38 protein-coding genes, 1 tRNA gene, 6 pseudogenes and 1 riboswitch (2 of these 46 running past the window's edge) are annotated in these 57,671 nt (G+C 43.2%); of the genes and pseudogenes, 30 read left to right on the top strand and 15 right to left on the bottom strand.

Annotation, left to right across the window (positions count from 1 at the left end):
• Nucleotides 1–469, bottom strand: the 5' portion of a protein-coding gene (gene hpaB / locus G4P54_RS10725; RefSeq protein WP_167872642.1) for a 4-hydroxyphenylacetate 3-monooxygenase, oxygenase component. Its footprint begins 983 nt before the window's first position; 469 of the gene's 1,452 nt are visible here — the first part of the coding sequence; it begins with the start codon at nt 467–469; its stop codon lies beyond the left edge, outside the window.
• Nucleotides 470–660: 191 nt separating this feature from the next.
• Between hpaB and G4P54_RS10720 the strand changes: the two are divergent.
• Nucleotides 661–1,101: pseudogene (locus G4P54_RS10720) on the top strand (methyl-accepting chemotaxis protein); the annotation flags it as partial.
• Between the two features lie 113 nt (nt 1,102–1,214).
• On the opposite strand, the gene G4P54_RS10715 reads toward G4P54_RS10720, so the two are convergent.
• The gene (locus G4P54_RS10715) at nt 1,215–1,505 is read right to left on the bottom strand and encodes a YozQ family protein (RefSeq protein ID WP_167872641.1); all 291 of its coding nucleotides are present in this window, start codon (nt 1,503–1,505) and stop codon (nt 1,215–1,217) included.
• 45 nt (nt 1,506–1,550) lie between these two features.
• The gene (locus G4P54_RS10710; RefSeq protein WP_167872640.1) at nt 1,551–1,673 is read right to left on the bottom strand and encodes a biofilm-forming protein; all 123 of its coding nucleotides are present in this window, start codon (nt 1,671–1,673) and stop codon (nt 1,551–1,553) included.
• Nucleotides 1,674–1,916: 243 nt separating this feature from the next.
• On the opposite strand from G4P54_RS10710, the gene G4P54_RS10705 reads away from it, so the two are divergent.
• Nucleotides 1,917–2,339, top strand: a complete 423-nt coding sequence (locus tag G4P54_RS10705) for a UPF0715 family protein (protein ID WP_167872639.1) — start codon at nt 1,917–1,919, stop codon at nt 2,337–2,339.
• A gap of 333 nt (nt 2,340–2,672) precedes the next feature.
• Here the strand turns inward: G4P54_RS10705 and G4P54_RS10700 are convergent, their stop codons facing one another.
• Nucleotides 2,673–2,966: a hypothetical protein gene (locus G4P54_RS10700; RefSeq protein WP_024715448.1), complete on the bottom strand. Its 294-nt coding sequence runs from the start codon at nt 2,964–2,966 to the stop codon at nt 2,673–2,675.
• Between the two features lie 104 nt (nt 2,967–3,070).
• On the bottom strand, nt 3,071–5,113 hold the full coding sequence (locus tag G4P54_RS10695; protein ID WP_167873864.1) for a molybdopterin oxidoreductase family protein: 2,043 nt from the start codon (nt 5,111–5,113) through the stop codon (nt 3,071–3,073).
• 147 nt (nt 5,114–5,260) lie between these two features.
• Nucleotides 5,261–5,352, top strand: a riboswitch (SAM riboswitch).
• A 116-nt stretch (nt 5,353–5,468) separates the two neighbouring features.
• Between G4P54_RS10695 and G4P54_RS21295 the strand changes: the two are divergent.
• From G4P54_RS21295 to G4P54_RS21485, 9 genes and pseudogenes are all read left to right on the top strand, one after another.
• Nucleotides 5,469–5,667: pseudogene (locus tag G4P54_RS21295) on the top strand (hydroxyacid dehydrogenase); the annotation flags it as partial.
• Between the two features lie 285 nt (nt 5,668–5,952).
• Entirely contained in the window at nt 5,953–6,504 is a 552-nt protein-coding gene (locus tag G4P54_RS10685) for a MarR family winged helix-turn-helix transcriptional regulator (protein WP_069839350.1), read from the top strand.
• A 13-nt stretch (nt 6,505–6,517) separates the two neighbouring features.
• Nucleotides 6,518–7,456, top strand: a complete 939-nt coding sequence (locus tag G4P54_RS10680; protein ID WP_167872638.1) for an ABC transporter ATP-binding protein — start codon at nt 6,518–6,520, stop codon at nt 7,454–7,456.
• A gap of 9 nt (nt 7,457–7,465) precedes the next feature.
• The gene (locus tag G4P54_RS10675; RefSeq protein ID WP_167872637.1) at nt 7,466–8,212 is read left to right on the top strand and encodes an ABC transporter permease; all 747 of its coding nucleotides are present in this window, start codon (nt 7,466–7,468) and stop codon (nt 8,210–8,212) included.
• On the top strand, nt 8,206–9,198 hold the full coding sequence (locus G4P54_RS10670; protein WP_167872636.1) for an ABC transporter permease: 993 nt from the start codon (nt 8,206–8,208) through the stop codon (nt 9,196–9,198). Before G4P54_RS10675 ends, G4P54_RS10670 begins: the two co-directional genes overlap by 7 nt.
• A gap of 475 nt (nt 9,199–9,673) precedes the next feature.
• Nucleotides 9,674–10,504, top strand: coding sequence for a lipase family protein (locus G4P54_RS10665; protein ID WP_024715453.1), 831 nt, complete (start codon nt 9,674–9,676; stop codon nt 10,502–10,504).
• A 24-nt stretch (nt 10,505–10,528) separates the two neighbouring features.
• A complete protein-coding gene (locus tag G4P54_RS10660) occupies nt 10,529–11,398 on the top strand; it encodes a lipase family protein (RefSeq protein WP_167872635.1) in 870 nt (289 codons plus the stop codon).
• A gap of 443 nt (nt 11,399–11,841) precedes the next feature.
• On the top strand, nt 11,842–12,075 hold the full coding sequence (locus G4P54_RS21490; protein ID WP_277348623.1) for an arylsulfotransferase family protein: 234 nt from the start codon (nt 11,842–11,844) through the stop codon (nt 12,073–12,075).
• A gap of 128 nt (nt 12,076–12,203) precedes the next feature.
• Nucleotides 12,204–12,740, top strand: a pseudogene (locus G4P54_RS21485) (arylsulfotransferase family protein); the annotation flags it as partial.
• A 295-nt stretch (nt 12,741–13,035) separates the two neighbouring features.
• Here the strand turns inward: G4P54_RS21485 and G4P54_RS10645 are convergent.
• From G4P54_RS10645 to G4P54_RS10635, 3 genes and pseudogenes are all read right to left on the bottom strand, one after another.
• Nucleotides 13,036–13,569, bottom strand: coding sequence for a GNAT family N-acetyltransferase (locus G4P54_RS10645; protein WP_167872633.1), 534 nt, complete (start codon nt 13,567–13,569; stop codon nt 13,036–13,038).
• A gap of 68 nt (nt 13,570–13,637) precedes the next feature.
• Nucleotides 13,638–14,388: pseudogene (locus G4P54_RS10640) on the bottom strand (hypothetical protein).
• A gap of 69 nt (nt 14,389–14,457) precedes the next feature.
• Complete coding sequence (locus G4P54_RS10635) at nt 14,458–14,763, bottom strand: DUF948 domain-containing protein (RefSeq protein WP_167872632.1); 306 nt, start codon at nt 14,761–14,763, stop codon at nt 14,458–14,460.
• Between the two features lie 151 nt (nt 14,764–14,914).
• Between G4P54_RS10635 and G4P54_RS10630 the strand changes: the two genes are divergently transcribed.
• From G4P54_RS10630 to proB, 4 genes are all read left to right on the top strand, one after another.
• The gene (locus G4P54_RS10630) at nt 14,915–15,631 is read left to right on the top strand and encodes a 3-ketoacyl-ACP reductase (protein WP_024715458.1); all 717 of its coding nucleotides are present in this window, start codon (nt 14,915–14,917) and stop codon (nt 15,629–15,631) included.
• Between the two features lie 241 nt (nt 15,632–15,872).
• Entirely contained in the window at nt 15,873–16,241 is a 369-nt protein-coding gene (gene rtp / locus G4P54_RS10625; RefSeq protein WP_024715459.1) for a replication termination protein, read from the top strand.
• 145 nt (nt 16,242–16,386) lie between these two features.
• Nucleotides 16,387–17,280, top strand: coding sequence for a pyrroline-5-carboxylate reductase (gene proC / locus G4P54_RS10620; protein WP_167872631.1), 894 nt, complete (start codon nt 16,387–16,389; stop codon nt 17,278–17,280).
• Nucleotides 17,277–18,392 carry a glutamate 5-kinase gene (proB, locus tag G4P54_RS10615; RefSeq protein WP_167872630.1) on the top strand — a complete coding sequence of 372 codons (1,116 nt, stop codon included), beginning with the start codon at nt 17,277–17,279 and terminating at the stop codon, nt 18,390–18,392. The genes proC and proB overlap by 4 nt, the downstream gene beginning before the upstream one ends.
• Before the next feature lie 48 nt (nt 18,393–18,440).
• On the opposite strand, the gene gltC is transcribed toward proB, so the two are convergent.
• Nucleotides 18,441–19,343, bottom strand: coding sequence for a glutamate biosynthesis transcriptional regulator GltC (gene gltC, locus G4P54_RS10610; RefSeq protein ID WP_024715462.1), 903 nt, complete (start codon nt 19,341–19,343; stop codon nt 18,441–18,443).
• 146 nt (nt 19,344–19,489) lie between these two features.
• Between gltC and gltB the strand changes: the two genes are divergently transcribed.
• Entirely contained in the window at nt 19,490–24,052 is a 4,563-nt protein-coding gene (gltB, locus tag G4P54_RS10605) for a glutamate synthase large subunit (RefSeq protein WP_167872629.1), read from the top strand.
• 16 nt (nt 24,053–24,068) lie between these two features.
• On the top strand, nt 24,069–25,550 hold the full coding sequence (gene gltD, locus G4P54_RS10600; RefSeq protein ID WP_024715464.1) for a glutamate synthase small subunit: 1,482 nt from the start codon (nt 24,069–24,071) through the stop codon (nt 25,548–25,550).
• A 56-nt stretch (nt 25,551–25,606) separates the two neighbouring features.
• On the opposite strand, the gene G4P54_RS10595 is transcribed toward gltD, so the two are convergent.
• On the bottom strand, nt 25,607–26,596 hold the full coding sequence (locus G4P54_RS10595; protein WP_167872628.1) for a zinc-binding dehydrogenase: 990 nt from the start codon (nt 26,594–26,596) through the stop codon (nt 25,607–25,609).
• Nucleotides 26,597–26,723: 127 nt separating this feature from the next.
• Between G4P54_RS10595 and yofA the strand changes: the two genes are divergently transcribed.
• Entirely contained in the window at nt 26,724–27,581 is an 858-nt protein-coding gene (gene yofA, locus G4P54_RS10590) for a LysR family transcriptional regulator YofA (RefSeq protein ID WP_024715465.1), read from the top strand.
• Between the two features lie 95 nt (nt 27,582–27,676).
• Here yofA and ggt read toward each other — a convergent pair whose 3' ends face one another.
• Complete coding sequence (ggt, locus tag G4P54_RS10585; RefSeq protein WP_167872627.1) at nt 27,677–29,440, bottom strand: gamma-glutamyltransferase; 1,764 nt, start codon at nt 29,438–29,440, stop codon at nt 27,677–27,679.
• Between the two features lie 184 nt (nt 29,441–29,624).
• Here ggt and G4P54_RS10580 point away from each other — a divergent pair, with 184 nt between their 5' ends.
• The 6 genes and pseudogenes from G4P54_RS10580 (at nt 29,625) to G4P54_RS21640 (ending at nt 32,430) form a co-directional block, all read left to right on the top strand.
• Nucleotides 29,625–29,855: an excisionase family DNA-binding protein gene (locus G4P54_RS10580; RefSeq protein ID WP_024715467.1), complete on the top strand. Its 231-nt coding sequence runs from the start codon at nt 29,625–29,627 to the stop codon at nt 29,853–29,855.
• Between the two features lie 316 nt (nt 29,856–30,171).
• Nucleotides 30,172–30,717, top strand: coding sequence for a site-specific integrase (locus tag G4P54_RS10575; RefSeq protein WP_167872626.1), 546 nt, complete (start codon nt 30,172–30,174; stop codon nt 30,715–30,717).
• Between the two features lie 52 nt (nt 30,718–30,769).
• Nucleotides 30,770–30,842 (top strand) — tRNA-Arg (locus tag G4P54_RS10570).
• 310 nt (nt 30,843–31,152) lie between these two features.
• Nucleotides 31,153–31,284, top strand: a pseudogene (locus G4P54_RS21765) (hypothetical protein); the annotation flags it as partial.
• A 277-nt stretch (nt 31,285–31,561) separates the two neighbouring features.
• Nucleotides 31,562–32,020: pseudogene (locus tag G4P54_RS21645) on the top strand (peptidoglycan recognition protein family protein); the annotation flags it as partial.
• Nucleotides 32,021–32,058: 38 nt separating this feature from the next.
• A complete protein-coding gene (locus tag G4P54_RS21640) occupies nt 32,059–32,430 on the top strand; it encodes a peptidoglycan-binding protein (RefSeq protein WP_420809516.1) in 372 nt (123 codons plus the stop codon).
• A gap of 38 nt (nt 32,431–32,468) precedes the next feature.
• Here G4P54_RS21640 and G4P54_RS10545 read toward each other — a convergent pair whose 3' ends face one another.
• The 4 genes from G4P54_RS10545 to iseA all read right to left on the bottom strand — a co-directional run bounded on the left by G4P54_RS10545 (nt 32,469) and on the right by iseA (nt 36,037).
• Nucleotides 32,469–32,768: a contact-dependent growth inhibition system immunity protein gene (locus G4P54_RS10545; RefSeq protein ID WP_167872625.1), complete on the bottom strand. Its 300-nt coding sequence runs from the start codon at nt 32,766–32,768 to the stop codon at nt 32,469–32,471.
• A gap of 3 nt (nt 32,769–32,771) precedes the next feature.
• Nucleotides 32,772–33,062, bottom strand: coding sequence for a contact-dependent growth inhibition system immunity protein (locus G4P54_RS10540; protein WP_167872624.1), 291 nt, complete (start codon nt 33,060–33,062; stop codon nt 32,772–32,774).
• Nucleotides 33,063–33,080: 18 nt separating this feature from the next.
• Nucleotides 33,081–34,940 (bottom strand): ribonuclease YeeF family protein, encoded by a 1,860-nt coding sequence (locus tag G4P54_RS10535; protein WP_167872623.1) that lies wholly within the window; start codon nt 34,938–34,940, stop codon nt 33,081–33,083.
• 551 nt (nt 34,941–35,491) lie between these two features.
• Nucleotides 35,492–36,037, bottom strand: coding sequence for a DL-endopeptidase inhibitor IseA (iseA, locus tag G4P54_RS10530; RefSeq protein WP_167872622.1), 546 nt, complete (start codon nt 36,035–36,037; stop codon nt 35,492–35,494).
• A gap of 285 nt (nt 36,038–36,322) precedes the next feature.
• Here iseA and G4P54_RS10525 point away from each other — a divergent pair, with 285 nt between their 5' ends.
• From G4P54_RS10525 to G4P54_RS10500, 6 genes are all read left to right on the top strand, one after another.
• The gene (locus tag G4P54_RS10525) at nt 36,323–37,714 is read left to right on the top strand and encodes an MATE family efflux transporter (RefSeq protein WP_167872621.1); all 1,392 of its coding nucleotides are present in this window, start codon (nt 36,323–36,325) and stop codon (nt 37,712–37,714) included.
• A 135-nt stretch (nt 37,715–37,849) separates the two neighbouring features.
• Complete coding sequence (gene galM, locus G4P54_RS10520) at nt 37,850–38,827, top strand: aldose 1-epimerase (RefSeq protein WP_167872620.1); 978 nt, start codon at nt 37,850–37,852, stop codon at nt 38,825–38,827.
• Between the two features lie 34 nt (nt 38,828–38,861).
• On the top strand, nt 38,862–40,337 hold the full coding sequence (dacB, locus tag G4P54_RS10515) for a D-alanyl-D-alanine carboxypeptidase/D-alanyl-D-alanine endopeptidase (RefSeq protein ID WP_167872619.1): 1,476 nt from the start codon (nt 38,862–38,864) through the stop codon (nt 40,335–40,337).
• A gap of 373 nt (nt 40,338–40,710) precedes the next feature.
• Nucleotides 40,711–48,396 carry a non-ribosomal peptide synthetase gene (locus G4P54_RS10510; RefSeq protein WP_167872618.1) on the top strand — a complete coding sequence of 2,562 codons (7,686 nt, stop codon included), beginning with the start codon at nt 40,711–40,713 and terminating at the stop codon, nt 48,394–48,396.
• Nucleotides 48,397–48,420: 24 nt separating this feature from the next.
• Nucleotides 48,421–56,103: a non-ribosomal peptide synthetase gene (locus G4P54_RS10505; protein ID WP_167872617.1), complete on the top strand. Its 7,683-nt coding sequence runs from the start codon at nt 48,421–48,423 to the stop codon at nt 56,101–56,103.
• Nucleotides 56,104–56,121: 18 nt separating this feature from the next.
• Nucleotides 56,122–57,671, top strand: the 5' portion of a protein-coding gene (locus G4P54_RS10500; RefSeq protein ID WP_167872616.1) for a non-ribosomal peptide synthetase. The gene runs 6,118 nt beyond the window's last position; the window shows 1,550 of its 7,668 coding nt (coding positions 1–1,550); it begins with the start codon at nt 56,122–56,124; its stop codon lies beyond the right edge, outside the window.

Genomic DNA, 57,671 nt, shown 5'->3' with positions numbered 1-57,671 from the left:
CTTGGGGGGTAATGAAGGTATGGGTAAAGGAAAGATCGTGTTTAGCCGCTTTCTGATACAAGTTTAGTATGTGTTCAGGAAAGCAATTCTCTTTTTCTCGTAAAAGCTCTGCTGATGATGCAAAGCTCATCATCACCGTATTCATATAATCCGGACTTCTCCCCATCATTCCGTGAGTATGTCTAGCCCACTGTTCAATCATCTTCCTTCTTTTTCTCAAATCGCTCTTAGTTTTAGGCTGGAGATAGGAAAGACCAATTCGCTCATGATCTCCAGAAAGACGATAAGTCATGTCGTTTATGAACTCATCCTTCGTTTGCAAATCATAAAGAGAGCTTTTTGTTTTGATAATTCCTTTAAACGCAGGATGATCAGAAATGTTACCCTCTATTTTTTTGCCATCATACCAAATTTCGTTTTCTAGTTCGTTCAATCGGTCAATGAATTCTTTTCCATTGATGATCCCCATTTGACGTTTCGCTCCTTCAAATATGCTCGCAGGATCATTATATTTTCGAAAGAACAGTCTGTTCAGCCAATTTGAGATCGGAAAAGCCTATTTTAGTATCCGTTATAGAAAAAGCGAAAAAGGACGAATGGCCAATACCATGCAGACAAAGCAGCAATGCTCTCCGCAGACGGTTTTATTAGCATTAAATGCAGCAAGGGAAAGGATTTGCGGTGGTGGCAGAAGAAGTTCGCAAATTGGCTGAGGAAACAAATTAATCTGCAATCACACATTCGATGGTAACATCTATCCAAAATGAATCATTTGAAACGGTGAATACCATCAAGGTTGTACCTGAAAATGTGAGCCCAGACATCGTTCTTTCTCAAGAGACAACAGGGAATTTCAATGAAATACTGTATCTGGTAGAACAGTTCACTTCTCAATTACAAGAAGTCGCAGCAGCAACTCAGCGCTTACATCAGGTGTTGAAGTAATTCAGCATGCAAAAGAAACACCAGTGAATACAGAAGCAGTAGCAACATCGTCACAGGAACAGCTCAATTCAATGGAGGAAATCTGCTGCGCTGCAGAATCGCTACCCCAATTTGGCGGAAGAACTTCAAACCGTCATTAATCGTTTCAAATACTGATTAGATGACATGACGTTTAAACCCCATCTTATTCGGTGGGGTTTTCATCTTTTCAGCCATTTAACTAAAAACGGAACTAACTTCCTTCTTTCAAGTTAGCTCCGCTTGAATGACTAGTCCAAATTTTGATCGATAGTCCCCTCAAAATAATCATCGCTCACTTGTTCATGAGTTTCAGCCAAACCTTGTTCTAATTGCGTGTTTCCTTTATAATCTGAGAGCTCAAAGTATTTCCCGGCTACATCCGTTGTGTCATTCATGTTTTCTTTGTTATGAGCTTGTGATCCGGTGTTTACACTTTCAGTCTCATTGCTGTTTACAGTTTGCTGAAAATCATATTCCTTGTCTAATGAAGAAAATCTTTTATAATCATCAGGTCTGTCGGCTCCATTTTTTTGAGTCACTTTATTTCCTCCAGATAATTGAAATGTTAGTGCGGGCATAAAAACTTATTTCGTTTTTTTAGCATCTGAACCATGTTTTTTAGAGACATCTGCTTTGAAAGCTGTCTCAGTCTCATGGTCATTTCTTGTTTGTTCAATACTTGAATTTTGAATTCCCTTTTTACTCATTGGTTTCACTCCTTTTCGAAAAGTGTTGACATATCAACTCTTCTTATTTTGTCTGTTGATCAGGTATTCATGCGCTTTTTTCATTCGCGATTCCCCAATCAGGAGAGGCGATCTTCATGCCCAGCGTATTTTCTAATAAAAGAACGTATTTTTGGAACCTTTTATTAACGCATGTCGTATAGGATGTTGGGGATGAAATGAGGATTAAACAGTATTGAGAATCATCAAGCAGGAGGTGAAAAAATGAAAAAAATCGTATCATATTATCTAAAGACATTAGGTCTATCCAGCCTTACGTTTGGTTTATTTTTAGGAATTTATTCTTTCGTTATGTATGGCGAGATGGTAATGGCATTGTTTACGGCAGCAATTGCTTTATTATACGGTTTTATGATGTATGGCATTTTCGCTTTTCCACTGCAAATGATGTTGCAGAAAAAAACGAGAACATTCAGTGTCATGTATCTATTGATTTACAGTGGGATAGCTTTTATCGCGGTTTTCCTGTTTTTGGTCATTGGTGACCCTGCGTCAATAGCATGGACATTGCAATCGTACATTTATTATATGTTATGTATTGCAGCTGCAGTGATTTACTGGTTCTGGGACTCTCTGATCCTTTATAAACGGACAGTTTCAGGCGTGTCAAGCAAACCAGAGAACTGAAGTTGAATATGGAAATTGACGGTGATTCGGGATATTGCACTAACATTGCTGCGTCAATTTCATAGTTTAAAAAATAAATCCTCCGCGGATAAAGGTACAGTATGGGAGCAAAATGAGATCATTCAACCCGAATTGGTTTGCTAAGTGTTTTACGATACATACGTTTATCAAGATCATCAATCAAAGGGGATATAAACAAAAACGATCATTGCGGAACGGGGATCTTGAGCCGTTTGAGGAAAGAATATTGATGGGGATTTATCGTTTATCACAGAGTTATACAGCAAAGCTGAGGAGAGCGTGACAACGAATCTCGCTCTCCTCAGTTTTGTTTTATTCACCTTGATGTTTCTCAACTAATGTGAATGTCCATTCTTTTAATAAATGTTTCTGCACATATTTTTTCCCGTTTATTTCGATGTAAGGAATGTCTGTCTTGTCCCCGGCTAACTGCTTTGCCTCTGCTGTCGTTATTCCTAAAAAATGTCCGATGTAAAAGAAAATATCCCGTTCCTTTATAAGCAAGATATCATTCTGTTCATTCCCTTTTTGATGGTTCATTTGCTTTAAGCCTTCACCGATAAAATATCCAGCCAAAGCAATACCGATTCCTAAAAAAACGTCCATGTGTATGCCTCCATTATGTCGATGTTATGTTATACGAGCTTGGCATACTCGGGGTTTCATATTTTGAAACAAAAAAGCGGTCAGAGCGTGCTTTAAGTGTTTTTTCACGCCTTTTCAATCTGCACGCGGCCTGAAAAAAAGGTGGCGCCGCCGCCCATATCGGATAAGCGGTCTGAGGTAAGCGCGTTTACAAGCTGTTTTTTTCCTGGTTCATCCGCCCATAATCCTTGGCTGACTACGACACCGGACAGTACTTGTTCCCCGACTGAAGCGGCAAGCTCGCATTCTCCCCGGCTGTTCCAAATTCGTACAGGATCTCCATCACCGATTCCGTATTTTTTAGCATCTTTTGTATTGATAAAAAGCTTTGGCATCTTTTCAAGCTTGATATGCTTTGCATTGTTGGAAAACGTTGAGTTTAAGAAATTATGGTTTGGCGCCGGAACATACATAAACGGATACTCGTCATCGGATATAAGAGGGGTATATGTCGGTAAAGCCGGGAAGCCGTCTTGTTTCATTTTTTCTGAATATAATTCTATTTTTCCGCTTGGAGTCGGAAGTTTGCCTGGAAACAGGGGCTTTTCGCGTTTCGCTTTCATAAATGAAAACTTAGAAAGGGAATCGTAACCAATCTCAGTCAAATACGGATTATCTGGATGGTCAAGCGCCTGACGGATTAATTCTTCATCTGAATCTTTGAGCTCCTGGTCTGTGAATCCCATTGCTTCAGCCAGTAATCGGAACACCTCAGTATTAGACTTGCTTTCTCCATAGTTCTCAATCACCGGCTGCTGAAGCTGAATGTAATGGTGCCAGTAGGAGGTATAAAAATCAGTGTTCTCAAAAGCGGATGTTGCAGGCAGTACAATGTCCGCATATGCAGCCGTTTCCGTTAAAAACAAATCATGAACCACAGTAAACAAGTCTTCCCGCAGCAAGCCCTGTCTGACTTTGTTTGCTTTCGGCGCGACGACGGCAGGGTTTGTTCCGTAAATAAAAAGAGAGCGGATAGGCGGATCTGTTTCCAAAAGCACCTTGCCAAGCTGATTCATATTAAACGACCTCGGTGTGCGTCCTTTCAATAAGTCGGGCCGCTGCAAGGCATTTGTGTTATATTCTAAAATTCCGCTGTTATGCTTAATTGCGCCGCCCCCTTTATGCAGCCATTGGCCGGTGATCGCCGGAAGACAGGCAATCGTCCTTACAATCATCCCGCCGTTATCGTGATGCTGGATTCCATTTCCGATTCTGATAAAAGAAGGGGAGACTTTCCCATACATTCTTGCCAGCTGATAAATATCTTCAGTGCTGATCCCGGTGATCATTGATACCTTTTCCGGATTATACTGTTTCACGTGTTCACGGAGCTTGTCGTAGCCGACCGTGTATTCAGACAGGAATGCTTCATCGTGAAGGTTTTCTTTAAATAAAATGTGCATGATGCCAAGGGCAAGTGCGCTGTCAGTTCCCGGCTTTATTGGAATAAACCAATCTGCAAGACGCCCTGTCTGATTTTTATGTACATCGATCACGACAATTTTGGCACCTTTTTTTCGCGCTTTTTGGGCGATTGTAATTTGGTGCATGTTTGTGCTGACAGCGTTAATTCCCCAAAAAATAAATAGTTTTGTATGAATGGTTTCCTCAGGATCGATTCCCGCGCTTATGCCCATTGTATATTTATAGCCTTCAGATCCCGCTTTGCTGCAAATCGTCCGTTCAAGCTGGCTTGATCCCATGCGGTAAAAAAAGCGGCGGTCCATTCCTTCAGCTGTCAATTTCCCCATATTTCCGTAAAAGCTGTAAGGAAGTATGCTTTCAGCTCCCATTTCATCAATCAGCTGCTTCCAGCGGGAGGTGATCGTATCAATCGCCTCTTCCCAGGAAATCGGTTCAAATATCGCTTGGCCTTTCGCGCCTGTCCGTTTAAGCGGTGTAGTCAGCCGCTTTTCATCATAGATGCGCTCCGTCATGTTTCGAACTTTGTTGCATATGTTTCCAGCTGTGACAGGATGATCGGGATCTCCCTGCACTTTCACAATTTTTCCGTCTTTTTTATGTATTAACAATCCGCATTGATCCGGGCAGTCAAGCGAGCAAACGGACTTAAAAATGCCATTTTGTTGTGTAGCAAAAGATTTTATGGCCCAGTTCCTCTCTCTAGTTAGATATTTTGTAAGAATTATAACATTTCGGATGATAACGTCAATTCTGAAAAAATAGATTAACATCAATCTTGGAATTCTTTATGATAAACGTATTCTTTATTCTGAAAATGATATATTCAACATTTTCTATCCAGAGAGGTGGAGGGACCGGTCCAATGAAACCTTGGCAACAGTATTGTACCAATTCCAGCAAGCGTCAGCTTGAAAGATAGGAAAGCAAGGTTTATACCGGCGTCTGTCTGTAGACAGGGCACGCTTATATATGATCTCTTTCCATCTTCGGAAAGAGATTTTTTTATGAAAAAATATGATGAAAAGGACGTTTTGCACCATGACGTTTTTGGTTACAGCACCATACAACAAAGAAGGACACAAAGAGCGAGCTTGAAACATTGTTCGGCTCGGTTTGTTATCAATCCTAGGAGGAGCAAGGCCGGGCATACCGGGAAGTTGAAATCATTCAGCTATTAAAAGAAACACATACGATAGGTTTGATTACTCAGCTCGATCAAGTAACAGAGAACGTATTTTGAACTGATGAAAGAGAGTGCGATTTTCGTCAATACTTCAAGAGAGGTTGTGGTAAACCGCATTCATATACCTGTACCTGAGGAAAAAGCAGTACAGGAGGAATCATCTCCTCAATATGCATCTTAATCAGAAAGCGCCCTGTTTCAGGGGCGCTTTTTGTCCTTTTCTTGTGGAGAGAGCTGACAAACTTAACTTTCCTGAAGGAGAATAGACAATATGTTGACATTTAATCGAGAAGTGTTATGATGTTATAGACAATATATTGTCTAACGAGGAGGATGAGTATGGATTATTCAAAAGAACTGAAAGATTTATTTTTAATGCAACAATCTTACGCTACACTTTTTTCTGTTTTAAACAAAATCCAATCACGCGGAGACGATTATTATGAAAGCTTAACGTCAAGACAATTTATGACGATGGTTGCCATACTGCATTTACCGGAAGAGGAAACGACATTTAACAACATCGCAAAAAAATTAGGCACTTCAAAACAAAACATCAATAGGCTTGTCAGTAGTATTGAAAAAAGAGGTTATGTCATTACTGTTCCGAGTAAACGCGACAAGCGAGCGGTTAATGTGAAGATTACTGATTCAGGCAAGCGTGTCATGGAGGAATGCGGTGAAAAAGCGGTGTACTTTATGGCAGATCTATTTAAAGGGTTTTCTACGGAAGAGCTGGAAACATTGTGGGTTTTATTGAAGAAACTGTACAGTTTTGACGGAGAGGAACAGGATGGCTTTGAAGAAAACGCTGCTGATTTTGACATTGAACAAAATCGGGACGATTTGAAAACAAATTTATTGCAGGAATTCTCAAAACGGAGAATGTAAAAAGGAGAAATATATGAACAACATGGCGGCTGTAGAAAATTTGAAAATACAGTACGGAAACAAAACAGCGGTAAATGGGATTTCTTTTGAAGTGAGAGAGGGGGAAGTTCTTGGCTTGTTAGGCCCAAATGGTGCTGGGAAAAGCACCACCATTCACGTGTTATCCGGAGTATTGTCGGCCAGTTCTGGCAACGTGACAATACTGGGCCACAATGTGAAAAAAGGGTCAAAGGAAATGAAGAAAGGCATCGGAATTGTACCTCAAGATATCGCGATTTACAAGGAAATTTCCGCTGAGAAAAATGTTCGTTTTTTTGCGAGTCTTTATTCTCTTAGAGGAGAAGAACTGAAAGCCCGAGTCAGAGAGGCTTTGGAGCTCGTACAGCTATATGACCGGAAAAATGACAAGCCTAAGACGTTTTCAGGCGGGATGAAAAGAAGATTAAATATCGCGTGTGCCATTGCACATCAGCCGAAATTGATTATCATGGACGAGCCCACTGTAGGAATCGATCCGCAATCCCGGCATCACATTTTGGAATCGATAAAAGAGCTGAAATCAAGAGGAGCGAGCATTATTTACTCGACACATTATATGGATGAAGTCGAGGCGATTGCAGATCGCATTATAATCATGAATGAAGGGAGAATCATTGCCAATGGAACAAAAGAAGAGCTGTACAAAGAAGTGAATAAAGAAATGACATATGCTTTTCAGCTGGCACATGTTCAGAAATTAAATAAAAACGCTATTAGAAAAATCAAAGGAGTGACAGAAGTTGATTTCTCTGACCATCAACTACAAGTGACCGTTCAGCAAAACCAGGATCACCTGAGTGAAATCATAGCAGAATTGGGTGCCCAAGGCTGCGGCATCCTAAGCATGAACAAAAAAGAGGCATCGTTAGAAACAGTATTTTTAGAGCTGACGGGAAGAAATTTAAGAGATTAGGAGAGCAAAATGAGTCTGTTAAAATTGATAACGTTTGATTTTATGAATATTATAAGGAATCCGGTTCTTGTGATCGCCAATACGGTCTTTCCTTTCGTTCTTATTCTGATCATGGGCTTTGTGACGAAAAACAGCTTTGGAGCAGGCGAGGTCAGTTCGTATGATTATTATGGAGTGAATATGATGGTTTTTGCTGCAACACTGATCGCTATGACCGCCTCTAATACGTTTATGGAGGAAAAGGTGAAGAAAGCGAACCTCCGTATTGTATATGCGCCCGTTTCGACAACCGATATTTATCTTTCTAAATTACTATCAACCTGGATATTTAGTGTCATCATGTACAGTTTGAATGTGTTGATCGCCCAGACAATGTTTCATTTGAACTTTGGCGGACAACATCTTCCCTATTTCATGCTCTTATTGTATGTATTTTTATTTTTTGGTTGTTGTTTTGGTACAATGTTTTGCAGTTTGTTCAAAAATGAAGAACAGGCGAACGGGTTTATGCAAATTCCGATAGCCTTTTTTATTTTCTTTGGCGGCGTTTTTTTCGGGATTCATAGATTGGGAGAAGTCGTCAATCATATATCACTACTTTCTCCGGTTAAATGGGTAACAGAGTGTTCATTTCATCTTATTTATGATCACGATTCCAGTATGCTGCTGCCTGTTATGTCAGGACTATTTTTTGCTTCAATCATTTGTATTGCCGTTTCACATGTTACATGTAAGTCGGAGGGATATGTATGCTGAGTCTATTTCAAAACAGATGGGAGCGAATCTTGACCAAAAAAGCGATTATCATCATTACAGTGATCATTGTCCCTCTGATGGTTGGTGTTGCGATTATGTTTTCCGGAAAGCCGATTTTCAAAGAAACGATTGCTTTTGTAACAGAGCAGGACGACGTACAGCATATGCCGAGTGATTCTGCTTTTAGAGTGGTGGCGGTACATCAGAAACCGACGTTTTCTGATCTGGTGTTAGGGAAATATGCAGCTATCGTAGAAAAAAATCAAGGTGATTACAAAGTAACCACGTTGAAAAGTAAAGCGGATCAAAAGAGAATTCAGCAATTTTTTAAAACTGGAAAAATGCGAGGCGGCTACTTGGGAGAGGATGAATTAAGGGCTGAAAGGGGAACAGGAACGAATATCTTGGGCTTTATCGTAATGCTTGTTTTGATGCAAGGTGTGGCATTAGCTTCGTTATATCCAGAAGACCGAATGCTCAAAACCTTTAGAAGGATTTTGGTGTCTCCCGTACATGTGGGGAAATATTTGCTTGTTCAATTTATCTTTACGTTTTTATGTCTATACATACCCACTTACTTGGCCATCGTGATTACAAAAGTATTTTTCCATGCTGACATTGGTTTCCGTTTGGACATTCTTGCTGGGCTACTGGGTGTTCTAATCATGCTTGCAACAGGATTTGCTATCTTTATGGCTTCTGTTATGGACCGAAACATCAGTTTGGTGTCAAGCGGTATCAGTGTGGTCACATGTGTATTGTCAGGCTGTTTTCTTTCTTTTGCTCCGCATCATCCATTGTTGAATACGCTTTGTGCGATACTGCCGCAACGAGCGTATATGACTTTTATTCACGGGGTAGAAATGGGACATACAATGTGGGAATACAAAACTCAAGTTGTTTATATTTTGATGTGCTCGGCTGTATTTTGTTTCCTTGGAGGTTTTATCACAAGAAGAAGGACTATTAAAGGGATTTATGAATAGTGCAGATGAACATGAGATGTATAGGTTTCTGTGCATCTTTTTTACTTGTTGTTTATGCTGTATCAATCATTATGTAATAAAAGTTTAGAGGTGAAATCTGATCAAGAATCGGGTGCAGCTTCACCGATATTGTTTGCTGTCGCATGCAGCTGGCCATAGCCGCTATCGTCGCTGGCAAAAATCACTTCATCTTGTTGAGTTGTCAATTGGCATTGTGATCACGATTACAAATTTGTTATGTGTTAGACTTGTTTCTGCTTGTACCGAACGGTATATTGTTGTTTTGCGGTGACTCTTGCTGTAGTGATGAAGGCTCTTGTAGTGTTCCATTTGTTGTTATTCCTCCACTAAGTAACTTTCCCGTTTCATTACCAAAATCCCCGTTAATATCACCATCATTAGCAATTCCGGGTTTTCATTCATATGGTAGCGTAAACCTCATATTTACCTATATTAAGAAAGGAATTGCGTATATATGGATTTTCCGGATGAAAACAGTATTTTTAATAGCAAATCCGCAATATTTCTTGCAGCAATGAGCTATCAGACATATCCATTCTTTTTAGAAGGGAAACTTATCTTACCAGAAGGCTTTAAACTTCGATATACCATTCGTGGTTTTGCTGACGTAGAGAATCCTGCGGAAGAAGTATTCGGTTTTATTGCTGAGTCGCAAGATCAAATCGTTATAGCGTTTAGAGGATACGCAGCATATCCTAAGGATCTTTTAGCATCCTATGACATATTTCAAGTTCCCTATCCCTACGTTAAAAATGGCGGAAAGACCTCTCGCGGATTTACATGTCTTTATCAATCAACAAGAAACAATTTACTCAGACAAATAAACAAACTTTCCACGTCAAAAAAACTGTTTGTTACTGGACACAACTACGGAGGAGCCTTGGCAACATTAGCTGCTTTTGATATTGCAGTGAACACTGGGTTTAATCATCCGTTCTTGTATACGTATGGCAGTCCGCGTATCGGTGACCCTGTCTTTGCTTCTCAATTCAATCAAGTGGTGAAAAACAGTTTGCGAATTGTAAATATTCATGACTCTTTTCCAACTTTCCCCGCAAAAAAGTATCCACCACCTTTTACGGAGGAAGGATTATACTATCACCATGTAAAAACAAAGTATCCAATCTCTTTTCAGTTGAATAATACGCCGCGTAATGATGCGATCGCCTGTTATTTTAAATACCTCAGTAAAATGAATCCAGATTTCTCCGAAATATTATGTGATAAAAATCCAGGGTTTTGTCCTGATACTGAAATGTGTACTCCGTTTCGAGGAACATGCTAGGAATATACGAAAGGAGCTGCGTGGATGAATAGTTCAAACTTATACTATATGTTTAACCGTGAGGATTCGATATTGTTATCGGCCATGATCTACCAGTCATATCAACTCTTTGAAAAGGAACCACTTGTCTTGCCAAAAGGATATAGCCTTCGATATACGATACGAGCTCTTGCGGGTGTTGAGGAGCCGGAATCTGAAGTATTTGGTTTTATTGCCGAGTCACAAGATCACATCATTGTCACTTTTAGAGGAACCCGAACATTTAAGGACAATGAGTCGGACCAGGACTTATATCAAGTGCCATATCCTTTTGTCAGACATGCAGGAAAAACCCATCGTGGATTTACATGTATTTATCAATCGACAAGAAATGAATTGATTGGGGAATTAACCAAGCTTTCTGCAACAAAAAGATTATTAGTCGCAGGCCATAGTTTAGGCGGAGCTTTAGCCGTGTTAGCTGCTTTTGATATTGCGGTGAATACCCGTTTTAAACATCCTTTTGTGTATACGTATGGCAGCCCTCGAGTCGCTGACCCTCTCTTTGCATCCCAGTTCAATCATACGGTAAAGAATAGTATTCGTATTTACAATGTCCATGACATTATTCCTACCTTGCCGGATCAAACATATCCGCCCCCGTTTACAAAACAAGGCTTATTCTATCAGCATGTAGACAAGAAGGTTACGCTCTCTTTCCAGCTGAACAGTTTACCTGTTCGCAATCATGAGATTGTCTGTTATTTTAAAAACCTCAGCCGACAAAATCCTGCCTTTTCCAAATCATTATGTGATGAAAACCCGGGATTTTGCCCCGATACGGAATTATGCGTTCCATTTATGGGGATATGCAGTGATAAGGCATCCGCAAATCATTCAAGCTCACAAGAATAGAACTTTGTTTCGGCTCCTGCCTTGCACCCCATGAAGGTTTCTATAAATGTCAACAAGCCAGGAACAGCACCAGGCTTAATATTCGTTGCCCCCTATACTGTGTTCGAGTCGACTATGGTTAGGCAAACAGGTGCCCTGATCATAGATCAAGCTGTTAACCCAGTCTGGTTTAGACCTCTTGATAGTCGATTTACACAAAATACGGACTTTAGAGTACAATCCTACAAAGGGGAACCCGTTCTTACCATGTGGCAAGGAACAATATCTGGAACTCAGTCTGCAGATCCTAATCTACCGGCGGGGGATCCGGAACCTGGAGCTTTTTTTCAAATCATAAATCAGAATTATAAAGTGATTAAGAAACTCACCGCCAAAAAGGGATTTACCTCTGATGGTTTACGATTACAAAGCAAGATACCGTTTTGTTTACTGCTCTGAAACAAGTGCTAGCGGATCTCACATTGTATGGAGGTCCGGCAGATGGGTATTTTGACAATTATTCCATTCAGAAAGTTGATCTTGAGACAGGAGAGCTTCTTTTCTTCTGGAATGTGCTTGCTCACGTTGATCCTGAAGACTCAATGTTACCTGCGTCATCTGCCGCAAGCTCTCATAATATTTGGGATTGTTTCCACGTGAATTCAGTTGAGGAAGGCCGGACAATACACTTCTCATAAGCATGCGTAATACGTGGGCGATTTATTTAGTTGATAAGAAAACAGGAAAGATTGGCAGGTAGCTTGGTGGCAAAAAAAGTGACTTTACTTTTGATCCAAACGCAACATTTTCTTGGCAACAGGATGCACGTTTTAGGTCTCGAACTCGGATAAGTCTGTTTGATGATGCATGTTGCGCTTCTTCAAGCTCTCCGCCTGAGGGAGAAGCCCGTGGTTTAATCCTTCGGCTCGATTTCCATAACATGACTGCAAAAGCAGATCGAACTTATTATCATGGTCCAGAGCTGTATGTTCCAAGTCAAGGAAATGTTCAGAAACTATCAAATGGAAATCAATTCGTCGGCTGGGGACAGGAACCGTATCTTTCTGAATATAGGAGTACCGGTAATAGTGAAAAAGATCCTACGTTGAATTGGTTATATGATATGCAGTTTCCGGATCAAAATCTTTCATATAGGGCGTTTAAGGACAAATGGGTAGGTTTGCCGCTTTATCCACCCAGCATTGCCGTAAATCCATTGTGTGAAGATGCAGCCATTGTTTATGCATCATGGAACGGTTCGAGTGAAACTGCAGCTTGGCAAGTATTAGCTGGTCCAAAACCTAACAAATTGTCTGAGGTGGTAACCGGCGCTCCTCGAACCGGATTTGAGACAGGGATTTGAGACAGATATTCTTGTTCAATCGATTGGTCCATATTTTCAGGTGAAGGCATTGAATTCTTCTGGCCAAACCATTGGTACATCGCAGATTATTCATGCGGAGCAAGAAAAAGAAGAACCACATGCTGTGATGTGATCTATCGTCCCGTGTTAGAGGCTGACTGCTGCCTCAAGGACTCGCTGACCTAAGGTTAGGCCAGCGAGCTTCAGGTCTAGCACGTACATGCAGGCGCAGTCACCAAGAAGAGTGTGTGTGAAAAGGACGGGGGTCTGCATGCAGATAAAAGAGAGGATTTGTTCATTCATTTGATTTTAAAATAGAATATACGTTTGTATCATAAGGGATTCCATTTTGATACATGTATTGTCTTAAGACGCCTTCTTTTTGGAATCCCTTTTTGACGAGCAGTCGATTTGATGCTTTATTTTGGGTAAATACAACTGCGCCAATACGCTTCAGGCCAAGGGAAGCAAATCCGTAGGATATAACCTCCGAAATAGCTTCTGATGCAAATCCGTTTCGCCAATGCGCCGGGATGATTTCGTATCCGAGCTCTGCACGCTTGTGCTTTTGAGCCAAACCATGGAATCCGATTGTTCCGATCAATTCTTTATTGTTTCTTCTTTCTATTCCCCATCGTATACCGCGTTTCTCTTGATAAAGAGCGGCAAACGTTTTGACCATTGAAACGGCCTGTTCTATAGATTCCATGTTTTCTAGTCCGTAATAGCGTGTCACCTCATCGTTTGAAAAGCAGGAAAAAATGGCTTCTGCATCTTGATCTGTGATTTGCCTAAGTGTCAGCCGCTCCGTTTCTAATACGGGAAACATTTCACCACTCCCCATGTTTGTGTTTTTGTTTATCATATCCCTTTTATTTCCTCATTTCTATAGTGAACTTAGACCCCTAGGGAGGCAAAGGAACGAATCTGTCTTTCTAATTGCTTTTTGTTTTGGCTGAATTGTTTCAAACGATGGCCGTTTGCGCCTGATGGATGAGGGAAGCCATGAAGGCAGAAAAGGTTCTTGAGGCTGTGCGGGCCGATCAGTGTTCCGCAGACTGTTTCGGCTGCTTTTCCCAGCGGAATGAGAAGAGCCGGTCCCGTCACTTTATTGAGCTCCGCAGGAAAGTGCCCAAAAGCATAGGTGCTTAGGATTGGAGAGCGAGTGATGGCCGGTCTGTATCCGGTATAGTTTTTTTGCTGAACGAAGACGGGATATTTGATAACGGAAGTAGTATGAAGCATATGCCGCAAGTCTCCAAAAAGCTGTGCGGCACTTTGAATGCCTAAAGCTTGAGGAAGCCCGCATAAATTGAGCATGGATAATAAGGTTATGCCTCATCGAACCTGAAAGACCCGCCGCTTTTTTCGTGTCTGCCGCCATTTGCTCAAGAGATCTGCCCTCCCGCAGGCTTTCTACGGCTGTTTCATACGCTGTTTTCATCTGTGAAAACCCTGGCGTGATTCCGGCAATCACAATCGAGGCAGCCCGGTTGATATATTCATTATGAGGTGAATAATAGATGCCAAGTTCGTTTTCCTGATGGAGACGAAATGAATCAGTAAGCAAATCGGATTTGGTAAGGGAAGAAGGGAGAGAAGGCAGTTTCTCTGCGAACTTCTCTAAACAGCTGCGGTTTATCATCATGTGTAAGCCTCCTCAAAAAATAATATCCCATTGTCCATTCTGGTCGTAACAACGGGATATCATTCATCTTTATCTGCTATTAAAATGTCCTGCCTGCCACACTTCTTTGACTGCTTGAGGAACTTCTTTCACTTCAGCTACAGTCTGCTGAAAGGTACTTTTTTTCATTTGAACATCATGCTGAATCCTTTTTTGTTTTTGCGTCAGCAGCTGGGCTTCCGTTTTTAATCCTTCGATTTGTTTTTGCATGTCCTGCGTAACAGAGGTGAGTTCTTTCAGTGTCGGGTCAAGCTTTTTCTTATTTTGAATCACATGAACCCCTAAGAAAATGATAGAAAACGCCAATACTGCGAGACTAATATAAACAATAACCATATGTTCACTCCTTTTTCTTTTGTCATTACCCTGTTTCCGTTTTTTTAATCCGAAGAAATGATGGTGTCACAGTTCGTTTCATTTGCGTATTGGATTTATTCTACTTATAATGTGATATCGTACATAGATAAGCAAAGAAAGGGTGCTTCAATTGCAAAGTTTACAAAATAAAACCGCTCTTATTACAGGCGGAGGCAGAGGGATCGGCCGCGCTACAGCTCTTGCTCTTGCGAAAGAAGGCGTCAATATCGGGTTAATCGGCCGGACTGCTGCAAATGTTGAAAAAGTGGCTGAAGAAGTCAAAGCGCTTGGTGTAAAAGCTGCATTTGCTGCTGCAGATGTAAAAGATGCCGACGAAGTAAATCAAGCTGTAGCTCAAGTGAAGGAACAGCTCGGTGATATTGACATCCTCATTAATAACGCTGGAATCAGCAAATTTGGCGGTTTCTTAGACCTGTCAGCTGACGAGTGGGAAAATATTATAAATGTCAACCTAATGGGTGTGTACCACGTGACTCGCGCAGTGCTTCCGGAAATGATCGAACGCAAAGCCGGAGACATCATTAATATTTCATCTACAGCGGGTCAAAGAGGAGCTGCTGCAACAAGTGCTTACAGTGCTTCTAAATTTGCGGTTCTCGGGTTAACAGAGTCTCTTATGCAAGAAGTGAGAAAACACAATATCAGAGTCAGCGCGTTAACACCAAGCACTGTCGCAAGTGATATGTCTATCGAACTGAACTTAACAGACGGTAATCCTGAGAAAGTGATGCAGCCAGAGGATCTTGCGGAGTACATGGTGGCACAATTGAAACTGGATCCGCGAATTTTCATCAAAACTGCTGGATTGTGGTCAACAAATCCGTAAAATCAAAAGCCTGTCCTGCGACAGGCTTTTTTATTTTTAATTGAAGAAAAAAGGAGTATCATTTAACTAATAAAACTATATACTAAATTTTCATTGTTGCATTTTTGTCCCATTACACATATAAACAGCAACCATATACATTTTCTTCATTATCAGCTTTCATTAAAGAAGGAAAACAATAAGACAAAATTGAATATTTAGTACATAGTGTGCTCAGTTGACAGAAGAAGGAGTGAAAATAATGAAAGAAGAAAAAAGAAGTTCAACTGGCTTTTTGGTTAAACAGCGCGCATTTTTGAAACTTTATATGATAACAATGACAGAGCAAGAGAGACTCTACGGACTAAAGCTGCTTGAAGTGCTTCGCTCTGAATTTAAAGAGATTGGTTTTAAACCAAACCATACAGAAGTATACCGATCTTTGCATGAGCTTCTTGATGACGGGATATTAAAGCAAATCAAAGTAAAAAAAGAAGGGGCTAAGCTCCAGGAAGTCGTCCTTTATCAATTCAAAGACTATGAAGCTGCCAAACTATATAAAAAACAGCTGAAGGTTGAGCTGGACCGCTGTAAAAAACTGATTGAAAAAGCGATTTCAGATAACTTTTAATGTGAAAAAACACCCGCACAGCATTGATCATCGGGTGTTTTCTGCTGTTCATTATACATAATTGTCGAAAAGAAACAATACAAATCAATGATGACCTTCAAACTTGACATCATTTCCTCACGTGGTAACATTTTAAACGTGTGAAATGCGAACAAAAAAGCGAACGAAGGAGATGTTACCGATCTTTGATCAAAAGAAAATAGCCTTTATAGGAGCAGGATCTATGGCCGAAGGAATGATATCAGGTATCATCCGTGCCAACAAAATCCCGAAACAAAACATCTGCGTTACAAACCGCAGCAATACAGAGCGATTAGCTGAACTTGAACTTCACTATGGCATCAAAGGCGCAGGGCCGAATGATTTATGTATGGAAGACATGGATGTACTTATTTTGGCAATGAAGCCAAAAGACGTCGAAAGCGCTCTGTCATCGCTAAAATCACGTATTCAACCCCATCAGCTCATATTGTCGGTCCTTGCCGGCATAACCACCTCTTTTATTGAACAATCATTGCTTAATCAACAGCCGGTTATCAGAGTGATGCCTAACACATCCAGTATGATCGGCGCTTCTGCAACAGCCATTGCGCTTGGCAAATATGTATCAGATGACCAGAAAAAGCTGGCAGAAGTATTGCTTGGATGCATGGGTGAAGTCTATACCATTCAAGAAAACCAAATGGACATATTCACCGGAATTGCCGGCAGCGGTCCCGCTTATTTTTATTATTTAATGGAATTCATTGAAAAAGCAGGCGAGGAAGCGGGCCTCGATAAACAGTTATCACGCAGCATCGGTGCACAGACGTTTTTAGGTGCCGCAAAAATGCTCATGGAAACAGGAGAACAGCCTGAGGTCTTAAGAAACAATGTCACGTCACCGAATGGAACGACAGCTGCCGGGCTGCAAGCCTTGAAAAAGAACGGCGGCGGAGAAGCAATTTCTCAAGCGATTAAGCATGCCGCTAAGCGTTCAAAGGAAATCAGCAGCGATATCGAAAAAACAGCGGCCCTGCTAACAGGAGTGATAAAGTGACGCCTGATACAGACATGAAAAGAGTCGTTGTGAAGATTGGAAGCAGTTCTTTAACAAGCCTTCATGGTGAAATCAGCATTCGAAAATTAGAAGCGTTGGTTGACCAGGTCGTCAAACTCAAAGATGCAGGATATGAAGTGATTTTGGTCTCTTCAGGTGCAGTGGCGGCGGGATATCGGAAGCTCGGATTTATCCGAAGACCAGAAAAGCTTCCGGAAAAACAAGCTTCAGCTTCAATCGGTCAGGGCCTGCTGATGGAAGCTTATTCAAAGCTTTTTTTAGCACACGGCTATGTCGCATCCCAAATTTTAATTACGAGAAGCGATTTTTCTGATGAATATCGGTATAACAATGTTCGGAATACAATGAATGTACTGCTAGAACGAGGTATCATCCCGATCATAAACGAAAATGATACAGTGACTGTCAATCTGCTCAAGTTTGGCGACAATGATACGCTCGCAGCAAAAGTCGCAGGATTAATCGATGCGGATATGCTTGTGATTTTATCAGATATCGATGGATTATATGATGGCAATCCGCGTACAAATCCAGAAGCGAAAAGAGTACGGCGAGTGAGTGAAATAACGCCAGACCTCGAAGCATGCGCAGGTGATACTGACAGCTCCGTCGGTACGGGAGGCATGCGCTCTAAGCTTGATGCGTTTAAAATCGTCATGGCATCCGGCATTAAAGGATTTCTTGGTCAGGCAGATACCGGCGATATTTTATTTCAGGCCGTACATGAAAAGGCGGAAGGCACCTATTTTGAAGCAGAGGAAACGCTTCCGCTGAATCGTAAGGAGCAGTGGATCGCTTTTAATTCCGGCCCGGAAGGTGAAATGATTGTATCAGATGATTATTCACGAAGAGTAACAAACGGCCAATCGAGTTTATATCTGGACGGTGTACAGAAGATTAAAGGGAAGTTCAAAAGCGGATCGGTTGTTCGGCTGATGGATTCACAAGGGGCGGAAATCGGGCTCGGAATCGTCAATTATTCTTCTGTACAGCTTCAAGAACCTGAAAAGAGAAAAGAGCTGATAAACAAAGCTGTGATTGATCAGGAAGCGTTTGTTTGCCATGTGGATATATCTTTGTCTGTAAATTAAATTGCAGCAAAAAACCCGAAGCTTCATATAGAAGCTCGGGTTCATTTTTTATTGATACTGCTCCAGCTTAGAAAAGAATTGAATAACAAACTCATAAAAGTCATTCGCAGACGGCGCAAGCTCTCTGTTTTTCGGTTTTATGATTCCGACAGTCCGTTTTACTTGAGGGAACTCAATTGGAATCTTCACAGTAAAACGAGGTGTCGTTTCCGCAAAAGTGCTTTCCGGCAAAAGGGTAACGCCCATTCCAGCGGATACCAATCCTTTAATGGCATCCAAATCCTCGCCCTCAGTAGAAACGAGAGGAGCAAAACCGGCTTGTTTGCAAGAATCTATTGCCATTTTTCTCAGCACAAAGCCTTCCGGGAACAATACAAATTGGTCGTTGCGCAAATCGATTAAATGAACCGTTTTTTGTTTGGCAAGCGGGTGATTTAATGGAACAAGCGCGTAAATTTTTTCTGTGAATAAAATTTTCCCCGTTATATCCGAGAAATTCGTCGGCACCGGTCCTAATAAGGCCAGATCAATATCGCGGGTTCTGACAGCTTCAATCAGAAACTTATAGGAGCCTTGGCGCAGCAAAAACTCGACGTGCGGATATTCTTCTTTAAATGCAGAAATGACGGTCGGCAAAAGCTGGCTCGCAAGGCTTGTAGGAAAGCCGATCTTTACCGTTCCGCGATGCGGGTCGAGATACTCATCAATTTGTTCTTTCGCATAATCAATGGCTTTCATTGCCGTTTTCACATGAAGCAAAAATTCTTTTCCGATCGGCGTGAGTTTGATGTTTCTTCCTTCACGCTCAAATAAAGTCACATTTAGTTCTTCTTCAAGATTTGCAATTTGTCTGCTGATTGCTGATTGGGCCACATGCAAATGATCAGCGGCTTCTGAAACGTGTTCACGTTCAGCCACCTCCATAAAATAACGCAGTTGGCGCAGCTCCATTTTCGTCTCACATCCATCTATCTCATTTTGAGATTCTTTTGATCTAAATTATATATTGTTTATATCGTTTTGAAAACCTACAATAATAATAGAGTTGTTAGATTTTATGACCGGTATTATCGGAAATTGATCGGGGGAGAGGAATTATGACGTACAATCAAATGCCAAAAGCTCAAGGTCTCTACCGTCCTGAATTTGAACATGATGCATGCGGAATCGGCCTATATGCGCACTTAAAGGGCAAGCAGACTCACGACATCGTCAAACAAGGGCTGAAAATGCTTTGCCAGCTAGACCATAGAGGAGGCCAAGGCAGTGATCCGGATACAGGAGACGGAGCCGGCTTACTGGTTCAAATCCCTGATGCTTTCTTTAGAAAAGAGTGCAAAGACATCAATCTGCCGGAAAAAGGCCGTTACGGGGTAGGAATGGTCTTTTTCTCACAGAAGGAAGATGAAAGAAAAAACATCGAAAAGCAAATCAATGCACTGATTGAACAAGAAGGCCAAGCTGTTCTTGGATGGAGAACTGTACCTATAAATGTCGGAAAAATCGGAACAGTGGCACAGAAGAGCTGCCCGTTTGTCCGTCAGGTATTTATCGGTGCAAGTTCTGATCTGAAGGACAATTTGTCGTTTGAGCGAAAATTGTATGTCATTCGCAAACAGGCTGAAAACTGGGGAGTCACGGAAGGTCTTGATTTTTATTTTGCCAGTCTTTCAAGCCAGACCATTGTTTACAAAGGCCTTTTAACACCTGAACAAGTTGATGCGTTTTATTCTGACCTGCAAGATGAAACATTCGTTTCTGCTTTTGCGCTTGTGCATTCACGCTTCAGCACTAACACATTCCCTACATGGGAAAGAGCGCATCCAAACCGGTATTTGGTTCACAATGGTGAAATCAACACCCTTCGCGGAAACATCAACTGGATGAGCGCACGTGAGCAGCAATTTGTTTCTGAAAGCTTCGGTGAGGACTTAAATAAGATTTTGCCGATTCTCAATGCTGACGGCAGTGACTCTTCCATTTTAGATAACGCATTTGAATTTTTTGTAATGGCTGGTCGCAAACCGGCACATACAGCAATGATGCTCATTCCTGAGCCGTGGACGGAAAATACGCACATGTCTAAGGAAAAAAGGGCGTTCTACGAGTACCACAGTTCCTTAATGGAGCCGTGGGACGGACCGACAGCCATTTCATTTACCGACGGAAAACAAATCGGTGCGATTCTTGACCGGAATGGCCTTCGTCCTGCACGTTATTATGTAACAAAAGATGATTATATTATTTTCTCATCTGAAGTCGGCGTTATTGAAGTTGAACAGGAGAACATTTTATATAAAAACCGTCTTGAACCAGGAAAAATGCTTTTAATTGACCTGGAAGAAGGCCGGATTATCCCGGATGAAGAAGTCAAAACACAAATTGCAACTGAGTATCCGTATCAAAAATGGCTTGAAAAAGAGCTTGTCCAAGTGAATCCTGATCCGGAATCAAGAGAGGAAGAACAGTTTACAGATCTCCTTACTCGCCAGAAGGCATTCGGGTACACATATGAAGATATCCAAAAGTATTTAATCCCTGTGATTAAAGAAGGAAAAGATCCTCTCGGTTCAATGGGGAATGACGTGCCGCTTGCTGTTCTGTCAGACCGCGCACAATCACTTTTCAACTACTTTAAGCAGCTGTTTGCACAAGTAACGAACCCGCCAATTGATGCGATTCGCGAGCAGCTTGTAACATCTACGATGACTTGGCTCGGTGCAGAAGGCGATCTTCTTCACCCGAGTGAACGAAACGTTCGCCGGATTAAATTGTATACACCAGTTTTATCCAACGAACAATTTTACGCTTTGAAAACGATTGTTCATCCTGACTTAAAAAGCCAAAGAATCGATGTGCTGTTCTCGGAGGATATTGAACGCGGATTAAAGGACATGTTCACACAAGCAGAGAAAGCCATCAGCCAAGGTGTAAGCCTGTTAATTTTATCAGACAAGAAGATGAACGAACGCCTGACGCCGATTCCTCCGCTTTTGGCAGTCAGCGCGCTGCACCAGCATTTAATCCGCAAAGGGCTGCGTACGAAAGTCAGCATTATTGTGGAATCCGGGGAAGCGCGTGAGGTGCATCACTTTGCAGCATTAATCGGCTATGGTGCCGATGCGATTAATCCGTATCTGGCTTATGCGACTTACAAGCAGGAAATTGATGAAGGACGTTTGGATCTCGGCTATGAAGAAGCGGTCAGCAAATATGGAAAAAGCATTACTGAAGGCGTTGTAAAAGTCATGTCTAAGATGGGAATTTCAACTGTACAAAGCTACAGAGGCGCCCAAATCTTTGAAGCGGTAGGAATCAGCCGCGATGTGATTGACCGCTATTTCACGGGAACTGCATCACAGCTGGGCGGTATCGACTTAAAAACAATTGCCGAAGAGGCGCAGCGCCGTCACCGGGAAGCGTATCAGGATGATTACAGCAAAACGCTTGAACCAGGAAGTGACTTCCAATGGAGAAACGGCGGAGAGCATCACGCGTTTAACCCGAAAACGATTCATACCTTGCAATGGGCATGCCGCAGAAATGATTACAATCTGTTTAAACAATATACAAAAGCGGCAGATGAAGAACGGATCGGATTTTTGCGGAACTTGTTCGCATTTGACGGAGACCGGAAGCCTCTGAAACTGGAGGAGGTCGAATCTGCTGAATCAATTGTCAAACGCTTTAAAACAGGTGCAATGTCATTTGGATCCTTGAGTAAGGAAGCGCATGAAGCTTTAGCCATTGCGATGAACCGTCTTGGCGGAAAAAGCAACAGCGGTGAGGGCGGAGAAGACCCAAAACGCTTTGTTCCAGATGAAAACGGTGATGACAGAAGAAGTGCAATCAAACAAATTGCATCCGGTCGTTTTGGCGTCAAAAGCCATTACCTCGTTAATGCAGATGAATTGCAAATCAAAATGGCGCAAGGCGCTAAGCCGGGCGAAGGCGGACAGCTGCCTGGCAACAAGGTGTACCCTTGGGTTGCCGATGTCCGCGGATCAACGCCAGGTGTCGGATTAATCTCACCGCCGCCGCATCACGACATTTATTCGATTGAGGATTTGGCGCAGCTGATACACGATTTAAAAAATGCCAATCGTGATGCAAGAATCAGCGTCAAGCTGGTGTCAAAAGCAGGCGTTGGCACAATCGCTGCAGGTGTTGCCAAAGCAACGGCAGATGTCATTGTGATCAGTGGTTACGACGGAGGTACAGGCGCTTCTCCGAAAACCAGTATTAAACATACAGGGCTGCCATGGGAGCTTGGTCTTGCAGAAGCACATCAAACGTTAATGCTGAATGGACTCCGTGACCGTGTTGTATTAGAAACAGACGGAAAGCTCATGACGGGCCGAGATGTTGTGATGGCTGCCTTGCTCGGCGCCGAAGAATTCGGTTTCGCGACGGCTCCGTTAGTTGTACTCGGCTGTGTCATGATGCGTGCCTGCCATTTGGATACATGTCCTGTCGGGGTAGCGACACAAAATCCGGAGCTTCGTAAAAAATTCATGGGCGACCCTGATCATATTGTGAACTATATGCTGTTCATTGCTGAAGAAGTTCGTGAGTACATGGCTGCCTTAGGCTTCAAGACATTTGACGAAATGATCGGCCGCACGGACGTACTCAATGTAAGTGAACGGGCGAAGGGACATTGGAAAGCAAGCCAGCTTGACTTGTCTACCCTTCTTTATCAGCCTGAAGGCGTTCGGACGTTCCAATCGCCGCAAAATCATAAAATTGATCAATCACTTGATATGACGGCGATTCTCCCGGCTGTACAAGAAGCCATCGAGTCCGGGAAAGAAGCAGAAGTTTCTATTAAAATCAACAATACAAACCGTGTAGCCGGCACGATAACAGGCAGTGAAATTTCAAAACGTCATGGTGAAGAAGGGCTTCCGGAAGATACGATTAAGCTGCAGTTTACCGGATCAGCCGGACAAAGCTTTGGAGCCTTCGTTCCTAAAGGGATGACGCTTTATTTAGACGGAGACTCAAATGATTATGTCGGAAAAGGACTTTCTGGCGGAAAAATCATCGTCAAGTCACCGGAAGGATTCAATTCCGCTTCAGATGACAACGTCATTATCGGTAACGTAGCTTTCTACGGTGCGACAAGCGGAGAAGCGTACATTAACGGTCGTGCTGGTGAACGCTTTGCCGTTCGGAACAGCGGTGTGAATGTGGTGGTAGAAGGCATTGGCGACCACGGCTGTGAATACATGACTGGCGGCAGCGTTGTTGTGCTCGGTGAAGTAGGCAAAAACTTCGCTGCAGGCATGTCCGGCGGAACCGCTTATGTTCTGGCCGAAGATGTAAAAGCGTTTAAACGCAAATGCAACCTTGAGATGATTTTATTTGAATCATTAGGGGATGAAAAAGAAATCGAGCAAGTCAAAGCAATGCTTGAAAAACATGCTGCATATACAAACAGCCAAAAAGCACAAGATCTGCTTGATCAGTGGGAAGACAGCGTGAAAAAATTCGTCAAAGTCATTCCGAAAAACTATAAACAAATGCTTGCAAGCATCGAAGAACAAAAAGCTGCAGGCCTATCAGATGAAGAAGCTGTTATGTACGCATTTGAAGCCAACACGAAACCAAAGCAGAACCCAGCGTCATCGGGACAAAAACAAGCGGTAGTTCAGTAAGGAAGGGGAGAGGAACATGGGGAAACCAACTGGATTTATGGAGATCAAACGAGAAAAACCTGCTGAGCGGGACCCTCTCACTCGCTTAAAGGATTGGAAAGAATATTCTGCTCCTTTTTCAGAAGAAGCATCGAAACGGCAGGGGGCGCGGTGTATGGATTGCGGTACACCGTTTTGCCAGATCGGTGCGGACATTAACGGATTTACATCCGGCTGTCCAATTTACAACTTAATTCCTGAATGGAATGATCTTGTCTACCGGGGCAGATGGAAAGAAGCATTAGAACGCCTTTTGAAAACAAACAACTTTCCTGAATTCACAGGGCGGGTATGCCCCGCTCCTTGTGAAGGATCATGTACATTAGCGATTTCAGACCCGGCCGTATCAATTAAAAATATCGAAAGAGCTATCATTGACAAAGGCTTTGAGAACGGCTGGATTCAGCCTAGAATTCCTAAAAAACGAACAGGCAAAAAAGTGGCCGTCGTTGGATCAGGCCCGGCCGGACTGGCGAGTGCTGATCAGCTGAATCAAGCGGGACATTCCGTCACTGTGTTTGAACGTTCGGACAGAGCGGGCGGTCTTTTAACATACGGCATTCCAAACATGAAGCTTGAGAAAGGCATTGTAGAACGCCGGGTTAAATTGCTGACACAAGAAGGCATTGATTTTGTCACAAACACAGAAATCGGCGTTGATATTACAGCTGATGAGCTGAAAGAGCAATTTGACGCTGTGATTCTATGTACAGGCGCGCAAAAACAGCGGGATCTATTAATTGAAGGACGCGATTCAAAAGGAGTCCATTACGCGATGGACTACCTGACACTCGCGACAAAAAGCTATTTAGATTCTAACTTTAAAGACAAGAAATTTATTGATGCCAAAGGGAAAGATGTCATCGTAATTGGAGGCGGGGATACAGGAGCTGACTGTGTCGCTACAGCTTTGCGACAAAAAGCCAAAAGCGTACACCAATTCGGCAAACACCCGAAACTTCCGCCGGCTCGTACGAATGACAATCTATGGCCTGAACAGCCGCACGTCTTTACGCTTGAATATGCGTATGAAGAAGCAGAAGCAAAATTCGGAAGAGATCCGCGTGAATACTCCATTCAAACGAAAAAAATGGTTGCGGATAAAAACGGTAAGCTGAAAGAACTTCATACCATCCAAATGGAAAAAGTGAAAAATGAGCACGGAAAGTACGAGTTCCGCGAGCTGCCTGGAACGGAAAAAGTATGGCCTGCTCAGCTTGTCTTCATCGCTATCGGCTTTGAAGGCACAGAACAGCCGCTGTTGAAACAGTTTGGTGTTGATTCTGTAAATAACAAAATCAGCGCAGCATATGGGGATTATCAAACAAATATCGATGGCGTATTTGCCGCAGGGGATGCAAGAAGAGGCCAAAGCTTAATCGTATGGGCGATTAATGAAGGCCGTGAAGTGGCGCGTGAAGTAGATCGATATTTGATGGGGAGTTCAGTTCTTCCATAAATAAAGGGGATTATCATATAAGAGAAACCGGCCTGTATACCAGCCGGTTTCTTTTTTTATTCCATCATAATTCCGATGTTTCCAAACTGTGTGCCGTTCTGCATTCTTGTATATGCTTCAAACGCTTTTTCTAAAGGGTATGTGCGGTCAATTACAGGGCGCAGCTGATGTTTTTCAATGAAAGCGAGCATATCGTAAAATTCCTCACAGCTTCCCATCGAGGTTCCCAATACATTGATCTGAGGAAAGAATAAAGAGCGCACCGGAAAACTAAGGTCGTCCCCTGAGCTTGCCCCAAAACTGACAATACGCCCGTTCGGTTTAACATGGCGAAGGTATTCCGAAAAGAGGGCGGGACCTATGCTGTCAAGAACAACATCAGCTTTTTCTCCGTGCAGCTGATCATCCCAATTACTGTAGCTGTCAAAAGCATAATCGGCACCTAGATGGAGCGCTTTTTTCCTTTTCTCCTCACTGCGGGAGGTCACGCTTACTGTCGCTCCGATCGCTTTTGCCATGAATAAAGCGTAGGTTGCAACTCCGCTGCCGATGCCGGGAATCAACAGATGCTCGCCTTTTTTCAATCGGGCTTTTGTAAATAAGGCCCGATATGCGGTTAAAGCCGATAAAGGCAAAACGCCTGCTTCTTCCCAGGATAAATAAGAAGGTTTTTTGATTGCATTTTGTGAAGGAATGATCACATATTCAGCCAGCGTTCCGTCAGAAGGCCCTCCCAAGATCTCCGGAATTGGCGGTACATTCTCTGTCACATCCCAGTTCAATGTCGGGAAAATAATGACTTCCGTTTGAACAGCTGCGTTTTTGACACCTTCACCAACCTCTTCAATAATACCCGCGCCGTCAGAACCCAGTATCACATAAGGATCTCGTTCTGATTTGTTATTCATCAGAAACAGGTCGCGATGATTTAGACCTGCAGATTTTAATTTAACTTTCACCTCTCCGTATCCGGGCTTTTGTGATGGAACGTCTTGCAATGATAAGCCCTGAAGTCCTGCTTTTCCGTTGTGAATGACAGCTTTCATGTGTCCTCCTCCTCATTGAATTGCAGTTTCATATCTTTACATATTTTACATAGCGGTATTCTTCAAGTAAAATGAACAAAAATGATAGCCGATATCACTTTTAATCATAGCAAGAAGGTGAGAGCCTATGGAAAGCGGAGATTTAAAGATTTTTCGGGCTGTGGCCCGTGAAGGAAGCATAACGAAAGCAGCGGAAATGCTGAATTATGTTCAATCGAATGTGACAGCCAGAATACATAACCTTGAGGAAGATTTGAACATCAGGCTTTTTCATCGGACGAATCGCGGGATGAAGCTGACCGCTGCCGGAGAAAATCTACTAGAATATGCTGATCAAGTACTAGCGCTGTTAGACGAAGCTGAAAAATCGGCACAGATGAGCCAGCAGCCGAAAGGGCTGTTGCGGATCGGATCGCTGGAAACAACGGCGGTAACGCATCTGCCTGAGCATGCGGCCTCCTTCCTCAGACGTTTTCCTGAAGTTGATTTATCAGTGAACACAGCTGATACACACAATTTGATGCAACAGGTTCTAGATCATAAGGTTGATGGTGCTTTTGTATACGGACCGGTTGAGCACACGGATATCAGCCAAATCCCTGTTTCCCGTGATGAATTGGTTTTGATTTCCTCACAGGAAGGAACGGCAGAAGACATGCTTCGGCAGCCGATGCTCTTTTTTGGAGCTGGCTGTTCTCATCGTGCCAGAGTCAAAAGGTTACTGGAGGAAGCAGGCATTCAAAATCAAAAAATCATAGAGTTTGGGACATTGGAAGCTATTATAAGAGGAGTTTCCGCCGGTTTAGGAACAGCGCTGCTCCCAAAGTCCGCTATCGACTGTTCCGAACATCGTATGAATATATGGATTCATCAGCTGCCTGCAGCGTATCGAGATGTAGAGATTGTATTTATATACAGGAAAGACTTTTTTATTACGAATGCGTTTCAGAGATATATAGATGAGGTAGACGAAATGAAGGGATGAAGCCTGTTGCGCTGCAATTATCAGGTATGAGACAGGTGTAAAGGTCTGTATACAAAAAACTGTACTCATTTGAACCGAGTACAGTTTTCTTCATTTTATTTCCGTTTTAAATTAATACCGATCGCCGCGCCGTTTCTGCTTGAATCAGCTACGCCTTTAAAAGTGCCGTTTTCATGGTCGATAGAGATGCTTTGCACGTTGCCGATATCAACTGGGCTTTTGCCGAATTTATGTCCCATGCCGTTTAGTTTGCTGAGGACATCTTCAGGAACTCCATCTTCGTAGCGGTAGGAGCTCATGCTGTTTGTGTAAATTCTCGGCTCTTCGACTGCTGCTTTTAACTCCATGCCGTATTCGATGTGATAGAGAATGGTTTGCAAAACAGATGAAATAATGGTGGCCCCGCCCGGAGATCCGACGGTGAGAACAGGCTTGTCATCCTTAAATAAAATCGTCGGGGTCATGCTGCTCAAAGGCCGCTTGTTCGGCTGTACTTCGTTGGCACCGCCTGGAACCGCATCAAAATCCGTTAATTCATTATTTAAAATGACGCCGTAATCAGGGACCATAATACCGGTTCCGAATAGCTGTTCAATTGTCGTCGTATAGGAAACAACATTTCCCCAGCGGTCGGCAACTGTGAAGTGGGTTGTTTGGCCTTCTACTTTGTCTTCAGGCTGTTCGACTTGCTTATAGTTTGCCGATCCTTCTTGGTATTTCCAAGGGTCGCCGGCTTTCGGCTTTTTATTGACTTGATCCAGGCTGATTAATTGCTGGCGTTCTTTAATATAATCGGGATGAAGCAGGCCTTTGAGAGGAACGTTTACAAATTCGGGATCACCAGCGTAAGACGCACGGTCGGCATATGACAAATGCATCGTTTCCGCAAGCAGCTGATATTTTTCCCAAGAGCGGGCGTCGTATTGTGAAAGGTTAAAATCATCAAGAATTTTCAGCATTTGCAATAAAAAAATACCGCCAGAGCTTGGAGGAGGAGGAGTGGCGATTCGATAGCCTTGATAGTCTCCCCAAATCGGTTCATCGATCGTAATATCATAATTTTCTAAATCTTTTTTTGTCATTGATCCGCCGAAATCCTGCACGGTGTCAGAAAGCGCTTTGGCGAATTTTCCTTTATAAAAAGCGTTAGTGCCTTTTGAACGAATGAGCTTAAATGTTTTTGCCAAATCCTTCTGAACCAGTGTATCGCCTTCTTTAAGCGGCTTGCCATTTGGCAAAAATACATCCCTTGCGGCAGTCCGTGACAGCTTTTCCTGATAATCAGAAATGGCATCCGCCAACACTGAATCAATCGGAAATCCTTTTTCAGCGAGTTGAATAGAAGGGGTGATTAATTGCTTCATTGATCTTGTTCCCCATTTATCCAAGGCTTCTTCCAGCCCTTTCAGCGTACCTGGAACACCGACGGCAGTACCTTTTGTCACACGTTCAGAGAAAGGAATCGCTTTGCCGTCTTCATCAAGAAACATGTCAGGAGCTGCGCCTGCTGGAGCACGTTCACGGCTGTCTATGATGGTTGTATCCTTTGTTTTTCCATCATACACCATCATAAAGCCGCCGCCGCCAATGCCTGACATCATCGGCTCTGTGACATTGAGGGCAAATTGAATGGCAACCGCCGCGTCAATGGCATTTCCTCCTTTTTTCAACACATCAGCACCGACTTCTGAAGCGAGAGGATGTGCAGTGGCAACCATGCCATCTTTTCCAACGTCTACTTGTTTGTACTCGTCATAGCTTTTGGGCGGCTTTTTCGCTTCCGCATGAAAAGGGACACTTCCAGCGACTAACAGGACACAAAGCAGAGCTGTTAAACAGACGTTCACCGTTCTTTTCATATTCTCCCTCCTATATGAAGCTATTCTGTTACAATCTTAGCGTAAGAAAATTACAGCGTTTTCACAAGTGACAAATGGTATATTATACAGAATATTCACTCGTTTTTCTGTGCAAAATTGATTATAATGTGATATGCGATGTGCTATATTAGAATCAGCATACAGATGAGGAAAGGACTGCTATATGTATTTAACGATTAAAGAAACAGCAGAATATACAAATCTATCAGAGGATTATATAAAAAGCTTGGTGCTTGAAGGGAAAATCAGAGCCGTTCATGACGGTGAGCAATTTTTGATTTTTAAGGAGCAGTTCAAAACGCATCTCGAACAGCTGGAGAATTACAAAGCGCTCGTGCAGGAAATCTTAAATGAACCGATTCCGGAAGACATTGATGTAAAGGATGAGGATTAGGACACAATTTCAAATTGTGTCTTTTTTTGTATAACTTTTTGAAGACAGTGAAAAAAACAAGGCGTCAGATTTTGTTCTAAGAGGCTTTTCGATGATAACTAAGGGGATATGTATCAAATAGATTAAAAGCTTTATAAGTATCTTTAAAAGCCATTTAAGAGGAAGAGGGGGTTAGAAAGCAATTTACCCTCCTTATGTAACACTATGTATATTATGTTACATAAATGCCGCGACACTTTGACTTTCAACGTTTTTCAGCTATAATAGTAACATAGACCTCAAAACGTTACATAACGGTTTTTTAAGGAGTTTTTTGATGCATATTGTACAGCCGATTCGCAGTTTAGAAAAAATCCAACAAGTAAAACAATATTTGCTAAACAAAAACAAGCGGGACTACTTTCTTTTTATTTTCGGCATCAACAGCGCGCTCCGCATCTCTGATATTTTGCCGCTGCAAGTGAAGGATGTGAAAAATAAAGATCATTTATGGGCAACGGAAAGCAAAACGAAAAAGAAGAGGAAGATTCTGATTTTAGAATCGCTGAAGCAGGAAATATACGAGTATACGAAAGACATGAAAGAAAACGAATATCTATTTAAGTCTGTCCGGACTAGGAAGCCGATTTCCCGCATTCAGGCCTACAGGATTTTAAGAGAGGCCGCGGCGGTGTGCGGTCTTGAGGAGATAGGTACGCACACGCTCCGGAAAACGTTCGGCTACCATTTTTATCAGCGGACAAAAGATATCGCCGAGCTGCAGAGAATACTGAATCATTCATCACCCTCGATTACAATGCGGTATATCGGTATTGATGAAGATACGACAAGAGCCGCTTATAAGGTTTTTGGAGGGCTCTAATACAAATCCCTTGAAAATATCGATCATCAGAGCTACTATATAAATACAAAAAGCTCTAGTAGCACAGCGGATAGTGCAGCAGTTTCCTAAACTGCAGGTCGGGAGTTCGAATCTCTCCTAGAGCGTTTTTTAAATGAGATGGGTTCAGATTCATCACATCTATAAAGCTTTAAAACCCTTGTAAAACAAGGGTTTTTGCTGTTTCTAGGAGTTTTTCAATTGAACGAGAATACGGTGGCAAACGATGTGAATTTATTTCTTTTTGCACATTGCTCGATTTTGCCGTAGTCGGCATTTTTTCAAATAAGTGTATCTTCTTCACAGAGCTCTTTAATGACATGTTGATAATAATCAAGGGAGGGTATCTATCTTCGCATGTGATGGAGGCCTCCGCATTACAGTAATAAAGCAAATGTAGCCCGTTTTGTTGAGTGGGGAAGAATTACAGAAGATGAATACAAACTAATAACCGGCTTGACCAATCCGGACAAAACAGCCTGTCAGTGTGGATTTAGGCAGCGCCGCAAATTGATCGACACCCCAGAGGTGTTTTTATTTTGCCTCTAAGGAGGTGATAACAAGAAATGGCGGATACTACTGTGTTTATTAATTTTGAAACATTGGATTTAGCGAGAGTTGATCTGTTTGGTGGTGTAAAGTACCTCGATTACTGCTGATTCTCAGCACCTTGACGTAATAACAGGTGTAATTAAGACTTGGAAACATTCAAAAAGCAGCGGAGCCGGAGCGCTTGCTTCGGTTATGTACGAAAATCATCGTAGCAAACATCATAGATACAATTCTCAATCTGAACGGCGTCCTGACATTTGGAACCGTTCTTTTTTATATCACCATCCACAACACAGCAAACGATGCATCAGCTGCTAAGGAGATCAGCTATATGATCGGGAATACAAGCTCGACAAGCTTTCACTTTGCAGTCGATGACAAAGAGGTGCGGCAGGGCATCCATATGGGAGACGGCACAAACGGCACCGGAAACCGTAAATCTATCGGGGTTGAAATCTGCTACAGCAAGTCTGGAGGCCCTAAATACAAGGCAGCAGAAAAGCTGGCAATCAAGTTTGTGGCGCAGCTGCTCAAAGAGCGCGGCTGGGCTATTGATCGTGTGCGCAAGCATCATGACTGGAACGGCAAGTATTGCCCGCATCGTATTTTGTCAGAGGGAAGATGGGATGAGGTTAAGGCGGCCATTGAAAAAGAATTGAAGGCTCTGGGCGGGAAAACAACTTCAACATCTGCACCTAAATCTTCTGGGGCACTTACACAGTCAAAAAAGACGATACTCTTTCCGCAATTGCAAAAGAGCATGGGGTAAGTGTGGCAAACCTTCAGAGCTGGAATAACATTAAGGACCCGAATAAAATCACAGTTGGCCAAAAGTTAAAGCTCACCGGCTCAAGCACTTCGAGCCCTAAACCAAGTAGCAAACAAACGTCATATACGCTGCCTTCTGGTGTCATTAGAGTAACAAGCCCTATGCGAAAAGGAGATGATGTAGAGCGGATACAAAAAGCCCTGGCGGCTCTTTATTTCTACCCGGACAAAGGGGCGAAGAATAACGGCATTGATGGCGTGTATGGACCGAAAACAGCAAACACGGTCAAACGGTTTCAGTCAGTAAATGGTCTGTCTGCTGACGGCATTTATGGGCCTAAGACTAAAGTGAAACTTGAAGAGTTCTTGAAATAATAGAAGAAGCCCTTCTTAAAAGAGGGCTCCTTTTCTAACTATATTGTTTTAAGGTGTTCTTTAATTTGTTCAATAACTTGCTTAAGCCATTCTAATGGAGTTATATCATCTTCAAGAAAGTATATACCATCAGCTGCTTCTTCTATAAATTCATTCTTATCTGCTCCAGAATAATCACTATTTACAAACTCAGTTAGTGCTATTAAATCTCTTTCTTTTAGTTTTTGTGCTGTTTCATTTAGATATTCATTAAGAGCATCTTCAGGAGATTCTATATCTTGGTGGAAATGTCCGCCGAGAAATCTAAATACAGGATCAGAAACTTTAATTTCAATCATTACTTATATAGCCTCTTTTATTTCTATAATTACTTTTTTCAACCATTGTAAAGGAGTTAAATCGATTGCCGGAAAATATATCTCCGTATATGATTTTATAAAACTTTCTTTCTCTTGATCAGATATGTTTTCATTTAAAAACTCTTCACAAAATTTTATTGTGAAAACTAAGCATTCTTTACTTGATTCATCTATAAATTCTTTCAGAGCTTGTTCTGGTGAACCCATGTCCTGGTGAAATGTTCCTTCTAAAAAATCACTTAATTCTTCCAGAGTATCATAATTCTCGTACATTGTTATTCAGAACTCCTTTTATTTTGTAGGATAGCCAGTTAAAATAAACTCCCCATTTTTACTCTTTTTCAATACTATTGTAGCGTTGGTAACATCCTTAGCAACATTTGAACCTTTTTCTACCCTTCTGCCGAGAACTTCTCCATCACCTTTGTATCTTAAAGGAAGAGTAGGTCTACTTGTAGGATTAGAGAGCCATTTTTTTATTTTACTAATGTTTTTTGGATCACTTAGAACTGAACTGGCGACTTTTTCTGCAGTAGCTCTATCTTTAAATGAAGAAGACCCAGAGATTTTTGTATCTTTTATTAAACGTTGAAATAATTCGCCATCAGTCTTCCCAACATGTTTTTCTATAAGATGCCCGCCTTTTGCTTCATGAGCAGCTAATCCGCCGCCAGGTGCGAGAGGGGTACTATCACCTTGTTTGGCATTACCTATACCCGTGTTGTTAGACGTTTCAGTTCTTCTGAGAACACTCTCTTTTTTATCTTCCGCAATGCTTTTTAGCAGCGGAGTATTTTTCACGTTAATGGTTTTCTCAGCATCCTGAAGGATTCCTTCTAATGCAGGAGTATACCGATTGACAGGAGATTTGACAAACTGTTTTACAGATTTTCCGCCTTGTTTAATTGTGCCACTAGTTGCTTTCCCAACTTTAGCAAGATCTTTCGAGCCTGTTGAGACAGAGGACTTTCCACCTTTTAACAACAGAAGACTTCCGCCCAAATAAGTAACATAGTGCAGCCGTGTGTATGCATCCCCGTGAATCATTTTTGTATCCCAATTATCCTTCAATGTGTCAACCATACTTTGAAAGGCAGCTTGATAGTCGTATTCCAAAACGGTATCCAGCACTTTTTGAGGATCCTTGTTTAAGTTATCAATCGTCCAACCGATATTCCATCCAAATTGAATGGCTCCTTCACCGGTATCCTTGGCAAGATCGTATATACCAACAATCGCACCCTTGGCGCCATCACCTATGATTCGCAACACTTCTTTTCCGTTATCCATGAAGGATTTACGCTGTTCAAGAAATGAAACAAATTCAAGCTGTTCAGGGGTAAGATTCTCATAGCCGACCTTCTTGGCAATTTTTAAGTATTCATCCGGATCCGTCACACCGTCTACTAGCTTCTTCTTTAAATCTTTGATTTCTCGTTGTTTCGCTTCATCTTTTTTGATCTTCAAATAGGCTTCAGTTTGTTTCTCAATATCGCCTTTTTTCTTATGTATATCACTTTCGCGGTACGCCTTGGCGTTGTAATGAATGGGCGTAGCATTTTTGCCTTTGCCTGTGGATTCCTCAAGCTTTTGAAAGTCCTTCTTGATGAATTGCTCGTTTGGCTCTGACTGAGCATATTCAGAAACAAGCGCTTCGTCTACGCTGTCTACTTTATTGACTGCTTTTTTGCGTTGGTTCTCCGCATCGGCGAGTTCGTCTTTGAAGGTTTCTGTCGAGAACAAATCAAGCGGAAGAATGTCGTCGATATCATGTAAGATATCTTTCATCGCTTTCTTTTGTTCAGACATAATCGATTTTGATTTTGTGTAAGCATTAGCCAGCTCATGTTCTAAGAAGGATTCTTCTATATATGCATCAGATAAGCTGGCGTCCTCTAAAGTGCCTGAAATGCTCGTCAAGAAAGCAATTTTCATATCAAGTAAGTCAATCCAATTGTCAGCTACACCTGCGTGGTCTTGATAAAATGCTTTGATATTGTCTGCGCCTTTGCCGGAAAACTCACTGTCATCTAAATCAGCTACAGCTTTAAAAGCCTTTTTTAGATTGACCATTTGACTTCTTAATTCTTTGTATTCCTTTGCGCGTCTATCTGCTTCTGAAAGCAGTGATTTGGCTTCAAATACTTTCATGATCATATCCTTTCGTTTGAATAGCTCCAACAAGATTTTACCATGGGAAAATGAAGAAATAGACGGGGATGTGATTCAAAATTGAGAAACGATTAATTTGATCCGTGTCATTTTACCTATATGAATTAATTGAAGAACGTTTAGGCAGTCAATGCATGGATATCGCATAACAAAATAGCTCTTTAGCAACTTACTTTTTTTGTTAAAATGATGAAAACAGAAAGGGGAGATAATATGGCATTACTACGCTTTATAAGTTTATATGGAATAGCCATCATTATACTGATGGTCGTAGCGAATTTTGCTCCTTTCTTGGCGGTGCCGTTATACTATGTTGCCGTAGCTGTATTAGTCTTTCTGATTGTGTATCTGATATATTATTATACCCAAAAGGTTTGAAGGGGGAAAAGGTAAACAAATTGCACAATAAATAGGGGAATAGACAACGGACTTTTCGCCTGTTGTCTTTCTTTATGCTAAAAGAAAAAGCACCTCCAACTACAAGACTATGTCTTATATTTGGGGTGCACTTCATACGCAGGGCGTTTTTTTCATATAACTGCGTCAAATTGATTGACTTTCCATTTTTTGTTTTCTTTTACAAAAGTCACTTTCCGTTTTGCAGCAGGTGATCCGTCTAAAGTAGGAATGGTAAATTCGTATGTGATTGTGCCGCCTTTTTTAGAGATGAGTTTAGCAGTTGATTTTTTCCAATTCAATAGGTTATCTCCGTCGCCGATCGGAACTGCAAGTTTTCCTTTTGAAACAGTGAAATGATAATCTTTAAAGCCTTTTTCGATTGCTGTTTTTGTAAAAATAGGTGTTAAGTAATTCACCGCTTTTGCTTTCGTGCCTAGATCACTGCACATGTACACATATTGAAGATTTTGATACTCGAATGTTCCTGATGGGCAAACTGCTTTTTTTACCTTTGGATTGTGGCCGCTCATTGTGTTCCAAAAGTGCTCTCTTGCGGATAATGCCAGCTGTAGTGCTTGTTTTTGTGATAAATCGCCTGATGTATTTTTCGCAAATGCATTTGTGCTTAATGACAGAATAAGTGCAATCGTTGTTAGAAATAGAAAATATTTTTTCATTGTGGTTCACTCCTTCAAAATCTCTTTCTCTTATGTTACAAATGTTACAATAATTACGGTAAGATTACAACACTTTTGCATAAATTATTTTTTTCTTTTATTTACAAAGAAATAGGCTGTTACTTTCTAGTTTATTCTTTATAAGCCAAAAAGATGTGTAAAATGAGTAGAATCGGGAAGGGTTTCATATGGAAAGTGATGAATAATAACATGTTACATATCCTGTTATTGTCAAAAGAATAGGAGCATGTTTTACAATCGAATTCAAATAAAGGAGCCTTCACTATGGAAACACCACAAGAACAACTTGTAAACCAGAAGAAAAGCAATCCATCTGTCTGGCGGTCTATGTCACTCTTTTTAGTGCCGCTTCTGCTAAGCAATGTGCTGCAATCAGTGGGCCAGTTAGTAGGAATGATGGCTGTAGGCAGATGGCTGGGTGTTGATGCGGTTGCAGCGGTATCATCCTTTTTCCCGTTATTTTTTCTTTTAATCTCATTTACGATAGGTATCGGTTCAGGAAGTTCGATCCTGATTGGACAAGCCTACGGGGCGAAGAACGAAGAGCGATTAAAGGCTGTTGTCGGAACGACGCTCACGTTTACGTTTTTATTAGGAGTTGTGTTAGCCGTCATCGGCAGTATTTTCACCTTTGATATTCTTCGTTTAATGGGTACTCCTGAAAATGTCATTCATATCAGCGCCAGCTATGCACGTATTTTGTTTTATGCTATGCCGTTTATGTTTTTATATTTTGCATATACAACCTTTTTGCGCGGAACAGGGGATTCTAAGACACCGTTTTATACGCTGATTGTGAGCACGGTCATTAACATAGCGCTTTTGCCTGTCTTAATCCTTGGTATGTTCGGTTTTCCGAAACTTGGCATATACGGCTCCGCATATGCAACTGTCATTTCCACGATTGCAACTTTTCTCGTGTTATTGGTGTATTTGCGAAAACGAAATCATCCGCTGCAATTTGATAAAACAGTGCGCCGTTATTTGAAAATGGATAAGGAACTGCTGGCTCTCCTGCTGCGTCTTGGGATTCCAGCAAGCATCAATATGATTCTTGTCTCATTATCAGAGATAGCGGTTATTTCATTCGTCAATCATTACGGATCTAATGCAACAGCTGCATACGGAGTGGTCAACCAGGTGGCCAGCTATGTACAGATGCCAGCCGTGAGCCTTGGTATTGCAGTTTCAATTTTTGCTGCGCAATCGATCGGCGCGAACGAGGTTGACCGCTTAAAGCAGGTCATTCGTGTGGGGATTTGGCTGAATTATATCATTGGCGGCGTGCTGATCATTTTGATCTATGCTTTTTCACATCAGATTTTAGCGTTATTTTTAACCGAACAAGAGACGCTTTACATTGCACACCGTCTCTTGATGATTACATTGTGGAGCTATTTGCTATTTGGAAATGCCCAAATTATTTCTGCAACGATGCGGGCAAGCGGAACGGTTTTATGGCCGACCGTTATCAGTATTTTCGCCATCTGGGGAGTAGAGGTGCCTGTCGCGTATGTCCTTTCCCACTATACAAAGCTTGAAATACTCGGCGTCTGGGTTGGGTATCCGGCTGCGTTTGCCGTCAGCTTGCTGTTGATTTATGGGTATTATCAATTCGTATGGAAAAAGAAACAAATTACACGTCTCATCCAATAGCCTCCCGAATGACACCGTTCTTGAGTTTGAACGGTGTTTTTTTATTTGATAGGGGGGAAACCTAAAATGGAGGAAATGTGGCACAGCACATTGAATTCTTATACAAGCAATGAATCAAGGAGAGGTTGAGTACACATGGCAAACTTTATTGAAAACATCACGTATTTGGGAATACCGGCAATCAAAGCAGGCAATGAACATCTAGAAATGATTGTTGTCCCCGAGTGGGGGAGCAACGTCATTTCTCTCGTGGACAAAGCAACAAAGATCCAGCTTTTGCGGGAACCGGAAACAGCAGAAAGCTTTCATGACACACCAACATTGTATGGCATTCCAATCCTGTTTCCGCCTAACCGGATAAGTGACGGTACATTCAGTTTCCAGGGCAGAACCTATCATTTTGATATCAACGAAAAGGATAAACACAACCATCTTCACGGCTTCCTTTATCATGAAAAGTGGGACGTTGTGACGATGAGGCAAACAGACGAAGACGTCATCGTTGAAACGGAAATTGATCTTTCAGAGCTTCCCCATGTGTATAAGCAATTTCCGCATCATGCCGTCGTTCGGATGACATACACGCTAAAGGGAAATACTCTATTTAAATATGCAACGGTCATGAATAAAGGAAAGGAAGCGTTTCCTTGGGGAATCGGCTATCATACTACATTTGTGTATCCAGCAGAAAGCTCGTTATTCTCCCTGACAGCGGATCAGCAATGGGAGTTGGATGAACGCCTGCTCCCGACCGGGAAGCTGATGGATGTGAAAAATAAAGAAGCATTGCATGAAGGGATGGATGTACGCCATAAGCAGCTGGATGATGTCTTTTTATCTGCTTATCAGAAAAGAGGTGGAGAAAATCAGGCAGTCATTTATCATCAGCATGCACATATAAGCATTAGTTATAAGGCCGACGAACAATTTAAACATTGGGTTGTATACAATGCGGACGGAAAACAGGAGTATTTATGCCCTGAACCTTATACATGGGTGACAAACGCTGTGAACCTTGATTTACCTTCATCACTCACTGGTTTACAAGTGCTGGAGCCTGGAGAAAAAACGACTGCCAAAAGCAGTATCACCATTGAACTGAATCACCAATAGCCAATGATGGGACGCAGAGAGGCGGGGTAAATAAATGAAAAAAAGCATAAAGCTTTATGTTGCTGTTTTGCTGCTTTTCGTCGTAGCTTCGGTACCGTATATGCATCAGGCTGCGCAAGCGGTCGAAACACAAGATGCACTTGCCGGGCAGATCGATAAGGTTTTGGCTGAGCATCCTGCACTCGTCGGCGCAATGGCCGGCATCACTGTTCGCTCAGCGGATACAGGAACTGTTCTATATGAGCATTCAGGAGACATGCGAATGAGACCCGCCTCTTCTCTGAAACTTTTGACAGCGGCCGCGGCACTTTCTGTCCTTGGCGAGGACTATCCCTTTACAACCGAGATCCGGACGGACGGCGCACTCAAAGGGAAAAAGCTGAACGGAAACCTTTATTTGAAAGGGAAAGGAGATCCTACACTTTTACCGTCTGATTTTGAAAAAATGGCTGAGAAATTAAAACAGGCTGGCGTGAACGTGATTAAAGGCAGCCTGATCGGTGATGATACGTGGTATGATGACATCCGATTATCATCTGATATGCCGTGGAGTGATGAATCCACGTATTACGGCGCGCAAGTCTCCGCTTTAACCGCATCTCCAAATGAAGATTACGATGCAGGAACTGTGATTGTAGCGGTCACCCCGGGTAAAAAAGCAGGGGACAAGCCTGTCGTTTCTGTATCTCCGCAGACAGATTATGTAACGATTAAGAACAGTGCTGAAACAATTGCAGCCGGTCAAAAGAAAGACCTCACGATCGAAAGAGAGCATGGAACAAACAAGATCACAATTGAAGGAAGCGTACCGGCTGACGCAAGCAAAACAAAGGAATGGGTTGCTGTCTGGGAGCCGGCCGGATATGCCTTGGATGTATTCAAACAGGCACTAAAAAAACAAGGGATTGCCGTAAAAGGGAACGTCAAGACAGGCACAGCTCCTGATTCCTCAGACGTGTTGATCTCTCATCGATCAATGCCTTTGTCGAAACTATTTGTTCCGTTTATGAAATTAAGCAATAACGGACATGCCGAAGTGCTTGTAAAAGAAATGGGGAAAGTGAAAAAAGAAGAGGGGAGCTGGGAGAAGGGACTCGAGGTATTAAACAATACGCTACCTGAATTTGGTGTAGATCCCAAATCACTTGTATTAAGAGACGGATCAGGAGTCTCTCATATCAATGCTGTATCCTCGGATCAAATCTCACAGCTGTTATATGATATTCAAGATGAAAAGTGGTTCTCAACTTATCTAAATTCCCTGCCTGTTGCAGGCGATAATAACCGAATGATAGGAGGAACGCTGAGAAATCGCATGAAAGACACTCCTGCACAAGGAAAGGTAAGGGCTAAAACAGGATCGCTAAGCACGGTCAGCTCTTTATCCGGGTACGCAGAAACCAAGAGCGGAAAAAAACTTGTTTTCTCAATTCTTTTGAACGGATTGATTGATGACGAGGACGGAAAAGATATTGAGGATCAAATCGCTGTTATCTTGGCAAATCAATAATGGCGCCAGACCTGTTTTCGCATGGAAAACAGGTTTTTTTATGCCCGCAATAACGATCCAGTCTCATCTGCCAGTAAATAGAAAGTTGACATTGATCAGCAAATTAGCGTAAGTAAAAAATAGTAAGTAAGACCTTGCTGAAAACGATGCTTTTATCACTTTATGTTCAAAAAAATGATAAAAACCAAAACTGAAACTAAATAAATAATACTATATTCAAAAAAAAGTTATAATAATTTAATATTTTTTATTGTACTTTAAAAAATATCCGTTAATATAGTGCATATATGGATTATATAGTCATATAATTTCTTTTATTGTCATTTTTCTACTTTTTTCTTAACCTCTTATTATGAGAACTGGAGGGAATCCGTTGAGCGAACATACTTATTCTTTAACCCATGCCCAAAGGAGAGTGTGGTTTACCGAACTGCTGGATCCAGGCACCAGCATTTGCAATCTCACAGCCTGTGTGAAATTCAGAGGCAATCTTGATCTTGAGGCTCTAGAGAAAGCGCTGAATCATTCCATCTCCCGCAATGACGCCATCAGGTTTCATCTGCTGGAAGGAGAAGAGCCTGAACCGCGACTGTACCTTACTGATTATCAATATCATTCACTTGAAATAATAGATTTTTCAAATGTTGAAATGGTAGAAATAGAGCAGTGGATACAAGATCAGGCCAGAATCCCATTTAAACTATTCAACTCGCCTCTTTATCAATTTTACCTCCTTAGAATCCACACTCATGAGGTGTGGCTGTTTGCGAAATTCCATCATATTATAATGGACGGCATCTCTTTAAACGTGTTGGGAAATCAAATTATAGATCTTTATCAAAAAATGAAAAAGCAAGATCCTTTACCCGATCAACCTGAACCTTCTTACTTAAGCTACATCGAAAAAGAGAGTCAATATCTGCAATCTTCACGTTTTGTAAAGGACCGTTTATTTTGGACTCAAACCTTTCAGCCGCCGCCGGAATATCACTCGTTAGCGGGTCAGACGTCCTTACAAAAACAGAGCACATCCGCATCCAGAGATACCATCACACTTTCACCTCATCTAGGGCAAAAGATTCGAATCTTTTGCGAAGAACAAAAGATCAATATCATTTCCTTATTTATGTCTTCATTTTACATATGCATCAGCCGGATCACATCTAAAAGAGATCTTGCCATTGGCACCTACTATGGCAACAGAGGGTCAAAGGCTGAAAAAGAAATGCTCGGGATGTTCGTCAGTTCTCTTCCCATCAGAATAACGGTAGATCCTGACTCGGATTTTCTTTCCTTTGTCCGCAGAGTAGGCAGGGAACAGCTTTCCGTTATGCGTCACCAACGGTTTCCTTATAATTTGCTGGTGAATGAATTAAGAAAAGAACAGAAAGATTTACACAACCTTATTGGTATATCTATGCAGTATCAGCCGTTCCAATGGCACACTGCTGACGGTTTTGATTATGAAACGGCGCTTTACTTTAGTGGATACACCGCAAACGAATTGTCTGTTCAGATACAGGAACGAATAGACACCGGAACCATACAATTAAATTTCGACTATCAAAATACTTTGTTTTCTCTTGAGGATGTTAAACGAATACAGCACCATCTGCTTATGTTACTGGAAAACGCCCTTCAACATCCTCACAAATTGATAAAAGAATTAGATATGACTGACGTAAGAGAAAAACAAAAATTGTTGTATGAGTTTAACAAGACGGTAGCAGTTTCACCTGAAGTCCCAACCCTGCATGGGCTGTTTGAACGACAGGCAGCTGTCACACCGGAGCGGCCGGCTATCCGATTTTCCGGCGGTTTGCTGACGTACGCTGAGCTTGACCTGTATGCCAGCCGGCTGGCCGCCCACCTCGCGGCACGCGGCGTCACGAAGGAAAGCATCGTCGGTGTCCTGTCTGAGCGGTCACCTGACATGCTGATCGCTGTCCTTGCTGTCTTGAAGGCCGGCGGGGCCTATTTGCCGCTTGACCCAGCATATCCAAAGGAGCGGCTGAGCTACATGCTGAAAGACAGCGGGGCAGCGCTCTTGCTGACACAGCGGGGATGCTCCGCACCGAACTTTTCTGGCGAAACGCTTGAAATTGACATGACATCTCTTGCGGGCGAAAAAGCAGAAAACCATGTGTTTACTCCTGCTGACAGCGGTTCTCTCGCCTATGTCATCTATACATCGGGCTCTACCGGGCAGCCGAAAGGAGTGGCCGTTGAGCACCGCCAGGCTGTTTCCTTTCTGACCGGCATGCAGCACCAGTTTGCGCTTCAGGAAGATGACATTGTCATGGTGAAAACCTCTTTTTCCTTTGATGCATCTGTCTGGCAGCTGTTTTGGTGGTCGCTTTCCGGCGCTTCAGCGTATCTGCTTCCGCCCGGCTGGGAGAAAGATCCGGCATTGATCGTAAAAGCCATTCATCAGGAACGTATTACAACGGTTCATTTTATTCCGGCTATGCTGAACAGCTTTCTGGATCAAGCGGAAATCGAAAGGCTGAGTAACGGGACAAACCTGAAGCGTGTATTCGCCGGAGGTGAACCGCTTGCGCCCCATATGGCAGCCCGTTTTGCTTCTGTATTGCCGCATGTATCGCTGATCCATGGCTACGGGCCGACAGAAGCAACGGTAGATGCGGCATTTTATATGTTGGACCCAGAGCGGGACACGGATCGCTTGCGGATTCCGATCGGGAAGCCCGTACCTGGTGCGCGTTTGTATGTTTTAGATCCGCATTTAGCCGTACAGCCTACCGGTGTCGCTGGCGAACTGTACATTGCCGGAGCGGGTGTTGCCAGAGGTTATTTGAATCGGCCGGCATTAACGGCAGAGCGTTTTCTTGAGGACCCGTTTTATCCGGGTGAACACATGTACAAAACAGGGGATGTGGCGCGCTGGCTCCCTGACGGGAACATTGAATTCATCGGCCGGTTGGATGATCAAGCCAAAATCAGAGGCTACCGGATTGAGCCCGGAGAAATTGAAGCGGCGCTTAGAAGCATAGAAGGCATAAAGGAGGCAGCCGTGACCGTACGGACAGACAGCGGTGAGACGGAATTATGCGCTTATATAGAAGGGCTCCGGAGAAACGAAGTGCGGGCGCAGCTTGAGAGACAGCTGCCGGGTTACATGATCCCAGCCCATCTGATAGAGGTGGAACAGTGGCCGGTTACGCCGAGCGGAAAGCTGGACCGAAACGCCCTGCCAGCTCCTGACGGAGCTGCAGATGCGGAGACATACACGGCGCCGAGAAATGTGACAGAGATCAAGCTTGCCCAGTTATGGGAGGACGTCCTGAAAAACGGTCCTGTCGGCATTCATGACAACTTCTTTGACCGCGGAGGACATTCCTTAAAAGCAACGGCGCTTGTCTCCCGAATCTCAAAAGAATTCGATGTACAGGTGCCGCTGAAAGATGTGTTTGCCCATCCGACGGTAGAAGGTTTGGCTTCTGTTATCCGTGAAGGAACGGACAGTCCATATGAAGCGATGAAACCGGCGGAACAGCGTGAGACCTATCCGGTTTCCTCTGCCCAAAAGCGGATCTATGTCCTTCAGCAGCTGGAGGACGGAGGGACCGGCTACAATATGCCGGCTGTATTAGAACTGGAAGGGAAGCTTGATCCCAAAAGGCTGGACAGGGCTTTCAAAGAGCTGATCAAGCGCCACGAATCGCTTCGGACCTCCTTTGAACAGGATGAAGGCGGCGAGCCGATGCAGCGTATCCATGCCGAGGTGCCGTTTACATTACAGACGGCATTCCTCGGCGAACAAACCGAACAGGAAGCCGCAGCCGCGTTTATCAAACCGTTTGATCTCAGCCAAGCGCCGCTGTTCCGTGCCCAAATCGTAAAGGCAGCAGATGAACGGCACCTACTGCTGGTTGATATGCATCACATCATATCAGACGGTGTTTCCGTCAACATTCTGATTCGGGAATTCGGGGAGCTGTACAACAACCGGACCCTTCCGGCGCTTCCCATTCAATATAAAGACTACGCCGTATGGCAAGAAGGTTTTAAAAAAGGAGACGCATACCAGACGCAGGAGACGCACTGGCTGAAGCAGCTCGAGGGCGAGCTGCCGGTGCTGGATCTCCCGGCTGATCATACCCGACCGCCGGTGCGGAGCTTCGCGGGTGACAAGGTCTCATTTACGCTTGATCAAGAGGCAGCATCAAGGCTTCACAAGCTGGCACGGGAGAACGGAAGCACACTGTACATGGTGCTCCTTGCGGCCTACACAGCGTTATTGTCACGCTTAAGCGGACAGGAGGATATCATCGTCGGCTCGCCAATTGCCGGCCGTCCGCACAAGGATCTGGAGCCGATACTCGGCATGTTCGTGAACACGCTGGCGCTGCGGACACGCCCGGAGGGCGGGAAGCCGTTTGTGCAGTATTTGCAGGAAGTGCGCGACACTGCATTGGAAGCCTATGAGCACCAGGATTATCCGTTCGAAGAGCTTGTCGATAAGCTTCAACTAACACGGGATATGAGCCGGAATCCAGTATTTGATGCGATGTTTATCCTTCAAAATATGGAAAAACAGGACGTAGAATTGGAAGAAGTAACAGTCCGGCATGCCAATTTCGCACAGCACATTTCTTTATTCGATATCACGTTACTAGCAACGGAAACAGATGGTGCCCTTTGCTGCGAATTGGAATTCAGTACAGAAGTATTTCTGAAATCTACCATTAAACGCTGGGCAGCTCATTTTAGCGAATTTCTGCATGCGGCCATTTCTAATCCTGAAACAAGACTTTCACAAATAAACATACTTAGTGAAAAAGAAAAACAAAAAATACTCACTGAATTCAACAAAACTCAAGTTGAATTTTCTCAAAAAGATGTCGCATTCCATCGCATATTTGAAGCAAGAGCTGAAGAAACACCAGAACATATAGCTGTTATTGATGACGAAACAGAGATTAGCTATCGGCTTCTAAATGAAAAAGCCAATCGCCTGGCACGGACATTGCAAAGAAGAAAAGGGAAGAGACCAACAGTGGCTGTTTTAGCCAAGCGGTCCATTGATGCAGTTGTTGGAGTGCTGGCAGTGATGAAAGCCGGCGGAGTGTATATCCCAATCGATTCACACTATCCAAAAGCTCGCATTGAATACATTCTTCGTGATAGCGGGGCAGATATTCTTCTTTTACAGCAGGAATTGAAGTATTTGATTCCAAACTCACCTGAATCTGAAATGTCTAATATCTGCCTTGATGATGAAGCCTCGTATGAAGAAAATGGCTGCAACCTGAACTTATCTCCTGTTCCTGACGATGCAGCATATATCATTTATACGTCAGGAACTACAGGCGCGCCTAAAGGTGTTATTGTCACCTATCGAAACTTTACTCATGCTGCTCTTGCATGGCGTCAAATTTATGGGCTGGATAGGAAACCTGTCAGACTGCTTCAAATCGCGAGCTTTTCATTCGATGTCTTCTCAGGAGATTTGGCAAGAACATTGACCAACAGCGGAACTCTTATCGTTTGCCCGGATGAAAAGCGGCTGGAACCTGCTGAAATTTATAAAATCATGAGCGATAAGAGAATCACGATGATGGAATCCACACCTGCTCTCATTATTCCGGTGATGGAGTATATATACCGTAACCAGCTCAAGCTTCCTGAATTAAACATACTGGTTCTCGGTTCTGACATGGTGAAAGCTCAAGATTTCAAAACATTAATGGAGCGCTTTGGCCAAAGCATGCGCATCATCAATAGCTACGGTGTCACAGAGGCAACGATTGATTCGAGCTTTTATGAAACAAGTATGGGAGAAGAGTGGACGGGAGATAACGTACCAATCGGCAGCCCGCTTCCAAATGTACGCTTGTACGTACTCAGCCAGACTGATCAAATTCAGCCGATTGGCGTTGCCGGCGAACTGTGCATCGGCGGTGCAGGAGTTGCGAAAGGCTATCATAATAAGCCTGACTTAACACAAATAAAATTTACAGAAAATCCATTTGTCCCAGGAGAAAGACTGTACAGAACCGGTGATAGAGCCTGCTTGCTTCCAAATGGAATGATCCGGCTTCTTGGCCGAATGGATTACCAAGTGAAAATAAATGGATACAGAATTGAAACAGAAGAAATTGAAAGTGTTCTGCTTCAAACGGAGCTTGCAAGAGAAGCTGCTGTTACCGTTCAGCATGATAAGAATGGACATGCTAGTTTGGCAGCATATATTGTGCCTGCAGATGTCAATACGAATGCTCTCCGTGCTGCTTTAACAAAGGAACTGCCAGCGTATATGGTTCCTGCGCATCTGATTCCTTTAGAAAATATGCCTCTGACCCTGAACGGAAAGCTGGACAGAAATGCCTTGCCGGCTCCAAATGATGTGTTGTCGCGCTCATATACCGCACCAGTTAACGACATACAAAAAACGATGGCGTATATATGGGAAGATGTACTGAGTATGTCACGAGTCGGCATTCACGATTCCTTTTTTGCACTTGGCGGAGACTCAATTAAAGCATTACAAGTGGCAGCGCGGCTGGCCGCTGAAGGCTGGAGCATGACAATACGCGACTTATTCCGTTATCCAACAATTCATGAACTAAGCGGTCATCTCACACCATTGACATCTCAAGCGGGCCAGGCACCTGCGGAAGGTGAAGCTGACCTTACCCCGATTCAGCGAAGATTTTTCGGACAGGCTCATGCTTTTCACGATCATTATAACCAGTCCGTCATGCTTTTCAGTGAAAAAGGATTCAATGCTAACGCGCTTCGTTTAGCGCTTCGCAAAATAACCGAGCATCACGATGCAATTCGCATGGTTTTTCAACAAGACCAAAACGGCCATGTCGTTCAGTATAATCGCAGAGTGAATCACAAGGATCATGAGCTGTTCGGCCTTCATATCAAAGACTGGACAAAAGAATTGCTGGATAGAACTTATCTTGATGAAAAGCTATCCGCTGAGGAAACTGTCATTCAAAGCAAAATGAATGTACAAAAAGGACCTCTGCTGCAAGCTGGTTTGTTTCAAACGGCAGAAGGGGACCATCTTCTGATCGCGCTTCACCATCTTGTGATAGATGGCGTTTCTTGGAGAATTCTGCTTGAGGACTTAGCGGCAGCATACCAGCAGGCTTTAGAAAAACAAGAGATCCAATTACCGCCAAAAACCGATTCTTATTTATCCTACGCCAGTGGTCTTGCACAAATAGCTGAAAGCAAACAATTGCTTGCAGAAAAACCGTATTGGCAAACGATTTTGGACGCTCACACTGCTTTTCTGCCTAAGGACACAGAGAATATGCCGGACAGACTGCAATTGAACAGCGATAGCTCAATGTTTACACTATCCGGGGACTGGACTAAAAAATTGCTGTTTGAAACCCAGAAAGCCTACGGCACTGATGCCAACGAGCTTTTGCTTACGGCTTTAGGATTGGCGCTTTCCGAATGGACAGGGCATGACCAAATCGTAATCAGCACTGAGGGACACGGAAGAGAAGAGCATGTGCCAAATATTGATATTTCACGGACAGTTGGCTGGTTTACTTCCATTTATCCTATTCTGCTGGACCTGAGTATTCCTGAGCCTTTCGAAGATCAGCTCGCTTACCGAATTAAGACGACAAAAGATATGCTGAGAAGAGTGCCGAACAAAGGAACTGGCTACGGCTTGTTAACACAGATAGGAGAACTGCGGCATAAAGAGCCTGAGGTCAGCTTTAATTATCTCGGCCAATTTAGCGAAGAGAAGGAGTCTGAAACGTTTCAATTATCATATTACCAGCCTCGTTACGAAATAGCGGATGAGAGAGAACGAGAATATGAGCTGGACATCAATGCTCTCATTACAGACGGACGGCTTCAAGTAAAGGCGGTATACACCCAAGCATTCAGCAAACATACAATTGAGTGTTTTATGGATCGTTTCCACAGGCATCTTGTCGATATGATAGAGCATTGTTCGCAGAAAAAAATACGCGAAAAAACGCTGAGTGATTTCAGCAATAAGGAATTAACGTTGTCTGCATTATCTAGCATCGAAAATCTTGTGAAAGATCTTTAACTTTTGAAAAGGTGTGTGGAATTGATGGCACAATCGGCACAAATTCAAGATATTTATCCGTTATCGCATATGCAGGAAGGAATGCTGTTTCATTCACTGATGGATTTCAGCTCGAAAGCCTATGTCGAACAGACCTCGTTTACGATCACGGGGAATTTATGCATCGACTCGTTTCAAAAGAGCTTAAACCTTCTCGTTTCCCGATATGATATTTTCAGAACGATTTTTATTAAAGAAGTACCAGATCTTACAGGACCGCAGCAGGTAGTCTTATCAAATCGCGAATTGACAGTGTATAAAGAAGATTTTTCTCACATGGCTGATCATGAACAGCAGGTGCTGATCGATGAATTTATGACGAAGGATCGAGAAAAAGGATTTGATCTGCAAAAAGATCCGTTAATGCGTCTTGCTCTTTTTGATAGAGGCGACAGCAAATATACGTGTGTATGGACACATCACCATATCATTATGGATGGCTGGTGTCTCGGCATTATTCTTAAAGAGTTTTTCAGCATGTATGATTCACTCAGCAATAACAGGCCTGTGCAGCTTGGCAGCACGGTGCCATACAGCCGCTATATTGAATGGCTTGGAGAAAAAGATCAGGAAGAGACTGCAGCTTACTGGAGCGAATATTTGGAGGAATACGGCAATACCGCTTCTATTCCCCGGATAAAGCCCCGCCCAGCGAACGGGGATTATAAAGCTGCACAGGTCAGCTTTTCTTTAACACCGGAAATGGTTGAGAAACTGACAGAGGCCGCGCAGAGTTGGGGAGTTACACTAAATACGTTGTTTATGAGTATTTGGGGCGTGCTTCTGCACCGATATACCGCAGCTGATGATGCAGTTTTTGGTTCCGTTATTTCAGGACGTCCGTCAGCGATTGATGGGATTGAATCAATGGTCGGCTTGTTTATTAATACGGTTCCAGTACGAATTCGATCTGCGGAGGGCATGACGTTTTCTTCGCTGGTCAAAGCTGTGCAGGAGGATATTTTATCATCTGAACAGCATGGGTATTACCCGCTTTATGACATTCAAAACCATAGTCCATTGAAGCAAGGTTTGATCGATCATATTTTTGTCTTTGAAAATTATCCTGTACAGCTTGATCAGGCATTACGCATCGAGAGCGAGAATGAGGAAAATGCGCTGAAGCTGAGTGACATTTCAATGTCGGAGCAAACCAATTACGACTTTAATATCGTTATCGTTCCGGGAGAATCATTCTATATTAAATTCAGCTACAACGCAGCTGTTTACGAACGTGAAGAGATGCTGCGGATTCAGTGCCATCTAAAGCAAGCGCTGGAGTGCATTGTGACACATCCCGATATTGCCGTCAGTGACATTCATATCGTGCCGCCGGAGGAGCAAAAGGCTATCCAATTGTTTAACGAAACAGAGCGTCCTTATGTGAACAAAACAATAGCCCAATTGTTCGAGGAACAATTTCACAAAACACCTGAAGCTGCTGCATTGAAAATGGGGGATGAATGCTGGACCTATCGCCAATTAAATGAAAGAGCCAATCAGATTGCGCACGCCCTGATAGAAAAAGGCGTTGGATCTGGAGATGTCGTCGCTGTGATGATGAGGCGGTCAATGGAGATGCCTGCAGCTTTGCTCGCCATTTGGAAAGCGGGGGGCGCTTATATGCCGCTTGATCCAAATTTTCCAACAGAACGTCTTTCTTTCTTGCTGAAGGACAGTCAAGCGGCTCACTTGCTGATAGAAGAAGACCTCATGACATGTATCCCGCCGCACTATGAAGGAAAAATGATACCGATAGAACGTACAGAAAGTCACCAAACAATAGCTCCAGATGTGCCGCCTGGTAATCTTGCCTACTTAATCTATACGTCGGGAACGACAGGGCGGCCAAAAGGTGTTCTTGTTGATCATCAAGGCATTGCCAACACATTGCAATGGAGACGGGAAGAGTATGGCATGGCCGAACAGGATATATCTCTCCATTTGTTTTCATATGTGTTTGACGGCTGTCTGACAAGCTTGTTTACCCCGCTTTTATCCGGTGCATGCGTACTGCTGACAACGGATGACGAAGCAAAGGATGTGCTAGCCCTTAAGAAAAAAATAGCACGCTATAAGGTCAGTCACATGATCATTGTTCCTTCTCTGTACCGGGTGTTACTGGAAGTGCTGACTGCAGAGGATGCAAAAAGCCTTCGGATTGTGACATTTGCGGGTGAAGCGGTCACGCCTGATCTGCTTGAGATGAGTCAAAAGATTTGTCCTTCTGCAGAATTGACAAATGAATACGGACCCACAGAAAACAGTGTGGCAACAACAATATTGCGTCAATTGAACGAAAAAGAGAGGATCACGATCGGACACCCGATTGCAAACACGAAAGTATTTGTTTTACACGGAAATCAAATGCAGCCGATCGGCGCGGCAGGCGAACTGTGTATTTCCGGCGCGGGTCTTGCCAGAGGGTACTACAAACAGCCAGATCTGACAGATAAAGCCTTTTCCGATCATCCGTTCCTTGAAGGGGAGAGTGTATACCGAACAGGTGATGCAGGCCGCTTTTTGCCGGACGGAACGATTGAATATGTCGGACGTTTTGATGATCAAGTGAAAATCAGGGGTTACCGCATTGAACTGAGAGAGATTGAAATGGTTCTTCGACAGGCACCAGGTGTAAAGGAAGCAGCGGTACTGGCCCGGGATGTTTCTGCTGAGGAAAAGGGGCTCGTTGCTTATATCGTACCGGAAAAGGGAAACAGTCTCCCTGATTTATATCGGCATCTTGCCGGAACACTGCCGTCCTATATGATCCCCGCAAGTATGATCAACATCATCCGGATGCCATTAACGTCCAGCGGGAAGCTTGACCGGTCAGCACTCCCTGAACCTGAAAGCAATGCGAGCCTCACCTATATGCCGCCCCGAACTTTAATCGAAGCGGATCTCGCACTTATTTGGGGAGATGTGCTGAATAAACAGCAAATCGGCATTCGCGATGATTTCTTTCAGTTAGGCGGACAGTCCTTAAAAGCCGCCGCGCTGGTTTCAAGGATACATAAAAAGCTGAATGTCGAGCTGCCGCTCAGTGAGGTTTTTTCTAACCCGACGATTGAAAGCATGGCAGTCAAATTGATGAGCTTAAAAAAACATGCATTTACACAGATTGAGCCTGCGGATCAAAGAGATGTCTATCCGCTGTCTTTCTCGCAAAAACGATTATATGCTCTTCATCAGCTGGCAGATGACAGCACAGGCTACAACATGCCCGCTGTACTTGAATTAAACGGAAACCTGAATCACCAGCGGCTGAGAAGCGTTCTCACAGAACTTGTGAATCGGCATGAAGCATTGCGGACTGGTTTTATGCTTGACAGAGGCGAGCCCGTGCAGATCATTTATCCAGAGATGGCTTTTGATCTGAAAGAGCTTGAAATGGGTTCAGAAAAAACGCTTCAGACTGCAATTGAGTCCTTTATCAAACCATTTGATCTATCGTCCGGCCCGCTTTTTAGAGCTTGTGTCATTTCGATGGGCAATAAACGCGGCTTTTTGCTGCTTGATATGCATCATATTATTGCTGATGGTGTCTCGATGAGCACTTTAGTTCAAGAATTTACTGACTTATATTGCGGAAAAGAGCTGCCAGCTTTAAACCTGCATTATAAGGATTTTGCTGTTTGGCAGCAAGAGAAGTATCCGAGAGAGCTGTACAAAAAACAGGAGGCCTACTGGCTCAACCAGCTAGGCGGGAGTCTTCCTGTGTTAGATTTACCGCTTGATAAAACAAGGCCGCGCCTCCCTGATTTCAGCGGCGGAACAATCGAAGTACACATTGATAAAGACATGGCGGACGAGCTGCACCATTTAATGGCTGAAACGGGAACAACATTGTATATGATCCTTCTGGCTGTCTATTCTATTTTGCTTTCCAAGCTAAGCAGGCAAGAGGATATTGTTGTCGGCTCGCCTGCTGCCGGAAGACCGCACGCCGATCTGGAACGCGTCATCGGAATGTTCGTCAATACGTTGGCGATGCGCAGCCAGCCCGAAGGCCATAAAACATTCAGCTCTTATTTGCAGGACATTCGCCACTTGGCTCTGACGGCTTATGAACATCAAGATTATCCTTTTGAGGAGCTGGCAAATAAGCTCGATACACATCGAGAAGTAAACCGCAACCCGCTGTTCGATGCGATGCTCGTGCTTCAAAGCAGTGAGGATTTTCAGTTCGAAGTGCCTGGTTTATCGATTTCGTCTGTCACTCCAAAACACGATATATCTAAATTCGATTTGACATTACATGCTGAGGAGCATGCGGGCGGAATTCGCTGCCGTTTTGAATACAGCACTGCCCTTTTTGAAGAGGAGACCATCGCACGGTGGGCATCCTATTTTATTGAGCTGTTAAAAAGTGTAACGGCGGATACCGGGATGAGAATTTCGGATATGCAATTGCTTCCTGCTGCAGAGCGGAATTTGCTCCTTGAAGAAATGGGACAGTATGCGGCATTTCCGAAAAACGAAAACATTGTAAGCTTATTTGAAAAAAAAGCAGCTCAGCATCCGGAGCATCTCGCAGTGGTGTGCGGCGACGCTCAGATTACCTACCGAGAGCTGAAAGAAAAAGCAGAGCGGACAGCTGCTATGCTGATTAAACAAGGAGTCAGCACTGGGGATATCGTCGGTCTGATGCTCGACCGGTCACCTGATATGGTCATTGGCGTTTTATCGATTTTAAAAGCCGGGGGAGCCTATTTGCCGATTGATCCTGAATATCCTCAGGAACGTATTAGCTTTATGCTTAATGACAGCGGGACAGAAATATTGCTGACAAAGCGCGGTCAAAACAAACCAGCAGACTACAGCGGGCATATGTTGTACCTCGATGAAGGCGAAACCGACTCAATTCCGGCTGATTTAAACATTCAAGAAAACCTAGCGGATCAGCCGGCATACGTGATATACACATCCGGAACAACTGGCCAGCCAAAGGGTGTCATTGTCGAGCACCGCAATGTAATCAGTCTCTTAAAGCATCAAAACCTGCCTTTTGAATTTGACCATGAAGACGTCTGGACGTTCTTTCATTCATATTGCTTTGATTTCTCTGTATGGGAAATGTTTGGTGCGTTATTGAACGGAAGTACACTCGTTGTGGTTTCTAAGGAAACAGCCCGTGACCCTCAGGCATTCCGATTATTGTTAAAGAAAGAACACGTCACTGTACTCAATCAGACCCCGACAGCTTTTTACAGCCTGATGCATGAAGATCAAAACCATTCGGATCGATTAAACATCCGATACGTCATTTTTGGCGGCGAAGCTTTACAGCCCGGCATGCTTCAAAGCTGGAATGATAAATATCCTGATACTGATTTGATCAATATGTACGGTATTACAGAAACGACGGTACATGTCACATTCAAAAAATTGTCCGCAGCTGATATTGCCGCAAATAGAAGCAATATCGGACGGCCACTTTCAACTCTGCAGGCTTATGTGATGGATGCTCATATGAACCTGCAGCCGATCGGAGTTCCAGGGGAGCTTTATATAGGCGGTGAAGGCGTGGCGCGGGGATATCTCAACAGAGATGAGCTGACAGCTGACCGCTTTGTACCCAATCCGTATCTTCCGAAAGACAGATTATATCGAACCGGAGACCTTGCGAAACGCCTGTCAAATGGCGAACTGGAATACTTAGGCCGCATTGATGATCAGGTGAAAGTCAGAGGGCACCGTATTGAGTTGGGCGAAATCCAAGCGGCTCTTCTTCAGCATCCGATTATTAAAGAGGCAGCTGTCATTACAAGAACAGATGAGCAAGGACAAACAGCTGTTTATGCATACATGGTGACAAAAGATCAACAGGCCCCGAATACATCAAATATTCGTGCTTCTCTAAAAACCATGCTGCCTGACTTTATGCTGCCCGCCCGTTTCATACAGATTGAAAGCATCCCGCTGACTGTTAATGGAAAGCTTGATCAGAAAGCCCTGCCTGAACCCGAGAAACACGCTTATCCTGCTGATGATATCAGCCCAAGAAACGAGATTGAAAGGGTGGTAGCTGAAATTTGGGAGGAGCTTCTTAGTGTGGATGAGCTGGGCGTAAACGCTAATTTCTTTGAGCTGGGCGGAGATTCTATTAAAGCGCTGCAAGTTTGTGCCAGACTGAAGCAGCGCGGATTTGAAACGACAGTACGTGAGATGTTTGAACATCAGACTATTGGTGAACTGTCCGCTCGGGTTCGAAAAGCTGTGCGCGTCATTGACCAAGGCCCGGTCGAGGGAGAGATCGCTTGGACACCTGTCCAGCAATGGTTTTTCTCTCAATCTCTGGAAACCCATCATTTTAACCAGTCCGTTATGCTTTACCGGGCTGAACGATTTGATGAGATTGCACTTAGAAGAGTGCTAAAAAGCCTGGTGACTCATCATGACGCACTGAGAATCATATGCAAGTATGACGATGGCCACCCGGTGCAGTTCAATAGAGGGATTGATCTTCCAGATGACGAGCTATATGCTCTTGAACTGTTTGATGTAAAGGGTAACTTAATAGAAGCACAAAACAGGATTAAGGAAACAGCCAGCCAGATTCAGCAGCATATTTGTTTGGAAACCGGCCCTTTGCTTCACGCTGGATTGTTTAGAACCGAAAATGGTGACCATTTGTTTCTGACGATTCATCACTTGGTTATTGATGCGGTTTCATGGCGCATTCTGTTCGAGGATTTTTCAACAGCTTACAAGCAGGCAGTCATAGGAGAATCTATTCAACTGCCGCAAAAAACAGATTCATATGTAACGTATTCACAAAGAATAGCTGACTATTCTAAAAGCCGCCAGATGCAGCGCGAAGCAGCGTATTGGGATGAACGTGAGAACCGTCACATTCAACCTATTCCTAAAGACAATGACGCAGCGCCTAACACATTCAAAGAGACAGAAGTGATTGATTTTGAGCTGTCACGCGATCACACCGAATTATTGTTAACGGCTGCACATAAAGCCTACAGCACGGAGATGAACGATATCCTGCTGACAGCTTTAGGTCTTGCTTTGCAGCGATGGACGGGCTCTGATCAGTTTAAAATCAGCATGGAGGGCCATGGAAGGGAATCATATCTTGAGGACATTGATATGAGCAGAACGGTCGGCTGGTTCACCTCGATTTATCCTGTGTGGCTTGATATGAGTGATTCTGATCATAAGAACAACGATGAGCGGCTGAGCCATCTCATTAAACAGACAAAAGATATGCTGCATCGTATACCGCATAAAGGCGCAGGCTACGGTGTGCTGAAATATATCAGCAACAGATGGGGCTCTGAGAAATACAGCCCGGAAATCAGCTTTAATTATTTAGGCCAGTTTGATCAGGATATTCAATCAAAAGCCTTTGAGGTTTCTGACATCAAGCCGGAAAATGAGATCAGCCCGAACTGGGAGCGGCCTTATGCACTGGATATCAGCGGCGCTGTTTCTTCTGGGTGCCTGAACATACACATCATCTATAACAGGCTGCAATTCGAAGAAAAAACAATCCAAACATTTGCCGGGCATTTTAAACAGACACTGGAAAACATCATTGAGCATTGTACGGGCAAAGAAAGTCGAGAATGGAGCGCATCTGATTTCACTGATGAAGATTTAACGCTTGATGAACTGAGTGAGATTATGGGAGCCGTCAACAAACTATAGGGAGAGGAGATTCAACTGATGCCGCAGCAACCCGAAATACAGGATATATACCCTTTGTCTTTTATGCAGGAAGGGATGCTTTTTCACTCACTGTATGATGAACAGTCAAGAGCTTATTTTGAACAGGCTTCTTTTACGATCCATGGACAGCTTGACTTAGAGCGTTTTCAGAAAAGTATGGAAGCTGTTTTTGACAGATATGAAATCTTCCGAACAGCGTTCATCTATAAAAATGTAGCCAAACCTCGTCAAGTCGTGCTCAAGCATCGTCATTGCCCTGTCCATTTTGAAGATATTTCCCATCTCAATGAAAGGGATAAAGAACATTGTACCGAGGCATTCAAAGAACAGGACAAATCCAGAGGCTTTGATCTCCAAACTGATGTACTGATGAGAATATCTATTTTAAAATGGGCGCCTGATCATTATGTCTGTATCTGGAGCCACCATCATATTTTAATGGATGGCTGGTGTTTAGGCATCGTCATTAAGGATTTTATTCACATTTATCAAGCGCTGGATAAAGGACAGCTTCCTGATTTGCCTCCCGTACAGCCGTACGGGACGTATATTAAATGGCTGATGCAGCAAGAGCGTGAAGAAGCAGCTGAGTATTGGAAAAAGAGGCTTGAGCATTTCGAAAAATCTACGCCTCTGCCAAAAAGAACAGATCAATTTCAGGATGGGACATTACAGCAGATCACGTTCACCATTCCTGAAAAAGAAACCTCGGATTTACAGAAAATCGCAGCAGCTTCTGGAGCGACACTAAATACTGTGTTCCAAGCTTTATGGGGGGTTATGCTCCAAAAGTTTAATCGCTGCAGCGATGCTGTGTTCGGATCAGTTATATCAGGCAGACCTTCTGAGCTAAAAGATGTGGAAAACATGGTCGGACTTTTTATCAATACCATTCCTATTCGGGTCCAAAGTGCTTCTCTTTCTTTTTCTGACTTAGTCAGCAGGATGCAAAAGGACATGACTGAAGCAGAAGCGTATAGTTACTTCCCTTTATATGACATTCAGGCGCAGAGTGCTCTTAAACAAGAGCTGATTGATCATATTATCGTCTTTGAAAATACACCTACTCAACAAGAGATCGAAGAGCTGAATCAAGCTGGATCATTTGATTTCTCCGTGAAAGATTTTGAGATGGAAGAGGTAACTAATTACAGATGCAGTGTCAAAGTGATCCCAGGGCGTACTTTGTACGTTCGGATTCATTTTCATACAGGCGCTTATCAACCAAATATGATGTCTGAGATAAAAGGTTATTTACAGCACATGATCTCTGACGTCATCTCTGATCCATCTCTTCCTGTGTCAAAGATGACATTGCTGGATGAGGACAAAACACGGAAAATCGTTTCTCAAAATAACAGGACAGTATCTGTTTCACCTGAAGCCCCAACCCTGCACGGTCTGTTTGAACGACAGGCAGCTGTCACACCGGAGCGGCCGGCTATCCGATTTTCCGGCGGCTCGCTGACGTATGCTGAGCTTAACCTGTATGCCAGCCGGCTGGCCGCCCACCTCGCGGCACGCGGCGTCACGAAGGAAAGCATCGT

Source organism: Bacillus tequilensis (assembly GCF_012225885.1).
Taxonomy (GTDB): Bacteria; Bacillota; Bacilli; order Bacillales; family Bacillaceae; genus Bacillus; species Bacillus tequilensis.
This window is presented reverse-complemented; position numbering and strand designations above follow the sequence as displayed.

Bases quoted from the DNA above. Each gene is read 5' to 3' on its own strand.
- G4P54_RS10645 (WP_167872633.1), bottom strand. From the start codon at position 13,569: ATGTTTCCCGTATTAGAAACGGAGCGGCTGACACTTAGGCAAATCACA.
- iseA (WP_167872622.1), bottom strand. From the start codon at position 36,037: ATGAAAAAATATTTTCTATTTCTAACAACGATTGCACTTATTCTGTCA.
- gltD (WP_024715464.1), top strand. From the start codon at position 24,069: ATGGGGAAACCAACTGGATTTATGGAGATCAAACGAGAAAAACCTGCT.
- G4P54_RS10535 (WP_167872623.1), bottom strand. From the start codon at position 34,940: ATGAAAGTATTTGAAGCCAAATCACTGCTTTCAGAAGCAGATAGACGC.
- G4P54_RS10580 (WP_024715467.1), top strand. From the start codon at position 29,625: ATGTATTTAACGATTAAAGAAACAGCAGAATATACAAATCTATCAGAG.
- G4P54_RS10595 (WP_167872628.1), bottom strand. From the start codon at position 26,596: ATGAAAGCTGTCATTCACAACGGAAAAGCAGGACTTCAGGGCTTATCA.
- gltC (WP_024715462.1), bottom strand. From the start codon at position 19,343: ATGGAGCTGCGCCAACTGCGTTATTTTATGGAGGTGGCTGAACGTGAA.
- dacB (WP_167872619.1), top strand. From the start codon at position 38,862: ATGAAAAAAAGCATAAAGCTTTATGTTGCTGTTTTGCTGCTTTTCGTC.
- G4P54_RS10680 (WP_167872638.1), top strand. From the start codon at position 6,518: ATGAACAACATGGCGGCTGTAGAAAATTTGAAAATACAGTACGGAAAC.
- G4P54_RS10575 (WP_167872626.1), top strand. From the start codon at position 30,172: ATGCATATTGTACAGCCGATTCGCAGTTTAGAAAAAATCCAACAAGTA.
- yofA (WP_024715465.1), top strand. From the start codon at position 26,724: ATGGAAAGCGGAGATTTAAAGATTTTTCGGGCTGTGGCCCGTGAAGGA.
- G4P54_RS10505 (WP_167872617.1), top strand. From the start codon at position 48,421: ATGGCACAATCGGCACAAATTCAAGATATTTATCCGTTATCGCATATG.
- rtp (WP_024715459.1), top strand. From the start codon at position 15,873: ATGAAAGAAGAAAAAAGAAGTTCAACTGGCTTTTTGGTTAAACAGCGC.
- G4P54_RS10705 (WP_167872639.1), top strand. From the start codon at position 1,917: ATGAAAAAAATCGTATCATATTATCTAAAGACATTAGGTCTATCCAGC.
- G4P54_RS10700 (WP_024715448.1), bottom strand. From the start codon at position 2,966: ATGGACGTTTTTTTAGGAATCGGTATTGCTTTGGCTGGATATTTTATC.
- G4P54_RS10710 (WP_167872640.1), bottom strand. From the start codon at position 1,673: ATGAGTAAAAAGGGAATTCAAAATTCAAGTATTGAACAAACAAGAAAT.
- G4P54_RS10660 (WP_167872635.1), top strand. From the start codon at position 10,529: ATGAATAGTTCAAACTTATACTATATGTTTAACCGTGAGGATTCGATA.
- G4P54_RS10525 (WP_167872621.1), top strand. From the start codon at position 36,323: ATGGAAACACCACAAGAACAACTTGTAAACCAGAAGAAAAGCAATCCA.
- G4P54_RS10675 (WP_167872637.1), top strand. From the start codon at position 7,466: ATGAGTCTGTTAAAATTGATAACGTTTGATTTTATGAATATTATAAGG.
- G4P54_RS10635 (WP_167872632.1), bottom strand. From the start codon at position 14,763: ATGGTTATTGTTTATATTAGTCTCGCAGTATTGGCGTTTTCTATCATT.
- G4P54_RS10540 (WP_167872624.1), bottom strand. From the start codon at position 33,062: ATGTACGAGAATTATGATACTCTGGAAGAATTAAGTGATTTTTTAGAA.
- ggt (WP_167872627.1), bottom strand. From the start codon at position 29,440: ATGAAAAGAACGGTGAACGTCTGTTTAACAGCTCTGCTTTGTGTCCTG.
- G4P54_RS10685 (WP_069839350.1), top strand. From the start codon at position 5,953: ATGGATTATTCAAAAGAACTGAAAGATTTATTTTTAATGCAACAATCT.
- galM (WP_167872620.1), top strand. From the start codon at position 37,850: ATGGCAAACTTTATTGAAAACATCACGTATTTGGGAATACCGGCAATC.
- G4P54_RS10665 (WP_024715453.1), top strand. From the start codon at position 9,674: ATGGATTTTCCGGATGAAAACAGTATTTTTAATAGCAAATCCGCAATA.
- G4P54_RS10545 (WP_167872625.1), bottom strand. From the start codon at position 32,768: ATGATTGAAATTAAAGTTTCTGATCCTGTATTTAGATTTCTCGGCGGA.
- gltB (WP_167872629.1), top strand. From the start codon at position 19,490: ATGACGTACAATCAAATGCCAAAAGCTCAAGGTCTCTACCGTCCTGAA.
- G4P54_RS10670 (WP_167872636.1), top strand. From the start codon at position 8,206: ATGCTGAGTCTATTTCAAAACAGATGGGAGCGAATCTTGACCAAAAAA.
- proC (WP_167872631.1), top strand. From the start codon at position 16,387: ATGCGAACAAAAAAGCGAACGAAGGAGATGTTACCGATCTTTGATCAA.